Here is a 55,564-nt window from a genome sequence, read left to right as displayed (position 1 = left end):
ATTCGGTTGGTGAAGACGTCGAAGCCGCCCGATACCAACGCGGTCCACGCGCCGTGTTTCTTCATGGTGGCTACGAGTTCGCGGCCTCCGGACGCGAGCGTAATGCGTTTGGCGATAATGATGTCGACCACGGTCGCATCGAGGCCTTTCAGCAGAGCGACGCGCTCGCGCAGCGCCGGCTCGAAGGCGATCTCGCCGTTCATCGAGCGCGCGGTGATTGCCGCCACATGCTCCTTGATGCCCACTTCGTCGGCCAGTTCGTCGATGCACTCCTGGTCGATCATGGTGGAATCCATGTCGGCGATGAGGATTTTCTTGCGGCGTCCCGCAGCTTTCTGGATCACGACGTCGACCGGTACGAGCGCGAGGCAATCGCGCAGCGCGGCAGCTGCCGATAAGGCATCGGCCTCGGCCGGCAGCCCCAGGTCGCAGGCGACATTGTGCGCCAGCCAGTCGATAGTTCTTGCGCCGACCGCTTGCGACGCACTATGCGCGATCTCGGGTGCGAGGATTTTCGCAGCCGGATGGGATATGAGCGTGGCGATGAAGGACATGTCGGAATCCGCTGGCGACGAGGCCGAAGGGCTGGTGAAGAACGCGATCCTGATAGCGGGACCAACCGCCAGCGGCAAGTCGGCACTGGCGCTGGAAATCGCCCGCCAGACGGGCGGCTGCATCGTCAACACCGATTCCATGCAGGTTTATTCGGTGTTGAACGTGCTGACGGCACGGCCGGGTGCCGATGAACTGGCAGCGGTTCCGCACCACCTCTATGGCCACGTAGACCCTGCGATCAACTATTCCGCCGGCCGCTGGCTCGCCGACGTGAAGCGGCTGCGCGATGAAGGGGTTTTTGAAGAGCGGCGGCCGATCTTCACCGGCGGCACCGGGCTTTATTTTCGCGGGCTCGCGGAGGGGCTTTCGGAAATGCCCGATATTCCGCAATCGGTACGCGACCGCTGGCGGTATCGCCTGCTGGAAGAGGGATCGAGCAGACTGCACGCGATCTTGATGCGTGAGGACCCGAAAGCCGCGGCCGTGCTGCGCGCCTCCGACGGCCAGAGGATCGCGCGGGCATTGGAAGTGCTGCAGGCTTCGGAACGTTCGATCCTCGACTGGCAGGCGGAGCGCGGTCACCCATTGATTGACAGGGGGACGGCGAAACAGCTTGTCGTCGAGGCGGATCGCGCCGCGCTGAACAGAAGGATAGACCGGCGCTTCGATCGCATGCTTGATCTCGGTGCGTTGCAGGAGGTGGAGGCGCTGCTGGCTCGCGAACTCGATCCGGAGCTGCCGGCGATGAAGGCGATCGGCGTTCGGGAGCTGCAATCCGCAATTGCGGGCGTCCTGCCCTTCGACGAGGCGATCGAGCGCGCCAAGATCGCCACGCGGCAATATGGCAAACGCCAGGCGACGTGGTTTCGGCATCAGCTCGGTCAGGATTGGCGTAGAATTCCACTTTCAGACGATGCAGAAGCAATAAAAATCGCCGCGAGCCAGGTGTCGTAAGATTGCATTGACCCTTATGCGAGTTTCGTCCGCAAGTTGCTGACAGTTAACTTACCGTAAGCCTCCTCATGCGATAAAAAATCGAAGGCGTTTCGACGGGCGGTGCATGCGTTTCCACAAATCGGAATCCGCGTTTTTTGTCTTTATCTGCGTGATCTTCGCCGCGGGTTTGCTGGTCTTGCACGCCTATAATCTGCTGCACACCAACCCGGCGGCGCTGTTTCGTGCCGATGAACTGGAGCAGGCAGCCTACCTGGCGCGGCTGCTCTTCGGCAGCGGCGTCCTTGTCGCGACAGCACTGTTTTTCGGGCTGTTCTTCATCTATCCGCTGATCCGCACCCAGGTGCGGGAAGAAGGCAAGCTCAGGGCGATGACGGAGACGCTCAGCGCACGCTCCGAAACGCTGGAGCAGGCGGCCCTAACCGACGCGCTGACCGGCATGCAGAACCGGCGCTATTTCGACGATGCACTGAAAGAATACATCGAAGAATTCCGGCGCATCGACAAGCCGGTCGGGCTGATGATCCTCGATCTCGACCACTTCAAGGAAGTGAACGATTCATACGGCCACGATGTCGGCGACGAGGTGCTGCGGGCAGTGGCGAGGTGCCTGCGCGACATGACGCGTTATCACGACGTGGTTGCTCGGTTGGGCGGCGAGGAGTTTGCCGTTGTCGCCCCGAACATGAGCGAGGACATGCTGGTGAAGTTCGCCGAGCGCATCCGCAGGGCCGTCGCCGGCATGGCGGTGCTTTCGGGCAATATGCGGCTGAAGGTCACTACAAGCGTGGGGTTGGCTGTATGGGACAAGCGGGAATCGGCGGAGGAATTCTACCGTCGCGCCGACCGCCTGCTCTACCAGGCCAAGCGTATGGGTCGGAACCGCGTCTGCGCCTGATTTTTTTTAAGGAAGCCGGCGGCGTGCGATCGCATGCGTCGCGTCTGCTTCTGCAAAATCGAGTCTCTTGGATTTACAACTGATCGTTGGCTAGCGCGTCAGTACAGACCGTCGCCGAGGCGGCGTCCACGCTGCTCGCCACCGAACTCTCCCTTGCGGTACTGAGGTTCGCCGGCCTGGGCGACCGGGCTCACCAACTCGCCAATCCCGGCTGCCTGCGCCTGAGGTTTCGGCACATTGCGCAGGCGGTCGACGATGGCGACCAGGTCGATGTCGTCGCCATTGCCGCCCTCGGCATTCTCGGTCTCCCGCTTCTGGATACCAGGGATTAGCTCGGGCGGCAGGCGCTCGAACTTCAGTCGCATCGTGGTGGCGACGCCCTCGCCGAAGGCGATCGCCTCGCGTTGGCCCATCGACGACAGGAATGACAGCGTCGAGGCCGATGAATCGGCAATCGCCGAGCGGATGATCGCCTGGTCCTGGTGGTTGGCTAGCCGCATCGAGAAGATGGTCGAGCATTGCGACAGGATGGTTGAATCGAGTTCGCCCGGCCGCTGTGTCACGACGCCGAGATAGCAGCCATATTTGCGGCCTTCCTTGGCGATGCGCGACAGCGCGTGCCTGGTTGGCGCGAAGCCGAGCCGGGAATCGGAAGGCATATAGCGGTGGGCCTCCTCGCAAAGCACCAGGAGCCGCAGCTTGCCATTGCTCCACAGAGCCAGATCGAAGGCCAGGCGCGCCAGCACCGAGCAGACCGCGTTGACAACTTCCGCCGGCAGTCCCGCCATTTCAAAGCAGGTAACCGGACGCCCGTGATGCGGCACGCGGAAAATCTTGCCGATCGTCTCGTGGATGGTGTCCTCGATGAGGCGCGAATTGAACATGAAGCGGTAGCGAGGATCGGAAAGGGCAGCTTCGAGGCGCAGTCTCAGCGCACGGTAGACGGGCCGGTCGTTCTTCGATTCCAGGAGGCCCATGCGCTCGTCGATCTGCTTGATCAGATCCGCCATGCGATAAGGCACCGGCGTGTCGGCAGTGATCGCGTCGCCGCCGCGCCTGAGATACGCGCCGGTATTGGGATTGCGATAGAGGTTCTTGGCCTGCGGGATCAGGTCGCGGAGAAGGTCGATCTCCTCCGGCACCTGTTCGCGGCCGCGGAACAGCACTTCGGCGAATTCCTCGAGCTTGAACATCCAGAACGGCAGGTCGAGCGAATTGGTGTCGATGCGGATGCACTGGTCGGGAAACGCGCCCGCGAATTCGTTGTGCGGGTCGAGGATCAGCACGCGCAGATCCGGCTGCGCCTCGATCGCCTTGCGCAACAGAAGCGATACGGCACTCGACTTGCCGACACCGGTGGTGCCGACGACAGCGAAATGTCGGGTCAGCGTGTCGTCGATGGCGATGTTGGCGTTGATGGTCTCGTCCTGGGACAGTTGCCCGATGGTGACGGCATGACGGCCGGCAAGATCGTAGATCGCGGTCAGGTCGCGCGAACGGATGCGGTGGGCGACGGCGCCGACATAGGGATAGATGGTGATGCCACGGTCGAAGACAGGCTTGCCGCTGGCGCGGCCATCGCGAACCTCGCCGACCAGTTCGACGCTGACCTCGATGGCGTTGCGGCCGTCTTCGCTCCACAGGTGGTCGGATTTGCTGATCTCGTAGACGAGGCCGACGGTGCGGGCTTCCTGCAGGTTGATGGAGATCATCTTGCCGACCGTCCAGATGCCGGTCACGGTGCCGTCGAGCGTGTCGGCATATGCGGCGATCCTGGCGCGCGCGCCATCGCACTGGATGACGTGCCCGAGGATGCGCTTGTCGTTCTGCGCCGCGTCGCGGCGCTCCTGCACGGTCTGTTCTCCCTTGCTGGCTTCCCGCTCAACGAACATGCTGGTTCCCCGTTACCCCAACTGAAGACGCTAGCCGAAGCGGGTTAAGGCCGCGTGTGGCGGGATGGTTGAAACGGCGTTAAACGGGATGAGAAAATTGGAATGAACAAGGCGTGGCCGCTCCGCCCTGCGTCCTATTCAAACGTCGATCCCGGCGTCGCGGAGGCCGCCCACCAGCCGGTCGACGAGATTGGGGTCCCGGTAAGGCAAGATTTGTTTCATGCGTTCCACTGAGAAGCTGGGATTGACCTCCAGGGTCTCCCGCCAATAGCGGCGGGCTTCGTCGTGGCGTCCGGTGAGGCCATAGAGGCAGGCAAGATAGAAGCGGCTCATGTCCGAACGCGGCGTCAACGTTAGCCGCCGCTTGAAGGCGATCTCGGCTTCGTCGAACCGGCCGAGCGCCAGCAGGGCCCGCCCCAGAAAATGCAACGACATATCGAATTGCGGATCGAGCCGATAAGCCCGCGTGTGAAGTGCCACGGCGTCTTCGTGCCGGCCCTGGAAGTCGCGTATGTTGCCGAGCGCGGTATAAGCGTCGGCCAGATTTGGGGCGAGGGCGACTGCCCGCTCCGCCGCCGGCTCAGCCTCGTCGAGCCGTCGCATCCAGGAAAGGACGAGCGCGAGCGAGGAATGGCCCTGTGGCTCACTCTCGTCCAGTTCGATCGCCTTGCGCGCCAGTTCCAGCGCCCGCGTCAGGTTTTCGGGCGTCGCATCGTTCCACTGGTTGGCGTATTCGGCGAAGCTGATGATGGAGAGCCGCGCATAGGGAAGCGCCAATTCCGGGTCAATCTCGATTGCGCGCTCCAGCATCCGGCGCGCTTCCAGTGCTGCCTCCGGACGCAACTCCAGAGCAGTCTGGCGGGCGCGGACGATCAGATCGTAAGCCTCCGGATTGATCTTGCCGCGGTTTTCGCGCTGCGCCTCTTCGCCAGCGGTGAGGGTCACCTGCAGGGCGCTGACGATCGTGCGGGTGACTTCGTCCTGAACGGCGAAGACATCCTCAATGTCGCGGTCATACCGCTCCGCCCAGAGATGGCCGCCGGTCGTACCATCGATCATCTGGGCGTTGATGCGGACGCGGCTGGCGACTCTGCGCACACTCCCCTCCAGGACGTAGCGGACGCCGAGTTCCTTGCTCACCTTGCGGATATCCGGCGCCTGGCCCTTGTAAGCGAAGGAGGAATTCCGCGCGATGACGAAGAGCCCGGAAACCTTGGAAAGGTCGGTAATGATGTCTTCGGTGATGCCGTCGGCAAAATAACCCTGCTCAGGATCGCCTGACATATTGCTGAACGGCAGGACGGCGATCGACGGCTTGCTTCGGAGCGGTAGCGGCGCACCGCCAATCGCGGCAAGCGTCTCGGTGGAGACTGCGTCCGGCGACCAGGTCCAAATGTGCAGCGGTCGTTCGATGTTCTTGACCTCGTGATGGCCGCTGTCGACGAAATCGATGCTCACCCGGCCGTGCAGATGTTCGTGGACGGCATCCGAAATCGCCACCCCACCTGGATCGGCAAGGCCCTCGATGCGGGACGCGACATTGACGCCGTCTCCATAGAGATCGCTGCCGTCGACCATGACATCGCCGAGATTGACGCCGATGCGCAGCACAATCCGCCGATCGACAGGGTTATCTTCGTTCGCGGCCTCCATGGCTTTCTGCAATTCGACCGCGCATTCGACCGCATCGACGGCGCTGCTGAATTCGACAAGCATACCATCGCCGATTCGCTTGAAGACGCGGCCGGCGTGGCGGGCGACGAGCGGCTCCACGACCTCGCTCCACCGCACCTTCAGTTCCGTCAGCGTGGCTGTTTCGTCCCGCTCCATGAGCCGGCTGTAACCCACCACGTCCGCGGCCAGAATGGCGACGAGCCGGCGTTGAATGCGTTCGTTCTTCATATTTCCGAATGTTTCTCAAAAGTGCACTGCGTCTTGAGAGTGCACCATGCAAATGTAGTGACGCCTCGCCTGCAAGTCCATTCAGCTCGAACTCCGCGGTTGCTGAGATCTTCGGATCGCGACCGGATTGTCATGTTTCCCACGCACTTTGCCCATTGACAGCGCGGCTTTTCCGCAATTAGTCTCCGCGCCCATGAAGACGGCAATCATTCTCGTAGTAGGCAGGCGCGTGGGCAAGGCGGTGTAACCGCCGGGCGAAATCCTCCCATGCGCAAGACAGGCTCCCTCGGGGGCCTTTTTTATTGCCCGAAACAGGACTAAACGACCAGCAATCGCCAATGGCGGCAGAAAACGGAACAGACCGATGACCAACCGACAGGAAGAGACCGGACGGCGCGAAATGACGGGCGCCGAAATGGTGGTGCAGGCGCTGAAGGACAATGGCGTCAAGCATCTCTTCGGCTACCCCGGCGGCGCGGTCCTGCCGATCTACGACGAACTGTTCCAGCAGGACGACGTCGAGCACATCCTCGTGCGCCACGAGCAGGGCGCTGGCCACGCGGCGGAAGGCTATGCCCGCTCGACCGGCAAGGCAGGCGTCATGCTGGTGACTTCCGGTCCGGGCGCCACCAACGCGGTGACACCGCTGCAGGACGCGCTGATGGATTCGATCCCGCTGGTCTGCATCACCGGCCAGGTGCCGACACCGCTGATCGGCTCCGATGCCTTCCAGGAATGCGATACGGTTGGCATCACCAGGCCCTGTACCAAGCACAACTGGCTGGTGAAAGACGTCAACGAACTGGCGGCGATCATACACGAAGCCTTCCATGTTGCGACGACGGGCCGGCCGGGCCCGGTCGTGGTCGACATCCCGAAGGACGTGCAGTTCGCCAAGGGCATCTACACGCCGCCGCAGACAGCGCCGCGCACCAGCTACCAGCCAAAAGTCCAGGGCGATCTCGACAAGATCAAGGCGGCGGTTGCGCTGATGGCGGAAGCGAAGCGGCCGATCATCTATTCCGGCGGCGGCGTCATCAATTCCGGCGCCGAGGCCAGCCATCTGCTGCGCGAACTGGTCGACCTGACCGGCTTTCCGATCACCTCGACCCTGATGGGGCTCGGGGCCTATCCGGCGGGCGGCAAGAACTGGGTCGGCATGCTCGGCATGCACGGCACCTACGAAGCCAACATGGCCATGCACGACTGCGACGTGATGGTCTGCATCGGCGCGCGTTTCGACGACCGCATCACCGGGCGGCTGAATGCGTTTTCGCCGAACTCGAAGAAGATCCACATCGACATCGACCCCTCGTCGATCAACAAGAACGTGCGCGTGGATGTGCCGATCCTTGGCGATGTCGGGCATGTGCTCGAAGACATGGTGCGGCTGTGGCGGGCGACCGCGAAGGCCGACAAGAAGGCGCTCTATCCCTGGTGGGAGCAGATCGCCAAATGGCGTGCACGCGACTCGCTCGCCTACAAGAACAATGCCGACGTGATCATGCCGCAGTTCGCCATTCAGCGGCTCTACGAGGCATCGAAGGGCCACGATACCTACATCACGACGGAAGTCGGCCAGCACCAGATGTGGGCGGCGCAGCATTTCGGCTTCGAAAAGCCGAACCGCTGGATGACCTCCGGCGGGCTCGGCACCATGGGCTACGGCCTGCCGGCCGCACTTGGCGTGCAGATCGCGCATCCCGATGCGCTGGTCATCGACATTGCCGGCGACGCATCGGTGCAGATGACGATGCAGGAGATGTCGACGGCTGTTCAATACGGTGCGCCGATAAAGATCTTCATCCTCAACAACCAGTACATGGGCATGGTGCGGCAGTGGCAGCAACTGCTGCACGGCAATCGGCTGTCGCATTCCTATACCGAGGCGATGCCGGATTTCGTCAAGCTCGCCGAAGCCTATGGCGGCCACGGCATACGCTGCGAGAAGCCCGGCGACCTTGACGACGCCATCGCCGAAATGATTTCGGTGAAGAAGCCGGTGCTGTTCGACTGCCGTGTCGCCAATCTGGCCAATTGCTTCCCGATGATCCCGTCTGGCAAGGCGCACAACGAAATGCTGTTGCCGGACGAAGCGACCGACGAGGCTGTCGCCAACGCCATCGACGCCAAGGGCCGGGAACTGGTCTAACTGAGATTCCGGATCGAGGTGGAAGCCTCATTGTATCAGATAGTTATAACTGTGTTTTAAGATCGAGAATCAGACAATGAGCGCCCACCTTCAACCGACCGGCTCCGCCTACTTCATCGCCAAGGAAACGGCGCTGCCGGAAATCCATACTCTGTCGGTGCTGGTCGACAACGAGCCGGGCGTGCTTGCCCGCGTCATCGGCCTGTTCTCCGGCCGCGGCTACAACATCGAGAGCCTGACGGTTTCGGAGACCGAGCATGAAAAGCACCTGTCGCGCATAACCATCGTGACGCGCGGCACGCCGCATGTGCTGGAGCAGATCAAGCACCAGCTCGAACGCATCGTGCCGGTGCACCGGGTCGTCGATCTTTCGGTGCGCGCCGGCGAACTCGGGCAGGACAGGCCGTTGGAGCGCGAACTGGCGCTGGTCAAGGTGACCGGCACCGGCGACGCCCGCGTCGAGGCGCTTCGGCTCGCCGAGGCGTTCCGCGCCAATGTCATAGACGCCAACACCGAACATTTCATCTTCGAGATTACCGGCAAGGTGTCGAAGATCGAGCAGTTCATCTCGATCATGAAGCCGCTCGGATTGGCGGAAGTGTGCCGCACCGGCGTGGCGGCGATGAACCGCGGCCCGCAGGGGATGTAGGCCGGCCGACTGGCTGCCTGCCGGATTGTCACGGCAACAATGATCCGGATGACACCTGTCACGATTTAGGTCAATATTGCTGACATAAAATACCGAGTGGAAACGTCCTGCGATGTCGGCTGAACTTTTTTTCGCTTTGCTTGTGTATGCTTTCGTGACGTCGATCACGCCGGGGCCGAACAACTTCATGCTTCTGGCCTCGGGCGTCAATTTCGGCTTTGTGCGCACCATCCCGCATATGCTTGGCATTGGCAGCGGTTTTCTGACGCTGCTCCTCGGCGTGGGCTTCGGGCTGGGTGCATTGTTGAAGGCATTTCCGGCGTTGGAGCTGGGGCTGAAGATCGCGGGTGGGACCTATCTGCTCTACCTCGCCTGGAAAATCGCGATGTCGCGGACGCTCGGCAAGAACGGCGAGACGAAGGCGCGGCCAATGACCTTTTTCGAGGCGGCGTCGTTCCAATGGGTCAATCCGAAGGCCTGGGCGATGGCGGTAGGCGCGATGTCACTCTACACCAATCCCGAGCGGCCGTTCTTTTCTGTGTTGCTGATCTCCTTCGCCTTTGCCGTGGTCAACGTGCCTAGTGTGTCCACCTGGGCCGGCTTCGGCATGGCGCTTCGCGGCTTCCTGGCCGATCCGGTGCGGCTGAAATGGTTCAACATCGCGATGGGCGTGCTGCTCGCGGCGACACTCTGGCCGATGCTCAAATAGCCGCCGCGCTGCGGATTAAATCTTCTTAATGTATTGTTTGCGGCCCTATTTCGCCGCCGGTTGACATTATCTATCAACCGGCGCATCGGCGGGATGCGACGGAATACGACCACCGATCCCAAGCGGAGAGGTCAATCGGCGATGCGCAGAGCGCTTTTGTTTTCTGTCCTTGCGGTAGCCTGCCTTGCCGGCGCCGGCCTCTATCTTTCGCCCGTCGCTTCCGGAAAGATGCGGCAGATGCTGTTTTCCGCGCAAGCTGAGCGCCAGGCCAAGACGGCGCCTGCGGGCGGTGAGAGGCCTGCCGTTTCGGTGGTTGCGGCGAGCGCCTCGACCGCCGATTTTCCGATCCGGCGCTACGCCATCGGCTTCGTTTCTTCGCCCGCAGTGGTCGATGTCAGCGCGCGTATTTCCAGCGAAGTGGTGTCGATTGCCGTCAAGGACGGGCAGATGGTCAAGGCAGGCGACCTTTTGCTTTCCCTCGACGACCGCGCGCTCAAGGCGGCCGTGGAGCGGGACAAGGCAACGATCGCCAAGGACCAGGCCCAACTGGTGAGCCTGGATGCCGATCTGCAGCGCGCTAAGGACCTAGTTACGTCCAAAGCCGGCACGCAGCAGGCCTATGACCAGGCGCTCGCCGCGCAGAAGGCAGCGCAAGCGAACCTTCTGGCCGACCAGGCCACGCTCGATGCGGATACGGTGCAACTCGGCTATGCGACCATTACGGCGCCGATCTCAGGTCGACTGGGCGCAGTCAGCGTGACAGTCGGCGATCTGGTGGGGAACAACACCGGCAACGACGCTGCGGCAGCGCTCGTCACCATTACCCAGATTGATCCCCTTCGGGTTAGCTTCAACCTGCCGGAAAGCGATCTCGCGCTGTTGCAGAAGGCGCTGGCATCGCCACAGGCCGCCAACGTCACGCTGCGCAAGGACGGTAACCCGCAGCCGATCGGCAAGGGTACGCTCGATTTCGTCGATTCCAGCGTCGACGTGGCTTCGGGGACCATCGCAGCCAGGGCGAGCGTGCCGAACCCAGAGCTGACCTTGTGGTCGGGCCAGTACGTCGACGTGGTTCTGGATGCCGGGGTGATGCCGCAGATGATTTCGGTTCCGACGGTCGCCGTACAATCCGGCCAGAAAGGCCCCTTCGTCTTTGTCGTCAAGCCGGACCAAACCGTGGAATTGCGAGATGTTCACGTAGCGCTGACAGAGGGCGAGAACAGCGCCATCGTCAGTGGCCTGAAAAGCGGCGAGCGTGTCGTGACAGAGGGACAGACGCGGCTGACCGCAGGCGCGCATGTGCGCGAGGTTTCCGGAAGCGGCACGGGCATCCCCGCCGACACCGGCAAAGCTGCTCCCGCAAAGGTCGCCGAAGACGAAGCTGCGGCTGGGAAACGCCCATGATTTCCGAGTTCTGCATACGCCGGCCGGTCGCCACGTTGCTGATGTCGTTCGCTTTGGTGCTGGGCGGCCTGTTTGCCTACAAGTTCCTGCCCGTCGCCGCACTTCCGAGCGCCGAGTTTCCCGTGGTCAACGTGTCGGCCCAGTTGCCCGGCGCCTCGCCGCAGACGATGGCGACGGCGGTGGCGACGCCCTTGATCAAGCAGTTCGCCACCATCGCCGGCATCGATTCCATCTCGACGGTCAATTCGCTCGGCTCTACCTCGATCGCCATCCAGTTCGTGCTCAACCGGGATATTGATGCTGCGGCGGCCGATGTGCAGGCGGCGATCGCGCGAACGCAGCGCACCCTGCCGCCGGAAATGACCAGCCCGCCCAGCTACCGGAAGGTCAATCCGGCCGACGCGCCGATCCTTCTGATGGCGCTGACCAGCGAGGTGGTGCCGCTTACCGACCTCGATGCCTTTGCCCAGAATGTCATCTCGCCGTCGCTGTCGACCCTAGACGGCGTCGCGCAGGTGGCAATCTACGGCAGCCAGAAATACGCGGTGCGCATCCAGATCGACCCGACGGCACTTGCGGCGCGCGGCATTGCCATTGATCAGTTGCAGACCGCTGTCGCCAATGCCAACAGCAACACCCCGCTCGGCACGCTGTCGAACGACCGCCAGCAACTCACCATCACGGCCGACACCCAGCTCGACAATGCGGCGGCCTTCTCCGATCTCATCATCGCCACCCGCGACGGCCACCCGGTGCGGCTCGGCGACGTCACGCGGGTAATCGACTCCGTCGAAGTAACCCGCACGGCGAGCTGGTACAATGGCGCGCGCGCCATCCTGCTTGCGGTGCAGCGGCAGCCGGACGCCAACACGGTCGAGGTGGTCGACCGTGTAAAGGCGATGCTGCCGTCCTTCGACAGCCAGTTGCCCGCGTCGGCGACCATCAAGCTGCTCAACGACCGCTCGACTTCGATCCGCGCTGCCGTCAGCGACGTCGAATTCACGCTGGCGCTGACCATCGTGCTGGTTGTGCTTGTGATCTTCCTGTTCCTGCGCCGCGTCACCGCAACGGTCATCCCGGCGGTGGCGGTGCCGATCTCGCTGATCGCCACGCTTGGCGTAATGTATCTCGCCGGCTTTTCGGTCGACAACATCTCGCTGATGGGGCTGACGCTGGCGGTCGGTCTCGTCGTCGACGATGCGATCGTGATGCTGGAGAATATTTTCCGGCATATGGAGGAAGATGGCCTGTCGGCTTACGACGCGGCCCTGAAGGGCTCCCGCGAGATCGGCTTCACCATCATTTCCATCTCGATTTCGCTGGTGGCGGTTTTCATCCCGGTGCTTTTGATGGGCGGCGTGGTCGGCCGCATCTTCAACGACGTCGCGGTGGTGGTGACGGTCGCGATCCTGGCCTCGATGTTCGTCTCGCTGACGCTGACGCCAATGCTGTGTTCGCGGCTCTTATCGGCGCCCCATCGCGGGCAGTGGCCGCCGGTCGACGCGTCGGACACGGCCACCGAAGGCGGCGTTTTCCTGCGCGGCTACAACCATGCGCTGGTGTTCTGCCTCAAACACCGGCTGCTGGTTGTGCTGGTCTTCCTTGCCAGCTCGGCGCTCTCGGTGTGGCTGCTGCTGAATTCGCCGAAAGGGTTCTTCCCGCAGGAGGATATCGGCCAGCTCTCCGTTTCGACCGAAGCGCGTGAGGACATTTCTTTCGATGCGATGACCAAACTGCAAGCGCAGGTGGCGGACGTTTTCACCAAATCCCCCTATGTGGCGAATGTCGCGTCGTCGGTCGGCGCCGGCGGTAGTGGCGGCTCCAATGCACTCAATGCCGGCCGCCTGTTCGTCGAGCTGAAACCGAAAAGCGAGCGTCCACCGCTTGAAACGGTGCTGTCCGATCTGCGGCGGCAACTCGCAGAGGTGCCGGGCATCAACACCTACATGGTGCCGGTGCAGAACCTGAGAATCGGCGCGCGTTCCTCCAAGAGCCAGTACCAGCTCATCGTACAGGCGCTGGATACGGATACCACGGATGTGTGGGGGCAAAAGCTCGCCGATGCCATGAGCGCGGTGCACGGCACCTTTGTCGACGTCACCACCGATCTCAGCAACAACGCGTTACAGGCAACGCTGGTGGTCGACCGAGACAAGGCTGCGATGCTCGGAATCGATGCCGAGACATTGCGCTCGACGCTCTATTCCGGCTTCGGCACCGAGCAGATCTCGACCATCTTCGGTTCGGCCGACAGTTACCAGGTTATCCTGGAACTCGATCCGAAGATCGAATGGTCGCCCGAACGCGTGCTGTCGCTCAGGGTGCGAACCGCGAGCGGCAGCCTGGTGCCGCTCGGCGCCTTCGCGCGCGTTGATCGCACCGCCGGGCCGCTGACGGTCAACCAACTCGGCCAGCTTCCCGCGGTCACCATCTCCTACAATCTGCCGAAAGGCGTGGCGCTGGGCGACAGCGTGCGCGAGATCGATGCGCTGAAAGAAAGTATAGGCATGCCGAAGACGGTCGCCACGACGTTTGCCGGCACGGCCAAGACCTTTCAGGATTCACTTGCCAACCAGGGACTGCTGATCGGCGGCGCCATCCTGACGATCTATATCGTGCTTGGCATACTCTACGAGAGTTTCGTGCATCCGCTGACCATCCTCACCGGCCTGCCATCGGCGGTGGTTGGCGCGCTGGTAGCGTTGTGGCTGGCAGGCATGGACCTGTCCGTCATCGCCATCATCGGCATCCTGATGCTAATCGGCATCGTCAAGAAGAACGGCATCATGATGATCGACGTCGCGCTGGAACTCAGGCGCGAAGGCAAGACGGCGCTGGAATCGATCCACCGGGCCTGCCTGATGCGTTTCCGGCCGATCATGATGACGACGCTCGCGGCGCTTATGGGCACCATTCCAATCGCGCTGGGCACCGGCGCAAGTGCTGAACTGCGCCAACCGCTGGGCGTTGCGGTGGTTGGCGGCCTCGTTGCTTCGCAGGCGCTGACGCTGTTCATCACGCCGGTCATCTATCTCTATATGGAAAGCTTTTCCGGCTGGCTGCTCAGCCTGGCGCCGAAACGCGAGGCCGGGGCGCCACAAGACGAGGCGGCTGAGCAGCCGTTGGTGTCCGAGCCGAAGAAGCAGCCGCGCGCCGCCGCCGAATAGGCGAGGGCGTCTGGCCCAAGCCAAGGCGCTTGCCGGTGGCGAGCAGCGGGCTTAGTTTTCTGCCATGTCCCACGATCATCACGACCACGACAACGAGCTCGACCCGATGGCGGCGCGGGTACGGGCACTGGAGACGATCCTCACCCAGAAGGGTTTGATCGACCCGGCCGCGATCGACGCCATCGTCGAGACCTACGAAACCAAAGTCGGACCGCGCAACGGCGCCAGGGTCGTCGCCAAGGCCTGGAGCGATCCCGATTTCGCCGACTGGCTGAAGCGCGACGCGACCGCGGCGATCGCCTCGCTCGGGTTTACTGGACGGCAGGGCGAGCACATGCAGGCTGTGTTCAACGGCGACGGCGCGCACAACCTTGTCGTGTGCACCCTTTGCTCATGCTATCCGTGGTCGGTGCTCGGCCTGCCGCCGGTCTGGTACAAGTCGCCGCCCTATCGCTCACGGGCTGTGATCGATCCGCGCGCCGTGCTGGAAGAATTCGGCGTAAGCCTGCCGTCCGACACAAAAATCCGGGCCTGGGATTCCACCGCCGAACTGCGCTACCTCGTCGTGCCGGAGAGGCCGGAAGGCACGCAGGGCTGGAGCGAAGAAAAACTCGCCGACCTGGTGACGCGCGATTCCATGATCGGCACCGGCCTTGCCTTGCAGCCGGAGGCGGCATGAACGGACCGCAGGATCTCGGCGGACAGATGGGTTTCGGGCCGGTCGCGCCGGAAAAGAATGAGCTGCTGTTCCATGCCGAATGGGAAAAGCGCGCGCTCGGTACGACAATCGCCGCCGGCGCCATGGGCGCTTGGAACATCGACGAAAGCCGCCATGCCCGGGAAAGCCTGCGCCCGGCCGACTATTACAGCTCGACCTATTACGAGATCTGGATCAAGGCGCTGGAAGTGCTGTTGCAGCGGCACGGCTTCGTCAGCGCGGCCGACCTGGCCAATGGCAGGGCAGTCGACCCGGCCGCAACGCCGAAGCGGGTGTTGAGGGCGGAGAACGTGCCGACCGTGCTGGCCAAAGGCAGCCCGTGCGCCCGCCCGGTCGAGACACCGGCCCGCTACAAGGCAGGCGACCGGGTGCGGACCAGGAACATCAATCCCACCAACCATACGCGGCTGCCGCGCTATGCGCGCGGCAAGCAAGGCGTCGTCGAGGCGGTGCGGGAAGGCTTTGTCTTCCCTGACAGCAATGCGCATGGCAAGGGCGAGGCGCCGCAGTGGGTCTATACGGTCGTCTTCGATGGGTCGGAGATCTGGGGCAGGGACAGCGACCCGACACTCTCCGTTTCGATCGACGCCTGGGAGAGCTATCTTGAACCGGCGTGATCCGATGCGGGTTGGCGGACAGCTGCCCGGAATGGACGAGCCGGTGTTTTCCGAACCCTGGCAGGCCGAAGCCTTCGCCATGACGGTGGCGCTGCATGAGCGCGGGCTGTTTTCGTGGAGCGAATGGGCGGAAATGCTCTCCGCCGAGGTCAAGCGCGGGGATGTCGCGGCAGACGGCAGCGACTATTACGACTGCTGGCTGCGGGCGCTGGAGGCGTTGCTGGCGGCCAAGGGTGTTGCGCCGGCGGGAGATGTCGACGCGCTGGCCGAGGCCTGGCAGCGCGCCGCGCATGCGACGCCGCACGGTAAGCCGATCCTCCTGGAGAACGATCCCCAGCCAGCGAAACCTGTCTAGGCTGCTGTTCCTGCAGGTTTCAATCGGCAGCCCGACGGTTTGCCGACCGCGCATTTTCCGGGAACCTTTTCGTCAATGGCCCATCCAATGGTTCGACGCTGCCGCGACGCGCGGGGCGCCGAATCAAAGGAGGTCCATATGAAACGCGTTTCCGCCGTTCTGGCCGCCCTGCTTGCGCTTTCGCTGCCGGCCATGGCCCACGAGATTCCGGCCGAAGTGGCAAAGTCGCCGCCCGCCGGCGCGTTCAAGGCAGTCAGTGGTCTGGTCAAGCTGCCCGATTTCCTGCCGGGAATGGGACAGCTTTTCGTCGATCCGGCGAGCCTCCCCGCTGGACCCTTCCTGGCTTACGATCATGATGGCGCACTGGTCAGCACCATCTACATGCTGCCGATCAAGGACCTCAATCCGGACAAGCGCTTCGACGACCTGGCAGCGCCCGGCGGCAATGTCGACCATGTCGACGTCTACTACAACGCCGGCCACCCGGGCGTCGAGGAACCGCACGCTCATGTGGTTCTGTGGCATGTGTCGAAGGCTGACGAGAAGCGTGTCGCCGAATGATGGTGACGCGCAGGCGTATGATGGAAGCCGGCGGGGGTTTGCTCGCCGCCTTTGTTTTCACTCCGACGCATGGGCTTGCGGCCGGTCCTGTCGAGGTCACGATGAGGGGCAGGGCGAACGGTTCGCATGTCTGGTTCGATCCGTACGGCGTGCATGTCGAGCCCGGCCAGACAATCCGCTGGACCAATCGTGACCCCGGCAATTCGCATACCGTGACGGCGTATCATCCGAAGCTGTTCGAGCGGCCACTGCGCATCCCGGAAGCGGCCGAACCCTGGAATTCGGATTATCTTCTGCCGGGCGAGATGTTCTCGGTGACGCTCACCAAGGTTGGGGTGTACGATTACTACTGCGTGCCGCATGAACATGCCGGCATGGTTGGCCGGATCGTGGTGGGTTTGCCACCGGCAACGGAAACCGTTTCCGGGAAGACCGGGCCGGGCTTGATACCCTTGCCTCAGGTCGCGCTGGATGGATTTCCGCCGGTCGAAGAGATCATCGCCAAGGGCATCGTGCGCCGTCCGCCAACTGGGTCGTGAGGAACCTCGTCATGCAGCTTGCAGTGATGAAGCATCGGACCGGACTTGTCGGACACGCCGATGAAGAGCTGGTCGAACTGGCGCGCAAGGGTGGCGAAAATGCCGTTCGCGAGTTGATCCGGCGCAACAATCAGCGGCTGTTCCGGATCGCGCGTTCCGTCGTGCGCAATGACGCGGAAGCTGAAGACATCGTGCAGGAGGCCTATGTCCGCGCCTTTACCAGGCTCGATTCTTTCCAGGGCCATTCCAGTTTCTCGACCTGGCTGACCCGGATTGCCCTCAACGAGGCGCTGGGGCGTTTGCGCCGCCGCCGGCCGACCGCCGAGCTCGAGCAACTCGATGCCGGCAACTTCAACCGGGACAGCGTGATCATGTTTCCGACCTCATTGACGCCGCCGGGCGCGGATTCCGACCTGACCCGCAAGCAGATCCGGGATTTTCTCGAGAAGGCGGTGGACGATCTGCCGGGCGATTTCCGGATTGTCTTCGTGTTGCGCGACATAGAAGGCCTGAGCACCGACGAGACCGCCGATCAGCTTTCGCTGAAACCGGAAACGGTCAAGACGCGCCTTCACAGGGCGCGCCGGCTGATGCGCGCCGCAATAGAGGAACGGCTGTCGCCGACATTTTCCGGACTGTTTCCATTCGACGGCGCGCGCTGCGAAGCAATGGCGGACCGGGTCGTGGCGAGGCTCCGCGCTCCCGAAACGCGTTGACGCCTATTTTGCAGACAGGCTGGCTTCGATCAGCAGGTCCGCATTTTTTGCCACCGCGGCGGCCGGGCCACCCGAACCGAAAAGCTGGCCGCTGATATAGGCGCCTTCGATGAGCAGCAGCAGGCCATCGCCCAGCGTAGCGGGATCGGCGGCGCCCATTTCGGCAGCCATTCGGCGCAATCGGCCGCGCAGCTCGATCTTGTTGTTCTCGCCGACCAGGCGCGCCGGATGGTCCCTTTCCGGATATTCGACAGCAGCATTGGTCATGCCGCAGCCGCGGTAGCCGTCGACAGACGCGCGTTTGCCGACACCGCTGAGGAAAGCCACGATCTGGCGGCGCGGATCGCCGGGATGCGCCTCGACAGCTTCGTCGAAACGCGCCCAGAATTCAGCCTCGTAGGCCTTCAGATAGGAGGCCGCGAGTTCGTCCTTGGAAGAAAAACTGCGGTAGAGGCTGGGCTTGGTGACGCCGGCCTGGCGCACGATCTCGTCAACGCCAACGGCGCGGATGCCTTCGCGATAGAAGAGATCGCGCGCGACTTCAAGAATACGGTCGGCGGCGCGCGGCGGCGCGGGCGTTTCCACGCCGGCAGTCGCCGTTTCTGATTTTCGATCGTTCACAGAATGCCTCTTGACAATGTTACTGACCGGTACGTACAAGCGAGAACCAATAGATACGTACCGGTTTGTAACATGACAATAGCGAAAAATCGACCCTTTGGACAACGTTATGCATTCGTCGTTGTCGGCGTGATCTTCTTCTGCCTGCTGATCGCTGCCGGACTGCGCTCGTCGATGTCGGTGATGATGGTGCCGCTGGAGGACGCATTCGGCTGGCGCCGCGACGTGATCTCGCTCGCCGCCGCAGTCGGCATTTTCATCTACGGGCTCGCCGGGCCGTTTGCGGCCGCCCTGATGGAGCGCATCGGACTGCGGCGCACGCTGCTCGCGGCACTCCTTATCATGTCCGTGTCGACGGCACTCAGCTTGCTGATGACGGAGCCGTGGCAACTGATCGCCACCTGGGGCGTGATGTCCGGCGTCGGCTCGGGCGCTGTGGCGACCGTGCTCGGGGCCACGATCGTCAATCGCTGGTTCAAGACCAATCGCGGGCTGATGATGGGCCTGATGTCGGCGAGTGCGGCGACCGGGCTGCTGGTCTTCCTGCCGCTGCTTGCCATGCTGGCCGAGAGCGGCGGCTGGAAGCCGGTGGTGATCGCCGTCTCGGTTGCGACAGCCGCGCTTTTGCCGCTGGTCTGGCTGCTGGTGCCGGAACGGCCGTCCTCGATAGGCTTGACGCGCTACGGCGCCGAAGGACCGGAACCCGAGGCAACTGCCGTGCCCGGCAATTTCCTGACGGTCACGCTCACCACGTTGCGCGACGCGGCGAAAACACGGGTGTTCTGGTATCTTTTCGCCACCTTCTTCATCTGCGGCTTTACCACCAACGGCCTTGTCGGCACGCATCTCATCGCATTCTGCGGCGACATGGGCATCGCGGAAGTGCAAGCCGCCGGTCTGCTCGCCGTCATGGGCGTGTTCGACCTGATCGGCACCACGCTTTCCGGCTGGTTGACCGACCGTTTCGATCCTCGCAAGCTGCTCGGCGTCTATTATGCGGTGCGTGGCCTGTCGCTGATCTACCTGCCTTATTCCGGCTTCTCGATTACCGCCCTGACCATCTTTGCGGTGTTTTACGGCCTCGACTGGATTGCCACGGTGCCGCCGACCTTGCGTCTTTCCAACGAGGCCTTCGGCGACCGCAGCGGGCCGCTTGTGTTCGGCTGGATTGTCGCTGGCCACCAGGTGGGCGCTGCGACGGCGGCTTTCTTCGGGGGCTTCATGCGCGAATATCAGGGCAACTACGAACTCGCCTTCCAGATCGCCGGTATGACGGCGGTCGCGGCTGCCGCGCTGTCGATGCTGATTGCGCCGACAGCACCGGACAGAAGACAGGGATTGCAGCCGGCATAACCGGGCGAGCGTCAACCGGCTTTCACGCGGACCTTTCCGGCGTTGCCCTTCGGCGTGTCCACCGACCGCTTCGCGTTCAGCCGGTTCTTTAGTTCCAGGATCAGTGTTTCCTTCTCCGGTCGCGGTGCCTTGCCCTTCGGGGCGGGAGGTTCCTTGAGCGCGCAATTCATGGCGTGGAAACCGAGCGCGCGATAAGCCTCCATCTGCTCTTCGGAAAAGAATTGGTCGCCGGTCGATTCATGCGGGAAGAGCGGATAACGTCGTTCGTAGTCAAGAATGTAATCCGCCTCGTCGCCGGTGACGGAGGCTTTGACATAAACCAGGATGCCTTCGCTGCCTGACTGGTCGTAAAGGATCTTGCCGACAGCGAAATGCTGCCTGTGGATGTCATCGTCTTTCGGGGCCCGCTTCATCCGGTCGGCCGAGCGCTGCAGCATCGCCGCCCGCATCGGTTCCCAGTCGAGTGTGATGCGCACACCAAGATCGATGCGTGCAAAACGCTGCACGTCGACCAGAGCGCCAAAATTCATCGCCGGATCGGCTTCCCCATCGATGACAATGACAAATTGGCACTTTCGCTTCAGCAGCTGGTAAAGCCCGATATTGTCGATGTGGCCGCCGTCGGTGACGTAGATACGCGAACTGTCCGAGCCGAGAAGGCCGAAAGCTTCGGCTGCGAGGTAGAAGCGGAACAAGTCATACCAGTTGACCTTGGCGGAAGATGTTCCCGATATTGATGATGGCTCAAGGCTTTCTTCCGCATAGCGCGGATTGCGCAGCCAGTAGCCCAGGCGAAGGTTGAGCAGCGCGAGCGTCGGACCGAGAAAGCCGATGCCGACGCGGCCCATGCTGGAGGAGACCGCCGCGCCTGAAATCGCCACAGCGGTCGCCAGGTCGATCTGGCGGTCCTCTTCTGCCATCAGCGCCGCCGAGGCGTAACCGGTGGCGTCACTGCCGATGAAGCCTTTCGAGAACAGGAAAAACTCGGCATTGCGGCCACGCTTGGCGGGATCGGGATTGGGCAGGGTGTCGGCTTCGGCGCTGGCACTCGGCGAACTGCCCCCGGCAGCCGTGTCACCCGGCTGCTTGCCGGCGGCGCCCATACCGTTCATGGCGGTTTCATTGGACCGCGGCTTCCTGCTCGAGCGGCGAACGTTGAGCGTGCCGTTGACCAGCAGGTATGGCGCCTTGTCACCAAGTTCGTGCAGGGGGAGCGATCTCCTGCCGGACCGCCCTTTGCCGAGCCGAAATGCCGCGTTCAGACGGTCCCGATAGAGCCGGTGCAGCGCATTGGCGTTTTCCGTAAAGTTGAACGACAGGAAAGCCACGAGGCATGCGGCGGCGAGATAGGTGTTGAGCACGTACCATTGTGGCGAAACGGGCGGCCTCGTCACATTCGCAAACAAAGCGAAGGCGCAGATCAGCAAAAGCAAGGCAAGCGTCACTAGCGAGACCCGCAATGGCCGTCTGCTGCGTGTTTCCCTGATGCTGACGAGAAGCTGCTTTCGCGCATGCGCAACCGCGACAGCCAGCCACACCAGCAGGCACACACCAAGCGCACGGTAAAGCCAGGCTGCGGTTCGATAGGTTTCGTCGCTAAGAAAGGTCGGCGCCAGCGGATACTCGCCGTCAGCGGCGGCGATGCCCGGCACGACGATGACGAGATAGAGCAGGTAGATCAGCGCGGGCACGGCCATGGCAGCGGCATAAAGCGCCAGCTTGGCAATCGCGGACCGGATTAGCCCGCCGATGGTCGGATTGTTGAGCGCCTTCTGGATCCAACTGACCAGCCGTTTCTGAAACACCGCCGTGGCGGTGGCGATGGTCGCCAGGATGCCGCCGATGGTGAGCGCGCCACCGCCTGCGTCGGATGCCGTCACGCTTTTATCGTGCGGGGTCAGCGTGGCTATGATCGTGGCAAAGATCATGGACTGCACCTCGATCACCACGAAGATCGCGAGCAGAACGATCACAATCGCGCCGACCAGCGCCCAGCGGCTACGTGGTTCGGAAATGCGTTGAGCCGTTGCGGCGTCATAACGCTCGACATAGGAGCGCCGCAGGCCCCAGGCGAGCAGATACAGAAGGAGCGCAATACCCAGCGTTTTGGTAAGCAGGAACGGGTCGAGCAGAAATCCGCCGGGTGAAATGAAATTAGCTTCCTTCCAGCCGATCGGGGGTACGTAGTAGCGGACGACGTCATAGAGGACGTCATGCCCCAGATGATCGACCGTCGGATTGATCAGGATCGTGAGGGCTGCTAGCGGCAACACGACAGACAGCACCAGCAGCAGGTTGACCATCAGCCCGCGCAGCACGATCGCCGCCGACAGCAGCAAATCCCGGATACCCCGCGGCGCGAGATAGCGGCTGTTGTCGCGAATGTGGCTGACCGGCTCGTTGTCGCGCACGTCGCTGTCCTCCCCCTGCGCGACCGCAAAGGGAAACGTCCCGTCGCCGCGGCTCATGGCAGCAACCATGCTGGCGCCGGCGTAGCCGCCGCCCGAAACTGTCGACAAATAATCGATCCGCGGGATCAGATTGTAGCGGTCGAGCGCCTGCAGCGCACCGAGGCAGAAGGATGCCGAACGAAAGCCGCCGCCCGAGCACGCAACGCCGAAAATGTCGGTCGGGTCTTCGCTCTTGCCCTTGGGCTCGGACGCCGCTACCCCAACCTGTTCCCTGCGATCCCTGATTGCCGCAAGTTCGGCGCGTCGAATTTCTTCGAATGATTTTCCCTTGGGTTCGATCGACTCTGTCACGACGCCCCTCATTTGCGTATCATTTGCCGATGTCTTGCAAGTAACACTTTTATGCTTTGATCTCTATTCGAGATGAGCATTGATGTGTCATATAAAGCTATATTTTACACCTTTTCCTCTCTGTGTGCTTTAATGCGGGAAGTATCTATGCCTTGAGGGCAGGACGCAATACCTCCGGCAGGATCCACCGAAGCGGACGAGAACCGACAGGTCAGTTCGACACGATCCGAAGAATATCACCCAGCCTTGCGCTCGTTCTGCGAATCCTGTCTCACAAGCGCATGGAATTCTCTCCGCAACAGGATGACGTGCTGAAAGCCGTGGCGCGCTGGCTGAAAGCCGGCAGGCCGCAGATTTTCCGCCTGTTTGGTTATGCCGGCACCGGCAAGACGACGCTGGCGCGCTACTTCGCCGAACATGTCGACGGCCAGGTGCAGTTCGCCGCCTTCACCGGCAAGGCAGCACAGGTGCTTCGCTCGAAGGGCGCCATCAATGCCCGCACCATCCATTCGCTGATCTACCGGCCGAGGGGCGAAGAGTCCGTTGCCGACGAAGTGACCGGCAAGACGTCGATGTCGCCGACCTTCTCGCTCAACCGGCAAAGCCCCATCTCGCGGGCCAAACTGGTCATCATCGACGAGTGCTCGATGGTCGACGAGCAGCTTGGCCGCGATCTCCTGAGCTTCGGCACGCCGATCCTGGTGCTTGGCGATCCCGCCCAGTTGCCGCCGATTTCGGGTGGCGGTTTCTTCACCGAGCATGAGCCGGACTTCCTGCTCACCGAAATCCATCGCCAGGCGCGCGACAATCCGATCATCCGGCTGGCGCTCGACGTGCGTGAGGGCCGCGAGTTCATGCGTGGCGACTACGGCACCGCGCAGGTGATCGGCAAGGAAGAGGTAAACCAGGAACTGGTGCTGAAAGCGGACCAGGTGCTGGTCGGCACAAACCGCACACGGCGGCGTTACAATAAGCGCCTGCGCGAGTTGAAAGGGTTCACCGCCGACTATCCGCAGGCCGGCGACAAGCTGGTTTGCCTGAGAAACGATCCATCGAAGGGTTTGCTCAACGGCTCCTTGTGGAAGGTGATGACATCGTCGCGGGAGACGGTGAAGCCTGGCATCAACCTTCTCGTCTCGCCGGAGGAGGACGATCCCGACCGCGGTGTGGCCAAGATAAAGCTGCTGAAGGCCGCTTTCGAGGACCCGGACGCCGACATTCCGTGGAACCAGAAGAAACGCTTCGACGATTTCGACTATGGCTACGCGCTGACCGTGCACAAGGCGCAAGGTTCGCAGTGGAATGACATCGTGCTGTTCGACGAAAGCTGGGCCTTCAAGGAAACCCGCCAGCGCTGGCTTTATACGGCGATCACGCGCGCGGCCGAACGCCTGACCATCGTGCGCTGACGGGATTATGCCACGATTTCGAACAGCACCGCCGTCGCATCGTCGCTCACCTTGAAACGCGGATAGGCCTCGCCGTTAGGATCCTCGGTGCGTTCGATATGCCGCAATTCGCCGATCAGCGATTTCAATCCATCGGATTTCGCCTTGCCGATCAGGCCGGCCGGATCGTAGCGCCCGTACTGATCACACAAGGCAGCGAAGCCGTCGCTGCACAGAAGCCCGGTCGCCGGCAGGCGCGGTGAAATTGGCTCGCTGGAGAGATGTTTCGCGGCGGCGGGTTCGGTGCCGAGCGTCCAGACGTTTCCTTCCGGCCTGTTGTAGACGGAGCGGCGGCGGCGCAATTCCTCGCGCACCGCAGGGTCGTCGCTCAAGGCCTTGATGGCGGCAAGGCCGCCCGCATGGGCGATGGCGCGCCGGGCGCCCTCGCGCTCGGCCGCATGATTGCCTTTCATGGCGCTGGTTTCGAGGATCGTGCCGTCAGCGTCGGCCAGAAACAGGCGGCAGTCGCCCAGCCCGTGCGTGACGATTGCCGCGTCGTCGACTCGCACCATCTGGAAGCTGGCAACCGGCAGGCTCCATGCTGCGATCGGCAGCCCGGCCGAGGATTCCTGCACCACGGTGGCGGCCTGCTTGTTCAGCGTGCGGACCACGTCGCTCATCGGGCGGCCCGAAACCACTTCCTGTTCGAAGAATGTCTTGGCAAGGCGCGCGAGCCAGGCAGCATCCGAACCGTCCTGGCCGACGATGCTTTTGCCGCCGAGCCCGGTCGCGCCGTCGATGACGAAGGCGCAACTGCGGTTGCCGCCCGCCGCATCCTCATTGACGCGGGAGAGGTCGCCGGGATCGGACGCGATATCGATGATGCGCAGCGTGGGATGGTGGATCATGAAGTCGTTCGAAATGGCATGCGCGGCCTTTTTGACCAAATCCTGTGTCGGCGGTGTGACCGAAACGATGTTCTGAACGGCAGATCAGTTCTTGGGCTGCTTTTCGCTGCCGCCGATCCATACCCATGCCTTGGATTCGTCAGCCATGTCAAAGTGCCTGGTCCTGATCGAGGTCAGCGGACCGAAAACCGCAAGGACGGCGCGCATCCAGGTGGGACCGCCGACAACCGCGTAGTTGCGGATATGGCGCAATGCCTGGGCCTTTCCCCGGACCGTCGATTCGTCGAACACGGCGCCCCAGTCGAAGCCCTCGTAATGTCTGATGCGGACCAGGAGGTCGACCTTTTCGTGCTGGGCATAGGCGGCCTCGAGCAGCCCGTAGGCATTTTCGAGGTCGTTGGAGGTGAAATGCCCGACGATTTCAAGGCCGCACAGGTCGCCGCGATCGGTGTCGATACGGCGGATGGCCGGCAAGGGATCGGTTGCAGTCATCTTCATCTTGCATCTTGTGGTACGGTTCCTGGGGACTGGAACAATCAAATCCCGCTATCCGTTCCCGACAAAGCGATTATATCTTCGTTTCCCGCCCTTTGTCCTCAGGTCCGTTGCATGCCCGCGAAGCTTTCCGTCAATCTCAACGCCGTCGCAATGTTGCGTAACCGGCGCGACCTGCCTTGGCCGAGCGTTACCGGGATCGGGCGGCTGGCGCTTGCCGCCGGCGCGCACGGCCTGACGGTGCATCCCAGGCCCGATGAACGGCATACGCGAAACGCCGATCTGCCGGAAATCCGGGCGCTGATCGACGACGAATTTCCCCACGCGGAGTTCAATATCGAGGGTTACCCAACGGAAGAATTCCTACGCCTTGTGGAAAAGAACCAGCCGGAGCAGGTGACCCTGGTGCCGGACGATCCAGCCCAGGCGACGTCCGACCATGGCTGGAATTTCGCCGGCCAATCAAATTTTCTGACGCCCATCGTGAAGAGATTGAAGAAGGGCGGCTTCCGGGTGTCGCTATTTTCCGATGCCGATCCGGCGGGGATCGAAGCAGCGGCGAATACGGGCGCAGACCGGATTGAACTCTACACCGGTCCTTACGGGTCGTTCCACGACGATTTAGCGGGCGGCCGCAAAGAGCTGGAAAGGCTGGGGAAAACGGCGGAAGCCGCGGTTTCGGCAGGGCTTGCTGTCAACGCCGGTCACGATTTGACGGTTGCCAATCTGCCGGCGCTGGCCAGGCGAATTCCTCTGCTTGCCGAAGTATCGATCGGCCATGGCTTGACAGCGGACGCGCTCGAATATGGGATGCCGGAAACCGTCCGCCGGTTCCTGAAAGCCTGTGGCTGGTAGGCGAACTGCCAGTTCGATGCGCCGCGGCCGCGGTAACGAAACCATTGCTTTTGCGTTGCAACAGGACTATCGCAGCCCGCCAGTTCTGGATGGAGTAGTTTTATATGGCAAATGCCGATGCGGGCGGCCGTGCTGAACCCAGCGCGCAACCGGCAGTCCAGGATTCGCCCCGCCAGCATGGTTTGTCGGTTCTGATGCTTGGTGCACTCGGTGTCGTTTTCGGCGACATCGGCACCAGCCCGATCTATGCATTCCGCGAAGCGCTCCACACGACGGCGGAGGCCGGCGTTGCCTCGCGCGACGACGTGCTCGGTGTGCTATCGCTCATAGTCTGGGCGCTGACGGTTATCGTCACCATCAAATACGTTGTTTTCGTGCTGCGCGCCGACAATCGCGGCGAGGGTGGCACCTTGTCCCTGATGGCGCTGGCGCGCAGCGCCTATCCACGTGCTTCGACTGCGATCCTGATCACCGGTATCTGCGGTGCGGCGCTGTTCTTCGGCGACGCCATCATCACGCCGGCGATTTCGGTTCTGTCGGCGGTCGAGGGTTTGAAAGTGGTGACGCCCGCATTCGATCCGTATGTCGTTCCGATCACCCTGGTCATTCTGGCGGTTCTGTTTTCGGTACAGCGTTTCGGCACCGGCAAGGTGGCCAATGTCTTCGGACCGGTCACCGCGCTGTGGTTCCTGGCAATCGGCATTGCCGGCCTTTCCCATATCGCCGACGACCCGACGGTGCTGTTTGCCGTCAATCCCTATTATGCGATCGTTTATCTGGTGACGCAGACCGACGTTGCTTTCGTCACGATCGGCGCGGTCTTCCTCGCGGTGACGGGCGCGGAAGCGCTTTACGTCGACCTCGGCCACTTCGGCCGCCGGCCGATCGTGCTGGCCTGGCTGGCGATCGTTTTCCCGAGCCTTCTGCTCAATTATTTCGGGCAAGGAGCTTTCGTCCTGTCGCATGGCGGCACGCCGCAGAACCCGTTCTTCCAGATGCTGCCGGAATGGTCGCTGTTGCCGATGGTGATACTGGCGACGGCTGCCACCGTGATCGCCAGCCAGGCGGTGATTTCCGGCGCCTATTCGCTGACCCGGCAGGCCGTGCAACTGTCGATCCTGCCGCGCTTCGAGATACAGCACACGTCCGAGATGCAGTCCGGCCAGATCTACATGCCGCGAGTCAATCTTCTCTTGGCGCTCGGTGTCATGCTTCTCGTCGTCGGCTTCGGCGAATCCAGCGCCCTTGCGTCGGCATACGGCATCTCCGTCACCGGCGAGATGCTGGTCACCACCATCCTGCTCTTTGTCGTCATGCGCTGGCGGTGGAAGTGGACGCTGCTTGCGGCGATCTGCCTGGTGCTCCTGTTCGGCGTGATCGATACGGGCTTCTTCCTTGCCAACGCGGTGAAGGTCGCCGACGGCGGCTGGGTGTCGATCACTGTCGCGGCGATCACGGGCCTGATTATGATGACGTGGGTGCGCGGCAGCCGCATGCTGTTTGAGAAGACGCGGAAAAACGAGATTCCGCTCGATTTCCTGACCGCGCAGCTGATGAAAAAGCCGCCGCAGCTGGTGCCGGGCACGGCCGTGTTTTTGACCAGCGACCCCGCCAGCGCACCGACCGCGCTCATGCACAGCCTCAAACATTACAAGGTGCTGCATGAACAGAACGTCATCCTGTCGGTGGTGACTGCCCAGGAACCGACGGTTTCGGAGGCCGACCGCGTCAAGATGGAGCCGATCAACGACCTGTTCCTGCGGGTCACGATGACCTTCGGCTATATGGAGCAGCCCAACATTCCGAAGGCGATGGCGATCTGCCGCAAGCAGGGCTGGAAGTTCGATATCATGACGACATCGTTCTTCCTGTCGCGGCGTTCGCTCAAGGCGTCGCCCAATTCCGGCATGCCGCTGTGGCAGGACCGGCTGTTCATCGGGCTGGCACGAACCGCCGCCGACGCCACCGAGTATTTCCAGATTCCCACCGGACGGGTGGTCGAGGTCGGCACCCAGGTTACCGTCTGATCCCTACCGGGAGCCTCCGACGGTAATGCCGGCAATCGCTGCTTGCCCGGATCCGCCTGTCGGCTGATGGTCCGGAAGGCGTCGCTTTCGGCTGGTGGATAGACAAGAGAATTCCCGCCACAGGTATCGCCGGGGCGGCGATGGTGCCGGGACGCCGGCCGCTCCGCTCAGGCCGATCGGGCGAGAGGAAGCGGCATGGAGAGATCGTCCTGCTGACGGATGAGGGCAGCAAGATGTGACGGCTTTTGCGCCAGATGGGCACGCAGCTTTTCCGGATAGTCGGCGGAGACAGCGCTTTTCACTGACTGGCGCTGGTCAAGCGCCTGCCGCCAGGCGGCAACCCGCCGCTTGCCGGCGAGGATTTCGAAGTCGCCGATCCGGTCAAAAGTATCGAAATAGCGGAAGACCGGCCCGAAGACGGCGTCGACCAGCGAGAAACGCTCGCCGTCGAACCATGGTCCTTCGCCGTTGCGGGCCAATTCGGCATCGACGCGGTCGAACATCGTGGACAGCGTCTTCGCCTCGGCCTTGAAGGCGGTTTCGTCGGGCGCGGAGTAGAGCCGGCAGATGGCATTGAGGATTGCCGAGCCGAATTCGACCCAGGCGCGATGGCGGGCACGGGCGCGGGGATCGGCCGGATGCAGCGGGTTCGCTTCGGTCTCCTCGAGGAATTCGAGGATGACAGCGGATTCGAAGATGACTGTTTCTTCGCCGTCGTGGCGGACACGCAGCAGCGGCACCTTGCCAAGCGGCGAAATGGCTTTGAACCAGCCTGGCTTGTCGGCGAGGTCGATGTCGATCCGTTCGAACGGCACGTCCTTTTCACGCAGGGAGATGGCGGCGCGCTGCACATAGGGGCAGAGGTCGTGGCTGATCAGCGTAAGCATGTCGGGTTCTCCATATAGATGCAATTGCATGTATATGGAGGTGGATGAGATCTGTGTCAAGCTTGATGCAAATGCATCTATCTCTTATGGTTCACACATGAGAGAGAACGCACCATCCCCGAACCCCCAGGCGATCAAGGCCTGGGCGCGCCTGATGCGCGTGTCGCGCCAGTTGACGGAGAAAGCCGAGGAGGCGCTGAAAGAGGCCGGGCTGCCGCCGCTCAGTTGGTATGACGTTCTGCACGAACTTGCCGAAGCGGGCGAGGGAGGTCTGCGGCCCTTCCAACTCACGGAACGCACGCTGTTTGCGCAGTACAATGTTTCACGGCTGCTGGCGCGCCTGGAAATCGACGGACTGGTCGAAAAGCTCAAGGTGGCCGACGACGGCCGCGGCCAGACCATCCGCATCACGGGACAAGGACGCGACATGCGCCGGCGCATGTGGGCGGTTTACGGGCGTTCGATTGCCGGACTGGTTGGCGCGAAACTTCCGGCAGAGGATCTTGACGTGCTGGCACGGCTGCTCGGCCGGCTGCGCGACCCGCCCGCCGACTGAAGTCGCCGCATCTCCTCAACTAAAAAACTTCCGACATCAGCCTTGCGGAGCGCAACAAGTTGCGGCATAAGCCGAACCGTAACGTACGGTACGGCTCTCAAATGCTTGGAAAACAATCGAACCGTTGGGTACGGAAGCGGTTTTTTCGAACTGGATCGCCCTCGGGGCGGTCGATCGTAACGAAGCGTACACCTTCGGACAGGAACGCCATTGCTGACTGACCTCAACATCAACGACGAGCAGGAGCTTACGGCCCGCCAGCAGGCCGTGCTCGACGCCGTGCTTGGTCTGCTGGTGGAGGAGGGCGATGCGCTGACCATGACCGCGGTGGCGCGGCGCGCCAGTTGTTCCAAGGAAACGCTCTACAAATGGTTCGGCGACCGCGACGGCCTTTTGACCGCCACCGTGCAATGGCAGGCCTCGAAAGTGCGGGCAGGCAATTACGATCTGCAGCATCTCGATGCGGCGGCGCTGCGTGACAGCCTCGAAGGGTTTGGGGCCAACTGGCTGCAGGTGATCTCCAGTTCCACCTCGGTCGCGCTGAACCGCGTCGCCGTCTCGCATGCCGGCTCCGGCAAGAGCAGCCTCGGCCAGATCGTGCTGGCCAATGGCCGCTTCGCCATCGGCGAGCGGCTGAAGCCGCTGCTGGAGGCGGGGAGAGCCGCGGGTTTACTCGCATTCGAGGATACGGAAGCCGCGTTCCGCACTTTTTTCGGCCTGGTCGGGCGCGATGTGCAAATCCGCCTGCTGCTTGGCGATGCGCTGACCCTTGGCGCCGCCGAGATCGCCCGCGACGCCGCCCGCGCCACGCAACAATTTCTCAGCCTTTTCGGGACGGAGACATCCCGCCCCAAAGCCCGCTTCGTGTGAAGATCAAAACCAGGAAGGAAACCACTGAAAATGCGTGTCTATTACGATCGTGATGCCGATCTCAATCTGATCAAGGGCAAGAAGGTCGCCATCATCGGCTATGGCAGCCAGGGCCGGGCGCATGCGCTCAACCTGAAGGATTCCGGCGCCAAGGAACTGGCGGTTGGCCTCAAGGCCGGCTCGGCGACCGCCAAGAAGGTCGAGGCCGACGGCCTCAAGGTGATATCGGTGGCCGAGGCCGCCAAGTGGGCAGACCTGATGATGATGGCCACGCCCGACGAATTGCAGGCCGACATCTACCGCGACGAGATCGCGCCGAATATCCGCGACGGCGCCGCGATCGCGTTTGCCCACGGCCTCAACGTGCATTTCGGCCTGATCGAGCCGAAGAAGACCGTCGACGTGCTGATGGTCGCGCCGAAGGGTCCCGGTCACACCGTGCGCGGCGAATACCAGAAGGGCGGCGGCGTGCCGTGCCTGGTCGCGGTGCACCAGGACGCCTCTGGCAATGCGCTCGACCTTGGCCTCAGCTACGCCTGCGGCGTTGGCGGCGGACGTTCGGGCATCATCGAGACCAACTTCAAGGAAGAGTGCGAGACCGACCTGTTCGGCGAGCAGGTGGTTCTGTGCGGCGGCCTCGTGGAGCTCATCCGCGCCGGCTTCGAGACGCTGGTGGAAGCCGGCTACGCGCCGGAAATGGCCTATTTCGAGTGCCTGCACGAAGTGAAGCTGATCGTTGACTTGATCTACGAAGGCGGCATCGCCAACATGAACTACTCGATCTCGAACACCGCCGAATGGGGGGAATACGTTTCGGGTCCGCGCATCATCACCGCCGAGACCAAGGCCGAGATGAAGCGCGTGCTGAAGGACATCCAGACCGGCAAGTTCACTTCGGAATGGATGCAGGAATACCGTTCGGGCGCCGCCCGCTTCAAGGGCATCCGCCGCAACAACGACAGCCACCAGATCGAGGAAGTCGGCGCCAAGCTGCGCGGCATGATGCCGTGGATCTCCAAGAACAAGCTGGTGGACAAGGCCAAAAATTAAGGAAAATCCACGGTTTATCTCTCACCCCATCCCTCTCCCCGTGAAGAACGGGGAGAGGGGGACGGAGGCGCTGTCGAATCCCGGGGATGATCCCGCATTTTTGCCGGGGTGGATCAAAAAGTCTCCCGAGCGCGAGACGCGCTGAAATCATCCTCTGAAAACAAGGTGTTGCCTGGCAATACACCAATCGGCGGGCCGAAAACTGTTCACTGGGAGGCGCTGCGGCGAAAAAACGGTCGGCCTAAGACACGTTTTTTGCCGTTTCAGCAGGCATTTTGCGCCACCGCATACAGGCGGAATTCAATTCCCCATTTTCAGAATGCTGTCGTACCGACGGGTACGCTGTAAGCCGGGTCACCGACAGGCGTACCGGCGGGTACGGTTCGTTGATTTCAACCTGCGTTTGGGTGAGGAGATTGGCTGTCGCATTGATGCGCCGAGCCCGACCCACATCGTCCGCTCGCATGCCCCTCCAACGCCGTTCGATCCACCCCCTCCGAAACTTTGATAGACTAGCGATTCTCTGGCGGGGCACGTTGGAGGAACGACATGAGACTTGAATCCGCGCTCGAGCTACAGGCCCGCATTTTCCGGACGATCTTCGAATTCATCGAATTTCCCGGCCTTGCTGGAGCGGATACGGCGTTGCCTGGGCTGTTCGTCGACCCGGTGCTCCTGGAAACGAAATCGGCACGACCCAAGACGCAGAAGAAGCGCACCGTCGAGGATATCGCGCTCGGCGTGAGCGAGGACACCGACGGGGTAGACGCCAAGCTGGCGATCCTGGTGCAGGACCGCAAGAAGATGCACAGCGCCGTGGTCGAGGAGATCGTCGACGCGGCGAAGGGCGAGGCGGAGGTGGTTTATATCGGCCGCCAGAAGCCGCTGTGGACCGCCACCCGCAACGACCCCCTGCGGCTCGGCTGCTCGATCTCGCCGACCACCGTCAAATATGCCGGCACGTTCGGCTGCTTCTGCAAGGACAACCTGACCGGCCAGGAGGGCGTGCTTTCGAACAACCACGTGCTGGCAGACGTGAACAGCGTGCCTGTCGGCACCCGGATCATGCAGCCCGGCGCGCGCGACGGCGGCAAACCGGTCAATGACGACATCGCCGAACTGCTGCGCTTCGTGCCGATCCAATTTGGCGGCTTCCCGAACCGCGTGGACGCTGCCTTCGCGACGCTGGTCGAGGATGGCCGCAAGGAGGACCGCGTAACGATCTACAACAGCGACAATGAGCCGAAACCGGCGATGACGCTGCAGGCGGGATCTCCCGTGGATGCGCTTCCCGGCATGACGGTGTTCAAGACCGGCCGCACGACGCGCCACACGCGTGGCCGGGTGAGGGCCGTCAACGTCAACAACTTCCTGGTGGATGTCGGCGTCGGCATGGCGCGTTTCGACGGCCAGGTCGTCATCGAGACGGATGCCGCGCCGCAGCCTTTCGGCCGGCCGGGCGACAGCGGCTCGCTGATCGTCGACGAGGAGGGCAGGCCGGTCGCGCTGCTGTTTGCCGGCTCGGCCTCGGGCGGCGCCGGAAATGTTGGAATTACCGGCGCAAACCCTATATCATCGGTAACGGCGCAATTGGGAGTGACGCTGATCTGAGGAATGAATGGCTGATACGAAACACTCTATGAAGGAAGCCGTTGCAATACAGCGCGCTTTTGAGGAACGGTTTGGCGATGCCGGACTGGTGGGTGTGGGTATCGGCCTCAATCCCCGGCAGGACGACCTTGCGCTCAACGTTTTTGTCGCCCGCGAGAAGGAAGCGCAAAGGCTGCCCAAGACTTTCGACGGGCTGGATGTTGTCGTCGATGTGGTCGGCGTGATCCGGGCGTTTTAGGGCGCCGATATTCAGGTGATGCCTGCCTGAGAATGGCGGCTTTCTCCGCTTGCCGCGGCTCACCTACCCAAATCCGAGCGTATTAGATTCAAGTCCGGCCGGGAGCCGTTGCCCCTCACCCCGGCCCGTAACGGGGAGTGGGGGACTGAGGCGTTGCGGCCTGCCTCCTTCGCCTCACTTTGCGGGTGTACTATCCCGGGACACCGGCGTTGGCATGATCTTCGCTTCCTTTGCCACAAAGGCGAAGGGAGTGAACGATGCACGCAACCGAACAGGCGATCGGCCTCGAGGGCCGGATTCTCGCTGACCGCAGGAGCGAAATGCGCAGGCGGGTGCTGAAGGGAGCGACGCTCTCCTTCAACCGCGGCTTCAGCACGTTCGAAGGAACGCTGCGCAACCAGTCTGAACGCGGCGGCAGGCTGAGCTTCGGAGAGGCTCTGGCCGTGCCGCCGACACTCGAACTGGCGATTGCCGGCGAGGACAGACCGCGCACGGCGCGCGTGCGCTGGCGCTCGATGACGGCGCTGGGCGTGGAGTTTATCTGAACACAGATCGGTTCATGCGCCGAGTGCAAGAGTGACCTCCACCCCTAACCCTCCCCACAAGGGGGAGGGGGATGGTTGGCGCTGCGGTCAGCCGTAGTGCCAGGCGGGCTTGGGCTCGGTGCCGGTGAACATCACGCCGATACGGCCTTCCCGCCGCCAGCGCACCACCGCCTTGTAGGCGATGCCGTCGACGGGAACGTAAAGCAGGAACTCGTTGGGCACGCGCGCGTCGATGTCGATCTTCAACTCGGCGCCATTGGCATGCATGTTGCGCAGAACGCATCTGACTTCCGAGTTGGAAACGCCATTCAGAATGGAAGCGCCCTTGAGGACGCGCTGCCTGTGTTCGCGCTTGCGTTCGGGTTCCTGAAGGGCGGGCATGACGTATCTTTTCGCGAAAATCCTGCTGTCGGCACTCTGGGGGCCTGCCATGGCGGCGCGGCCTGACCCGGATCCCAGCACACCCTACCGGCAAGTTGCGTAGATTCGGTAAATCAACGCGCGGTAAAGGCGCGGAGCGGGCGGGGTCGACAAGAAAACGGCGCCGCGAGGGCGCCGTCAGTCATTTCTCAGCCGGTATCAGCTGTAGGGCGACCAGCACTGCCGGCGCGGCCCGCCATAAGGCTGATAGGTGTTGTCCCAGGCCCGGTAGGAGCGGTAGCGGTTGTAGCACCACTGGACATGGGCGCTGCCGCCGCCGCGATAGATGCGGCGCGGTGCGTAATAGCGCGGCTCGTAGTAGCGGGGATAGTAGTCCGGATAGAAGCCCGGCGAATAGAAGTCGAAATAGATGCCGGAACGCGGGCGGTAGTAGTTGCGCCGGTAGTAGCGGCGGTCATCCCAGCCCCTACGGTAGTAGCGGCGGTCGTCCCAGCCCCCGCGGTAATGGCGATTGCCGTTCCAGTTGCGATTGCCATCCCAGTTTCGGTTGCTACCGCTCCACCGGGGGCCGCCATCGAAGCCGCCACGGCGGCCGCGCCAGCAATCACCGCCGCGCATGCAATCGGAATACCTGCCGTCGCCCTGAACACGGATCAGACTGTTTTCGGCGCCGGCGGCGGGGTTGGCCGCCAGGCCGGCAGGCGCTGCGAAGGCGGGCATCGCCAAGCCGCCGATCATGCCCAAGGCAAGCAGGCTACTGCGCGCCAAGGAGCTCAGTTTCGCAAACATAGTCGTTCTCCAGAATAGAAGACATGACTGCCCAAGCCCGGCATCCGCGAAGATGGATACAGCATGGGCCTACGTCCATGAACGGGGGATGAACGGAAAAGGTTCCGATCCAGCGCAATGCCGGCCCGCAAATGGCGGCGTTCTGCGCTGCGGTGCCCGCGTACCCAAACTGCGCCGCGCTCAGGTTCTCGAAATCCGCCACCTCAGGCCCGGCCCGCCGCTTTTTGATTGAGACGCTCGGTTGTGCATGTCGCCGGAAAGCGCTGACACTTTCGGGCGACATGCATCTTGGTGATGCATGTCGTTTCTCCCGAAAGCGCCGACACTTTCGGGCGACATGCATTGGCAAAGGCCAGGCCGTGGCCCTTGTTTTTGCCGACGCTAGCGGGCAAAGCTCGCGGCCATGTCGCTTCGCATCGCCACCTTCAACGTCGAAAACCTGATGAACCGGTTCGATTTCTCCGGTTATCGGAACCAGCTCAACCAGGACCGCAGCCTGGCGCTTTTCGCCATCAAGGACGAGGCGGAGTACAAGTTTCTGGAGCAGGCGCGCGAAATCTCCCACACCGACGATACCCGCCAGTTGACCGCGCTGGCCATCGCCGCGACCCGGGCCGACATATTGTGCCTGCAGGAAGTCGACAATCTCGATGCCCTGAAGGCCTTCGAATACGGCTATTTGTTCAAGATGGTGGGCGAGGGCTACCGCAACAAATACACCTCGACGGGCAATGACAGCCGCGGCATCGATGTCGCGGTGATGATGCGCGAACAGACGCATCACGGCCAGCCGATCGAATTCGTGCGCATGACCAGCCACGCCCATGTGACCTACGAGGAGTTCGGCCTGCACACGCCGGAACTCGCAGCCCTCGGCAACGAAGCGTATGAGCGGATTTTCCGGCGCGACTGCCTGGAAATTGACGTGAAGATCGCCGGCAAGCCGCTGACCATCTATTCCGTGCATTTCAAGTCGATGGGCTCGCCGCGCAACGGGCTGCCCGGCCGCGATGCCTCGATGCCGGTCCGTGTCGCCGAAGCGCAGGCGGTGCGGCGCATCATCGAGGACCGCTTCGGCAAGGACCACGCGGCGAACAAGAACTGGATGATCTGCGGCGATTTCAACGATTACCGGCAGCGCATCATCATCAGCGGCGACGCCTATGCCGGCTATGGTTTCGAGGTTGCCGACGAAGCGCAATCCAGCCTCAACGTGCTTCTGGCCGGGGATTTCTGCGAAAACCTCGTCGAGCGGCGCGCCGAACTCGACCGCTGGACGCTCTATCACACGCGCGGCCCACAGGAGCGGCACCTGTGCCAGCTCGATTATATTCTGGTTTCGCAAGCGCTGGCGGGGAGGAATGCCGGCGCTGTGCCCGACATCATCCGCAACGGTCAGCCGTGGCGCACCATTTTCCCGCCGGGGCAGGAAGTGGAGCGCTACCCCCGCGCCGGCTGGGACCGGCCCAAGGCGTCGGACCATTGCCCGGTGGCGGTGACGCTGGACATCGGCTGAGGGGCCTCTGAGGACGGAAAAATGGCCTTCGACATACCGCGCAACGTCATCCTGCCGGTCGACGCCGTCGATGTGCGGCTCGACCCGGCGCCGCATCCGCTGGCGTTGGAACATGCCGACGAGATAGAGGCGAACTGGCAACGCGAAAAAGCCGCCAACCCGGCATTCTTCGACGGCACGATGGTGTTGCCCTCGGCTCTGGCCTATCGCGACCGGCAACTGGCCGGGGTCTGCCACGAAATCCGCTTCGCCACTTTCCTTTACTGGCGCAAGCACCGGAATTTCGGCCACGCCGAACATTATTACGCGCATGCAGCGCTCGTGACGGCCGACAACGCGCTGCTGGCGATCCGCATGGGCGCGCATACGGCAAGCCCGCGCGGCGTCTATTTCGCCGCCGGCTCGTTCGAGGCGATGGACTTTCGCGACGGGAGCGTCGATCTCGACTTCAACATGGCGCGCGAACTCGGCGAGGAAACGGGGCTGAGCCTCGACGGGCTGCGGCGCGACGCCGGCTACCAGGCCTATTCGGAGAATTCGGGCACCGCGATCTTCCGGCGCTATTATCTCGACGACGACGCCGAAACGGCGGCGGAAAAGGTGAGGGCGTTCGTGGCGGTCGAACCCGACCCGGAAATCGAGGGGCCGGTGATCATCCGCGGCGCCGGCGACATGCCGGATGGCATCAAGCCGCATATGGTGGCGTTCATGAACTGGCACTTCGGCGGGTGAGATTTGAGGTGATGCCGGCCTGCAAATGGCGGCTTTCTCCGCTTGCCGCGGCTCACGTACCCACATGTACGCTGCGCTCCGGTTCTCGAAATCCACCTGTCGCTAACGCGCCCGTCTTCGACCCTGGCTCGGTCTGACCAGAATCTGAACACCGCCCAGCTGGGCGCTGCTCCTCACCCCAGTGCTCACCCGTAACCCGTTCGACAAGCTCAGGACTGGGAGAGGAGGGCGCAGTCTACCTCGGTATTCAAGGGCCGAAACACATCAGAATGATTACCCCCTATTGCTGAGTTGATGGCCCGAGACCATCTCGATTACGACTGAGATGATACCCAATACCACGGCTCAGTTGCTTAGTGCCCGTTTGGAAACTCCACTGCGGCGGCCAATTGACGGCGTTTTCTGCGCTTCCGGTGCTCACGTACTATACGTACCGGTTCTCGAAACCACCGCCATTTGACTCACCGCAGCGAGTTATCAAACAGGCTCTTAGAAACTTCCGACTGGCGGCCGAGCGAACCAGGGAAGTCTCGATGCTACCGAAGATTGCCGGCTGGGCCGGGTGGGCTGCAATTGCTTTTGTGGTGTTCGCCACGCTGTCCCCGTTAAAACTCCGTCCCAGAATACCTGCGATTGATGACGCGGAATTCTTAGGTATCGCAATAGGGGACGGGCAAATTTTAGGTTTCGCCCTGTTGGGCATGTTGTTCTTGATTGCCTATCCCCGTCACATCGTCCTGATCGCGCTGATCGCTGTCGCGACGCCCGTGCTCCTTGAACTGAGCCAGTTGTTCGTTCAATCCCGCCACGCCAGAATTTCGGACGCTGTCGTAAAAGTTGGGGGTGGGATCGGCGGAATAGCAATTGGTTGGCTGGTCACCAATCGAGGAAGGGTGAACTCACTCCCATTCTCCCGAAACCACGAACCGAAACTCCTGCTGCAGAGTATGCGGCAGCTCTTTGGAGCTGTTCAGCGGAAGAAACGAAACGACGGGATCCTCAGCTTTCTGCAGCGCCTGATTGCCTTGATCAAAAAAAGTGCCGGTTGGCGACCCGATGAGCGTTCAGCGTTTGATCACGAGGCCGGAGTGGAGACTGACGGCGTGGAGCCGCTTTGGGCTCTGGACGTCGAGAGTGAAAATATTGAACACGGGGTGCGCTACCAGCCATCTGACGCGAGCGAAGTCTCCAGAGATTTGGACGCACTGCCGATCCAATTCGAGCAATTTGATTTCATCGACCTCGGGGCCGGCAAAGGGCGGGCTCTCATCGTCGCCGCTGGATATCCATTCCGCCGCGTGATCGGCATAGAGTTTTCATGGCGACTCCAGGAGATCGCGGCCGCAAACATTGCCAGGCTCTCTCCTGAAGGTCGCCGGTGCGGAGAAATCGCATGCGTCTTCGGTGATGCGGCTGACTACGAGTTTGCAGCGCGCGATACCGTGCTGTTTCTCTACAATCCCTTCGACGACTTCGTGATGAAAAAAGTCATCCGGAATCTGCAGGCGACATTCGCGCAGTCAGAGTACCGCCTATACATCATCTATCACAATCCCAAGTTCCCCGAACTGTTCGACGATGCAGTGTTTCTCCAGAGCTTCAGCAGGCGCTCAGGCGGGGCTATCTATGCGATGAAACAATGAGCTGAAAATTCCGTCGCGTTGGCGCTTTTTCGCGCCCTCTCGCCCAGACTATTCGTGCCGGAGCGCGTCGATGGGATCGAGGCGGGCGCCGCGCAGCGCCGGGAAGAAGCCGAACACCATGCCGATCAGCGCCGAGAAGCCGACCGCCAGAAGGACGACGGCAAGGCTCGGCGCAAAAGGGATCGACAGGCTGTAGGACGCCGCGGCGGCGAGGCCGAGGCCAAACGCGATGCCGATCAGTCCGCCGAATAGCGACAGCACGGTCGCCTCGACCAGGAACTGGATGAGGATGTGCTTTTCATGCGCGCCGATAGCGAGCCGGATGCCGATCTCGCGGGTGCGCTCGGTGACCGAGACCAGCATGATGTTCATGATGCCGATGCCGCCGACCAGCAGGCTGACGCCGGCGACCGCACCCAGCATGCCGGTCATCGTAGTCGTGGCGCTGGCCATTGCGTCGGCGATCTGGGTCATGTCGCGAACCGAAAAATTGTCCTCGCCGTCGGGCGCGATGCGGCGCGTCTCGCGCATGATGGTCTCGATGTTTTCCTGGACCCTAGCGGTCGCGACACCGTCTCGCGCGGCGACATAGATGGTGTCGATGTCGCGGTCGCCGGCGATGCGCCGCTGATAGGCGGCCAGCGGCATGATGACGGTGTTGTCCTGGTCCTGGCCGAAGCCGGAAAATCCCTTGGTCTGCAGCACGCCGATGACCTTGCAGCTCATGCGGTTGACGCGGATCGACTGGCCGTCGGGATCGCCGGCGCCGAAGAACTGCTGGCGCACCGTCTCGCCGATGACGCAGACATTGGTGCCGCTGCGCACCTCGGATTCGGTGAACAGCCGGCCTTCGGCGACGCCCCAGTCACGCGCGGTGAAGTATTCGGTGTCGGTGCCGGTGACGTCGGCAGCGACATTTTCGGCGCCATAGACCACGCGCACCGTCTTTTGCGCAGCAGCCGAAACCGCTTTGGCGTCGTCGAGACCTTTGGCCAGCCCCGCCACATCCTTGTCGTCGAGCTGGCGCGCGGTGAAGGAGGTGGAGCCGGAACGGTCCGGCCGCGCGGCGCGCACTACCAGAAGGTTGCTGCCGAGCTTGGAAATGTCGGTCTTCACCTTCTCGGTGGTGCCCGAGCCGATTGTGATCATCGCAATGACGGCGGCAACGCCGATGACGATGCCGAGCAAGGTGAGGAACGAGCGCAAGACGTTGCGGCGCACCGAGCGGAGAGCGAGGCGGACGGTTTCCCAAATCATCGGAGAACCTCCGGATCGAAGCAATCGACCCCCACTCCGCCTCGCTTCGCTCGGCACCTTTCCCCCGATCGGCGGGCAGGGCTATCGCATGTAGGTTCTGCCTTCCCCCACTCCGGCCCTTCGGGCCACCTCTCCCCCCTCCGGAGGGAGAGGAATGGAGCCCGGCATAGCGGCCGGCGTTTCCTCTCCCCCAGGCAGGGGGAGAGGTGCCGAGCGAAGCGAGGCGGAGTGGGGGTGATTTTTCGCAACACCGACAATTGCGCCGGATGTTTGTTTTGCCGGTTCATCACGCCATCTCCAGATTGGACGTGTCGGAGGCGACGTGGCCGTCGAGGAAGCGGATGGTGCGCTGGGCGTAGGTAGCGATGTCGGCCTCGTGGGTGACCATGACGACGGTGAGGCCGAGCTCGCTGTTGAGGCCGGTCAGAAGCTCCATGATCTCGTGGCTGCGGGCGGTATCGAGATTGCCGGTCGGCTCGTCGGCGACCAGCAAAGAGGGCCTGGTGACGATGGCGCGGGCGATCGCTACGCGCTGCTGCTGGCCGCCGGAAAGCTCGCTCGGCGTGTGATGCTCGCGCCCGGCAAGCCCGACATCGGCAAGGGCGGCCATGGCGCGTTCGCGGCGCTCGCGCGCCGGCACGCCGCGATAGATCAGCGGCAGCTCGACATTTTCCGCCGCCGTGGTGCGGGCAAGCAGATTGTAGCCCTGGAAGACGAAGCCGACATAGAGGTTGCGCAGCACCGCTCGACGGTTGCGGTCGAGGCGGCCGGCATCGACGCCCTGGAAGCGATAGGAGCCGGCGGTCGGCGTATCGAGGCAGCCGATGATGTTCATCGCCGTCGACTTGCCGGAACCCGACGGGCCCATGATCGCCACGAATTCGCCCTTGCCGATGGCGAGGTCGACGCCGGCCAGCGCATGCACCTTGGCCTCGCCACGGCCATAGGTCTTCCAGACATCCTGGAAGGCGAGGAGGGGGCTGGCAAGCATGATGGCTACTCGGCCCGCGTGGCGGCGGTGATGACGAGATCGCCCTGCTTTAACCCGGAGAGCACCTCCACCTTTTCGCCGTCGGTCGAGCCGGGCTTGACCTGCACGGCCTTGGGCGCGCCGTTTTCCAGCACATAGAGCGTGCGGGTGCCATCCTGCGCGGCGGCGCGCTGCTGCCGCTGGCCGCCGCCACGCCCCATGCGCGGCATGAACAGGTTCTGCAGGCTCCAGCCGCTTCGTTCGCGCGCCACCGGCGGCTGGAAGCGGAAGGCAGCACTCGGGACGGTGAGAATGCCATCGGCCTCGCGGGTGATGACGGCAACCGTCGCGGTCATGCCCGGCCGCAGCAGGAGTTCCGCGTTGTCGACATCGAGCCGGGCGTCATAGGTGACGACGCCTTCGGTGGTGACCGAGGCGAAGGCGATGTCGCGGATCTTTGCGTCGAAGCGGCGGTCGGGGAAGGCATCGACGGTGAAGCGCGCGGTCTGGCCGGGCTTGACGCCGCCGATATCGGCCTCGTCGATGGCCGCCTTCAGCTCCATCTTCCTGAGGTCGGCGGCGATGACGAACAGCACCGGCGCCTGCAGCGAGGAGGCGACCGTCTGGCCGGGATCGACGGAGCGGGTCAGGACGATGCCGTCGATGGGGGCGTAGATGGTGCTCTTCTCGAGATCGGCCTGCTGCAATTTGAGTTCGGCGGCGGCGATGGCAAGGTTGGCCTCGGCCATGGCGACCGCACTTGCGGCGCGGTCGCGCGCGGCGGTCGCCGTTTCCAGCGCCTGATCGGCGACGAGGCGCTGGTTCGACAACTGCCGGGCGCGCGTCAGCGCCTGTTCGGTTTCCTTCAGCGTGGTCGCGGTGTCGGTGACCTTGGCCTCGGCGGCCTTGGCCGATGCCTCGGCGCGCTCGATCTGGGCGGAAAGCCGCGTCGTGTCGAGCACCGCCAGCACGTCGCCCTTGCCGACGTTCTGGTTTTCGTTGACCGCGACCGAGCGCACGACGCCGGACAGTTCGCTGGAAATGTCGACCTGGGTGAGCGGTTGCAAAGTGCCGGTCGCCGAAACCTCGACGGTGAGGTCGCCGCTCTCCACCGGAGCGGTGGTGTAGGTGACCTTCGGCGCCGACTGGCCGAACCAGAAATAGCCTGCTGCCACTATTGCCACAACCAGCAATGCCGCCAAGACATAGCGCCAGCGCAGCGATTGCCCACGCGCTGGGCCAAGCTTGTCCAACGCCAGTGCTGTTTCGACTGCTGCGGTTTCCTCGGCTTGTGGCTGTTTGACGATCTGGTCGATTGTAGACCCCTTAGGGAGTATTGATATTCAGGTGATGCCGGCCTGCAAATGTCGGCTTTCTCCGCTTCCGGTGCTCACTTACCCAAATGTACGCTGCGCTCCGGTTCTCGAAATCCGCCATTTTCGCCTCGGCCTGACCTGAATCTCAACATCCCGATGCAATAGAAATCCCGTCACCACAGAAATCATGCGTAACGGCGCGGAATTCAAATTAAATTTCGCTCATGTTCGCAATGCGGCAGCAAAGCAGTAGAGGAAGAAATCCATGAAAGGCCGGAACTATGTCGTCTACGACGTCTTCACAGACAGGGTTTTGACCGGCAACCCGCTGGCCGTGGTGTTCGACGCCGACGGGCTCGATACGCCCGCCATGCAGCGGATCGCGCGCGAATTCAACCTTTCCGAGACGGTGTTCGTGCTGCCGCCGGAAAACCAGAAGCATCGGGCCCGTATACGCATCTTCACGCCCGGCAACGAACTGCCGTTTGCCGGCCACCCGACCGTTGGAGCAGCAATCGCGCTCACCGAACGGGCCAGCGGATCCCGCGCTGCCGAGCCGGGCATCTTCGTGCTGGAGGAAAATGTCGGCCCGGTGCGTTGCGCGATCACCGGCGGCAGCAACCGGATCTTTGCCGAGTTCGACCTGCCGCGGCTGGCCAAACCCGTGGCATTTCCGGCGCTGCCGGAAGCGGTGGCGGCTGCCCTCAACCTGTCGCCCCACGAAATCGGCTTCGAGAACCACCGGGTCGGCGCGTGGTCGGCGGGCGTGCCCTACGCCATGGTTCCGGTGCATGGGCTGGAGGCGGCCGGCAGAGCGCGCATGAACGCCGACCTCTGGCTTGAACTTGCGCCGGTGATCGGCGGCATCGTCGCATCGCCCTATGTCTATTGCCGCGACACGGTGAACCACGGTTCGTCTTTCCACGCCCGCATGTTCGCACCCTATGACGGCATCGTCGAAGACCCGGCGACCGGCTCGGCGGTGGCAGCCTTCACCGGCGCCATCATGCAATTCGACCAACCGGTCGACGGCCCGTCGCAATTCTGGATCGAGCAGGGCGTCGAAATGGGTAGGCCGTCGTCGATCCGGCTGGAAATAGACGTGGCCGGCGGTGCGATCACCGCGGCACGTATCGGCGGCAACGCGGTCAAGGTCGCGGAAGGCACGCTGTTTGCTTAGTGTCCGATCCAAAAGTCGCCATGCTGGGCTGCAAATGGCGATTTCTGCGCTTCCGGTGCTCACGTACTCAAATGTACGCTGCGCGCCGGTTCTCGAAAATCACCATTTTCGCCTCAGCCTGCCGATTTTTGATTCAGACACTTAGAGACCATTTGCAAACGGCGGCCAACTGACGGCGGTTTCTGCGCTTCCGGTGCTCACGTACCCAATGTACGCTGCGCTCCGGTTCTCGAAACCTCCGCCATTTGACTCAACGCAGCAAGTTATCAAACAGGCTCTTAGCGGTAGCGGTGCTGTCGCACCAGATCATCTGGTGCAACGCAGAAACGCTTATGGTCAGCGCCACAATTTGCGGCGGATGCTCCAGAGGAGTATAGTTCTTCTCCCGGACGGTGGTGGCCATGAGAAGAGATATTGTTGGTACTCTGACATTCTTTCTGGTTCTTTTGTTGCCATTGGCTGCCGTTGTTTATTTCGATTTCCCCGACATTATCCCGAAACCTGCAATGAATGCGGGGGCGGATGCCGTCGATGTGGCCGAGCAGCCCCTGCAGCTGGGGCGACCGCCGGCCGTCCCGCTGGACGAGTTCGGCACTGAGGTTGCCGGACTGCCTCCGCTGGGGGCGCCATCGCCTTCACCCCCGGAGGAGGCGGCCGAGGCGCCGCGGCCAAAGCCGCAAAAGCTTTTCCCCAAGTCCCAACCGCTCTCGCCGGACACGAGCGGCGATGAGGTGGCCGAACTGCCTCGACCCTCGCCAGATCACAAATCCGCTCCCACGGTCGGGGAGGTCGATAAATTCCTGGCGGTTTTCGGCGACCAGCTGCGAAACCTGCCCGAAGGGCGCGTTGTGCTGTTGGCGCCGAAAACCATGCAGGTAAATGACAAGCGCGAGGTCGAAGCGCGGGTCGGCTACGAGGTGCCGATCGACGTGCTGAAGAAGGGCGCCTCCAGCGGAGAGGAGGCAGGCGAGGGACGGTTACGGGTTTCCGTGGAGATGGCGGCGGTGCTGACCGGGCCGGGGTTTGCGATCGAACCGGTGACGCCCGCGCAACAATCGGTAGCCAAGGGGTTTCCGACGGTGTGGAAATGGAACGTCGCGGCCAAGGAGAGCGGCAGCCAGGAACTGGAAGCGACCCTCTTCGCGATATTGCCGGACAGTGCGGGCGTTCGCCTGCGTATCGACAGCTATGTTCAAACCATCACCGTCAACGTGCGCGAGGAGACCTGGAACGAAACGTTCGGGGCATTTGGCGGGGCTGTCGAATCGGTCGGCAACGGCCTCGACCAGCTGAAGGGCATCCTGGTGACGCTGTTCGGAGCCGGGATCACCGTGTTTGGCTGGCTCAAGCTGCGCCGGCGCAAACAGCGCGCGCCATCGCCACGGGCGCGATACCGGTCGAAACCCGCCGCGCAACAGCTTCGCCAGGGATGAAGCGCAGGCTGAGGTGCAGGCGACAAGCCATCGCGAACGCTCTCATGAGCGGATCTCTAGCCAACCCCTTGACGCCACTGTGCGCGCCGATGGATCCCGTTCCAAAAGGCTAATGCGACTTTCGGGCCGCGGTCTGAAGCCCCAGACTTCATAAAGGCCCCCCACCCAAGCCTACCTGCTTCTCGGCCTGGATCCGCGAGCGCGCGAAGTCGCGTTCAACAGCTATCTGGCGCTCCCTTCTCGTATTTGGGGCTTCATCGGCCTGCTCGCTGAGGTGTTCACGCTCCTGGCGCATCCGATCAGCGCTCGCCTCTTTGCGCTCGCATAGCCGATCGTAGACCTGACGGATCTTGGCAAATATCCTCATTAGCCCAACTCCTTGTCCTCAGCCGGTATCCTGGAGATCTGGGAATGGACGCTCCTCACGTCGGTCAGCAGGTTGCTGTGGCTGTTGTCGAGGCGCTGCAGGATCGCCGCCAGTCGTCGCGCAGGCTGGCGACCTCGGTGGTCAGCCGCTCCAGGTGCATTCCGATGAATGCGCGGGTCACATTCTCTTCGGCCATGGCTCAGATATAGCACCGATTTTGACATTCCGCACGAATCGGCGTGCGCTTCTATCGGCCTGGTCTCGGCGTGGAAGGGAAACCCTTAGCTAAGCTGAACCTCAATGTGTCGGCCAATCGATTTCCGATGGATCGCGAAGACAGGCTGGATGTCGGCATGGCGCGTGTCCGCATCAAGCGTCGCGTCGGTGGCGCGGCCACGATGCCACAAACCGCAGCGCTGGTCTGTTTGGCCGAGTGGACCCCAAAATTGGACCCTTGCCGGCATTCTCAGAGCTTACTGCCTCTACCGACACCAAGCTAAGTATCCGTTTTATTGAGAGATTTTGGTGGGTGATGTAGGGATCGAACCTACGACCCGCTGATTAAGAGTCAGCTGCTCTACCAACTGAGCTAATCACCCACGGACCGCGCGAAGGCGGATGGCGCGCATATAGCCATACCTTTCCAGCCTGTCCACCCCCCTCGACGCGCATTCCGTCGCAGGGGCTGCTTTTCTTCAGCCGACGCACTTATCTCTGGACGGCGGCAGCCTCGATGGGTCGGGCCTAAGCGGTGTTGCACAAGGCTTCCGCCGGGTGAGGGCAACAGCGGTTCACTATTACCAGCGCGGGCGGAATGCTGTTTCGCCAAACACCGGAAAATTGGAAGCCGAGCACATGTGGCCGGCCTGCCGCCTGCGATAGGTTGCACCGACGTTATGCGGTTTCTCGAGAATCCGATTTGTGGCAACGCCGCGCGGATCAGGGTATTCAAGGACGGAAGCAATTTTGATGGACACAGTTTTGGCGGACAGCCCGCCGGTCCGACCGGTTTCGAGCAGGAATGCGACCATTCCCACGGGAACGAAGACGGCTGCCGCGGCAGCGCAGGGCGTTGCGGCCGGACAGGCCGCGGTGACGGCGGCCACTGAGGCGATCGTCTCGTTCGAGGCGGTATCGAAACGCTTTCCCGCAGGGCGCGGCAGTGCGGAAGTGGTGGCGCTCGATGCGATCGACCTTGCCGTGCCGCGCGGTTCGGTGACCGGCATCATCGGGCGCTCGGGAGCGGGCAAGTCGACGCTGATCCGGCTGGTCAACGGCCTGGAAAAGCCGAGTTCCGGCCGCGTCGTGGTGGACGGGCGCGATGTCGCAGCACTTGGCGAGGACAAATTGCGCGAGGTGCGCCGCTCGATCGGCATGGTGTTCCAGCACTTCAACCTTTTGTCGTCGCGCACCGCCTACCAGAATGTCGCCTTGCCGCTGGAGATCGCCGGCGCCGACCGCCGCACCATCGAGGCGCGGGTGACGCCGCTGCTGGAGCTGGTCGGCCTTTCCGACAAGCGCGACCGCTACCCCTCGGAACTATCGGGCGGCCAGAAGCAGCGCGTCGGCATCGCGCGTGCGCTGGCGACGCAACCGAAGCTGCTTTTGTCGGACGAGGCGACGTCGGCGCTCGATCCGGAAACGACGCGCTCGATCCTTGCGCTCTTGAAAAAGATCAACAGCGAGCTCGGCCTGAGTGTGCTTCTGATCACCCATGAGATGGAGGTGGTGAAGACGGTTGCCGACCACGTCGCGGTGATCGACCGGGGCGCCATCGTCGAGCGCGGCACAACCTTCGACCTGTTGAGCGCGCCCCGGCATGAAACGACGCGCGCGCTGCTCGCCGGCCTGCCGAGCCTCAGCCTGCCGGCCTTCCTGGCCGAACAGTTGCGGCCGGAACCAAGTGCCGGCAGCCGCGCGGTGCTGCGCATAAGCTTTGCCGGCGACAGCGCCACACAGCCGATCCTGTCGCGGCTGGGGCAGGCGACGGGTGTCGAAGTCAACATCCTGGCGGGCGCGATCGACGAAATCGGCGGCAGGCCGTTCGGCTCGCTCGTGGTTTCCATCGCCGGCGACGCCGCGACGCTGGCCAAGGCGCAAAACCATCTGGCGGCCCACGGCCTGCAAGCGGAGGTGCTCGGCCATGTCGCCTGAGATTTTCAAGCTCCTCCTGCAATCCACAGGCCAGACGCTCTACATGGTGGCGATCGCCGGACTGGTCGGCTCGCTGCTCGGCGTGCCGCTTGGCGTCTTCCTCGCCACCAGCGGGCGCGGCGAACTCTATGCCGCACCCGTCGCCAACAAGGTGCTCGGCGCCATCGTCAACGCCACCCGCTCGACGCCGTTCATCATTCTTGTCGTGGCGATCATTCCCTTCACGCGGCTGGTCGCCGGAACCTCGATCGGCACAAGTGCTGCCATCGTGCCGTTGACGGTGGCGACGGTGCCGTTCGTGGCGCGGCTGGTGGAGGCGGCGATCCGCGAGGTCGATCCCGGCCTGACCGAGGCGGCGCGCGCCATGGGCGCAACTCCGCTGCAGATCGTGACAAAGGTGCTTCTGGCCGAAGCGCGGCCCGGCATCACGCTGGCGCTGACGCTGACGGTGGTAAGCCTGATCGGCTATTCCGCGATGGTGGGCGCCGTCGGCGGCGGTGGGCTCGGCGATCTCGGCATCCGCTATGGCTACCAGCGCTTCATGCCCGACGTGATGGCGGCGGTGGTGATCGTGCTGATCGTCCTGGTGCAGGCCGTGCAGAGCGCCGGCGATGCGCTGGCAAGGCGCTTCGACAAGCGTTCGCGGCCAACCTGATTTTTATTCTTCCCAAGAGAAAACGGAGACTACCCCATGCTGAAAAAAACACTGATCGCCGCCGGGCTGGCGGTGTTGCTCGGCGCGCATGCCGCGTCGGCCGAGACCATCAAGATCGGCGCGACGCCTGGACCGCACGCGCAGATACTCGAGAAGGTGAAGGAGATCGCCAAAACCAAGGGCCTCGACATCGAGATCCTGGAGTTTTCCGATTATGTGGTGCCGAACCAGGCGCTGAACGACGGCGAGTTGCAGGCCAACTCTTTCCAGCACAAGCCCTATCTCGACAACCAGATCGCCGACCGCAATACGACATCGTCGATGTCGGCTACACCGTGAACTTCCCGATGGGCGTCTATTCGAAGAAGGTGAAGAGTTTTGAAGAACTGGCCGACGGGGCGACCATTGCGATCCCGAACGACCCGACCAATGGCGGCCGCGCGCTGCTGATCCTGGCCGACAAGGGTTTTATCAAGCTCGACGCGGCCAAGGGGCTGAAGGTCGGCCCGGCCGACGTGACCGAGAACAAGAAGAACTTCAAGTTCGTGGAACTGGATGCAGCCCAGCTGCCGCGCTCGCTGGACGATGTCGACGCCTCGGCGGTGAACGGCAACTACGCGGTGGAAGCCGGCCTGCAGCCTTCCGACGCGATCCTGACCGAAGGCGCCAAGGCGCCTTATGTCAACCTGATCGCGGTGCGCACCGCCGACAAGGATGCGCCGTGGGTCGCCACGCTGGTCAATTCCTACCACACGCCGGAAGTGAAGAAGTTCGTCGAGGAGACGTTCAAGGGCGCGGTCGTCACCAGCTGGTGATACTTTCGGCCCCTGGGCGATGACATTGAGGAGCGCGGGAGCCTGGCTTCCGCGCTTTTTGTTTGGGGAGGAGGGGCGGAGAGGGAATGGGTCGACCCCCACTCCGGTTCGCTGCGCGAACCACCTCTCCCCCGATCGACGGGGGAGAGTAAAGGCGGCGAGGTCCCCGCTCTTCCTCTCCCCCGGGCAGGGGGAGAGGTGCCGAGCGAAGCGAGGCGGAGTGGGGGTGCTGAGAGAGGACCTCAGCGTTTGTGTTTTTGACAAACTTTGCCAAAATGTGCCATGCTTCGATACTTGGAGGCCGATATGGCGACGATGAACGTATCTCTGCCCGATCCGATGAAAGAGTGGGTCGAAGCACAAGCCGAAACAGGACGCTACGCCAATGCAAGCGACTATGTGCGCGACCTGATCCGCAGGGACCAGGAGCGCAACGACAGGATTGCGGCCATGCGGCGTTTTGTCGATGACGGCCTGAGGAGCGGCATTGGCAACCGCTCCCGAGACGAACTGTTTGCGGCGGCGCTGGCGCGCACCGAAAAGGCGCACGGCAATTAGGAATGGGCTTCCGCCTTTCTGTTGCTGCGGAAGAAGACATTGTTCGGATTGCCGGCGAGGGCGTGATCCTGTTCGGGCCTGCGCAGGCCAGGCGCTATCACGATGAACTCTTTGCCATCTTTGATCTGATCGCCGCCAATCCTCGCATGGCGCGGGAACGCCATGAGCTTTCACCGCCTATGCGCATCCATCCTTTCAAGGCTCATCTCGTCGTCTATCGTATTGATGGGGATGGCGAGGTTTTCATTGTCCGTGTGCGGCACGGACACGACGATTGGGAAGCTTCCTGATTGCTGCGGACTGTCCGTCGGTGAGCAGGTCGACCCCCACTCCGGTTCGCTGCGCGAACCACCTCTCCCCCGATCGACGGGGGAGAGGAAAGGCGGCGAGGTTTCCGCTCTTCTTCCCCGTAAACGGGGAGAAGGAGGCTGATCCTCTAAGCTTTGAGCGCCTGGGTCAGGTCGGCGATGAGGTCGTCGGCGTCCTCGATGCCGGCCGAGAGCCGCACCAAAGAATCGGAAATGCCGATCTCGGAGCGCTTTTGCGCGGGGATGGAGCCGTGCGTCATCAGGGCGGGGTGCTCGATCAGGCTTTCGACGCCGCCCAGGCTTTCGGCCAGCGTGAACAGCTCAGTGTGCTCGAGGAAGCGCTTGGTGCCGGCGAGGTCGCGGTCGAGCTCCACCGTCACCATGCCGCCGAAGGCATGCATCTGCGCCTTGGCGATGGCATGCTGCGGGTGGCTCGCCAGGCCGGGATAGACGACGCGGCGGACATCGGAACAGCTCTCCAGCCATTCGGCGATCCTTGCGCCGTTGGCGGAATGGCGCTCCATGCGCAGCGCCAGGGTCTTGATGCCGCGCAGTGCCAGAAAACTGTCGAACGGACCGGAAATGGAGCCGATGGCGTTCTGCAGGAACTTCAGCCGGTCCTTGAGGTCGGCATTGTCACCGACGACGACGCAGCCGCCGACCATGTCGGAATGGCCGTTCAGATATTTGGTGGTGGAGTGGACGACGATGTCGATGCCAAGTTCCAGCGGCCGCTGCAGATAGGGGCTGCAAAAAGTGTTGTCGGCGACCGAGATGAGGTTGCGGCGCCGGGCAAGCGACGCCACGCCTTCAAGGTCGACGACACGCAGAAGCGGGTTGGTCGGGGTTTCGACCCACAGCATTTTTGTATCCGGCTGGATCGCCGCCTCGACGGCGGCAAGGTCAGTGAAGTCGACGAAGCTGACCGACAGACCGGCCGAGCGCTTGCGCACCCGCTCCAGCAGCCGGAAGGTGCCGCCATAGATGTCGTCGGTGGCGACGATGTGGGCGCCACTGTCGAGCAGTTCGAACACCGTTGCGATGCCGGCCAACCCCGAGGCGAAGGCAAAACCGGCGCTGCCGCTTTCGAGGTCGGCGATCGCCCGCTCGAAGGCCATGCGGGTGGGGTTCTGGCTGCGCGCATATTCGAAACCCTTGTGAACGCCTGGGCTCTGCTGCGCGTAGGTGGAGGTGGCGTAGATCGGCACCATGACCGCACCGGTGGTCGGGTCGTGGCTCTGCCCGCCATGGATGGTGCGGGTGGAAAAGGCGAGGCGGTTCTTTCGGATCGTATCCGTCATTTTCTGCGTCTCAGGTGGTTGATGAGGTCTACGCGGGTGATAAGGCCGACAAATTCGTCCTTGTCGAAGACGATGGCAACCTCGTTGCGTTCGAAGACAGGCAGCAGCGCGTCGAGCGTCTGCGTCGCCTGGAGCGTGTGCAGGTCGGAGGCCATGGCGGTGCTGACCGCTGCGCCGAAACGGTCCCAGCGGCTGTCATACGGGCCCTCGACGACCGACAGGATGTCGCTCTCGTCGATGATGCCGACCAGCTTTCCGTCGTCGAGCACTGGCAGCTGCGAGACGTCGCCGCGGCGCATGCGGCCATAGGCGGTGAGAAGCGTGTCGTCTGGGCCGACGAAGACGGTGCCGCCTTCGCGGTGCGAACGGGCGACGAGGTCGCGCAGGTCGCCGTGGTGCTCGACTTCCGACAGCCCCTGTTCGGCCAGCCAGAAATCGTCGAACACCTTGGACAGATATTTGTTGCCTGAGTCGCATACGAAGGTGACGACGCGCTTGGCTGTCTTCTGCTCGCGGCAGTAGCGCAAGGCGGCGGCAAGCAGCGTGCCCGACGACGAGCCGGCGAGGATGCCTTCGCGCGACAGGAGATCGCGCACCGCCAGCATGCTCTGCTTGTCGGGGATGGAGTAGGCTTTGCCGACCAGCGACAGGTCGGCGTTGGGCGGCACGAAATCCTCGCCGATGCCCTCGACCGTCCAGCTGCCGGCTTCTTCCATCTTGCCGGTCTTGATGAGCGGCGCCAGCACCGAGCCCACCGGGTCGGCAAGCACCATCTCGGTCTTCGGCGAGACTTTTTTGAAGTAGCGGCCAAGCCCGGTCAGCGTGCCGCCCGAACCGACGCCGACCACCACCGCATCGACATCGCCGCCGAGCTGTTCGTAGATTTCGGGACCGGTCGTGGTTTCATGGGCCAGCGGATTGGCAGGGTTTGCGAACTGGTTGACGTAGAAGGCGCCGGGGATTTCGGCGGCGAGCTTTTCGGCCATGTCCTGGTAGTACTCGGCGTGGCCCTTGCCGACATCCGAGCGGGTGAGGCGAACCTCGGCGCCGAGCGCGCGCAAATGCTGGATCTTCTCGCGGCTCATCTTGTCCGGCACCACGAGGATGATGCGGTAGCCCTTCGGGATGCCGACCTGCGCCAGGCCGAGGCCGGTGTTGCCAGCGGTCGCCTCGACAATGGCGCCGCCCGGCGCCAGCCGCCCGTAACGTTCCGCGTCGGCGATCATCGACAGCGCGATGCGGTCCTTGATCGAGCCGCCGGGGTTTTGGCTTTCGAGCTTGATGAACAGCCGGCATTTGCCGGTGTCGAATTTGGTGAGCTCCACGATCGGGGTTTCGCCGATCAGGTCCAGGACCGAGGAGTAGGGTGGGCGCAAGCGGTTCATTCTTCCTCCAGCGTATGTTGATATTCAGGTGATGCTGGCCTGAATCTCAACATACTGTAATCTCTTGTTGCGGCTCGCGGCGTTTCCCGTTGAACCGTATCATAGGTGATCCGCAGTCACCGGTGTGCGTCCATCCGGACGGCGAAATTTTCGCTGCCGCCGGTGCGGCGGTAGAATTTTTCCTTTCTAGCTGTGCCACTCGTTCGGCAAAGGAAGTCTGGACCAACAAAATGGGTCTCGTTGGAAAACCATTCCGCGTCTTGCTGAGGCCGTGTCGGCCTGACCGGAATCTCAACACTCCCTAGCGCCTCCACTCCTGTCAGGATGGCGCCAGCACGGCCATTGCCCGGTGGCGACGAGGCGATATATGGACGGGAGCCGATGACCGGAACGGTGGAATATTTTCTTGCACGATGCGGCGAATATGAAACCGGATGCCCCGACTGGCACGCGTTTTTCTGGTCAAACCACGTCGCAGTCTCAAGCAAAGGAAATCCCCCATGTCACTGAAAAACAACCTGATCGGCGCCGTGCTGGCGCTAGGGTTCAGCGCGGGTGCGGCCGATGCGCAGGTCGTCGTTTCGTCGAAGATCGATACGGAGGGCGGTGTGCTCGGCAACATCATCCTTTCCGTGCTGAACGCCAACGGCGTCCCCGCCACCGATCGCGTCCAGTTCGGTACTACGCCGGTGTTACGTACGGCGCTCATCGCCGGTGAGATCGACATCTATCCCGAATACACAGGCAATGCGGGCTTCTTCTTCGAGAAGGCCGACGACCCGGTATGGAAGGATGCGGCCAAGGGTTACGAGACCGCGAAGAAGCTCGACTACGACGCCAACAAGATCGTCTGGCTGCAGCCTTCGCCCGCCAACAACACCTGGGCGATCGCGCTGCGCAAGGACGTGACCGAAGCCAACAAGCTGGCGACGCTGTCGGACTTCGGCAAATATGTTTCCGGCGGCGGGCAAGTGGTGCTTGCGGCCTCGTCCGAGTTCGTAAATTCGGCCGCCGCCCTGCCGGCCTTCCAGACGGCCTACGGCTTTAGGCTGAAGCCAGAGCAACTGATCACGCTGTCTGGCGGCGATACGGCCGCGACGATTGCGGCTGCGGCCAACCAGACCAACGGCGCCAACGCCGCGATGGTCTATGGCACCGATGGCGGCATCGCGCCGTCAGGACTCGTCGTTCTGGAAGACGACAAGAGCGTGCAGCCGGTCTACCAGCCGGCGCCGATCATCCGCGAGGCGGTGCTGAAGGAGCATCCGCAGATCGAGACGCTGTTGAAGCCGGTGTTCGAAAAGCTCGACCTGGTCACGCTGCAGGAACTCAACGGCCGCGTGCAGGTGGGCGGCGAGCCGGCCAAGGCGGTGGCCGAGGACTTTTTGAAGAAGAACGGGTTTTTGAAGTAGGCGTGTCGACTTCTTCGATCATGGCAAGAAATGGGGTGGGCGCTTTACGGCGCCCCCCTCTGTCCTGCCGGACATCTCCCCCTCAAGGGGGGAGATTACGCCTTCATTTTCGCCCCCGCCAACTGCCAGCGTTGAAAGGTGAACGGCGAGGTTGCTGCCGTTTGATCTCCCCCCTTGAGGGGGAGATGTCCGGCAGGACAGAGGGGGGCGCGAAGGAATGGGGCGTATCTCGTAACCGCGAGACAACTCAATGACCCTGCGGCTCGACAAGCTGGGGGTCGTGATCGCCGCGATCGTCGCTTATGGCGCGCTGGCGGCGCCCTTTGCCACGTTCCGGGCCAACCGCATCATGTCCGGCGAAGCGCGTGGCATTCTTGAAGCCTTGCCCGGCTGGGCTGGCGTGCTGCTTCTCTTCATCCTCGCCATTGCCGGCATCGCCGCGTTGATCAAAACACCGGCGCTGGTGCGGCTGGGGGCTGCGGCGGCAGCGCTCGTCGCGCTGGCGGTGCTGATCGGGGTTGCCGCACTGCACCTGACGCCCGAGGGCAACAGTTTTGCGCGGGTGTCTCCGGCATCCGGTTTCTGGCTCATGCTTTTTGCCTTCGCGCTCGCCGCCGCCGATGCGCTGACCCGGCTGCAACTGACGCCGCTTGCCCGCATCGGCGCGCTGGCGATCGTTGTGGCCGCCATATGGCTTCTGCTCGCGTTGGGTGGCTGGGACGGGCTGTCGATCCTGAAGGAATACGCCAACCGCGCCGACAGTTTCTGGGCGGAGGCGGGCAAACATGTCACGCTGGCGCTCGGCTCGCTGGCGGCCGCCATCGTTGTCGGCATTCCGCTCGGTGTTCTCTGCCACCGTGTCGACGGATTGCGCGACGCGGTGCTGAACGTGCTCAACATGGTGCAGACCATCCCGTCGATCGCGCTGTTCGGGCTATTGATCGCGCCGCTCGGATGGATCGCCCTCAACGTGCCGGGGGCGGCGGCAATCGGCATCCGCGGCATCGGCACCGCACCCGCCTTCGTCGCGCTGTTCCTGTATTCGCTGCTGCCGGTGGTGGCCAACACCGTGGTTGGACTGGGTGGCGTTCCCCGCGCGGCCAACGACGCGGCGCGCGGCATGGGCATGACCGATGGCCAGCGGCTGTTCAAGGTCGAATTCCCGCTCGCCTTCCCGGTTATCCTGACCGGCATCCGCATCGTGCTGGTGCAGAATATAGGGCTCGCGACCATCGCCGTGCTGATCGGCGGCGGCGGGTTCGGCGTCTTCGTGTTCCAGGGCATTGGTCAGACGGCTATGGACCTGGTGCTGCTCGGCGCGGTGCCGACCGTGGCGCTGGCGTTCGCGGCTGCCGTCATTCTCGACGCGACAATCGAACTCGCAGAGAGAGCCAAAGGCGGGGTGGCATGATCGAGATCGAAAACCTCACCAAGCGCT

At 62.8% G+C, this 55,564-nt stretch carries 53 protein-coding genes, 1 tRNA gene and 1 pseudogene (2 of these 55 only partly in view); 37 read left to right on the top strand and 18 right to left on the bottom strand.

Annotated elements, in window-relative coordinates:
- Window positions 1-554 carry the 5' portion of a phosphoserine phosphatase SerB gene (serB, locus tag F3H98_RS01595; protein WP_149757582.1) on the bottom strand. The gene continues 334 nt to the left of window position 1, outside the view, so the window shows 554 of its 888 coding nt (coding positions 1-554); its start codon is at window positions 552-554; its stop codon lies off the left edge, out of view.
- Here serB and miaA point away from each other — a divergent pair.
- Entirely contained in the window at window positions 544-1,509 is a 966-nt protein-coding gene (gene miaA, locus F3H98_RS01590) for a tRNA (adenosine(37)-N6)-dimethylallyltransferase MiaA (protein WP_425294806.1), read from the top strand. The two genes, serB and miaA, sit on opposite strands and share 11 nt — an antisense overlap.
- Window positions 1,510-1,615: 106 nt before the next feature.
- The gene (locus F3H98_RS01585) at window positions 1,616-2,407 is read left to right on the top strand and encodes a GGDEF domain-containing protein (protein ID WP_149757577.1); all 792 of its coding nucleotides are present in this window, start codon (window positions 1,616-1,618) and stop codon (window positions 2,405-2,407) included.
- Between the two features lie 98 nt (window positions 2,408-2,505).
- On the opposite strand, the gene F3H98_RS01580 is transcribed toward F3H98_RS01585, so the two are convergent.
- Both F3H98_RS01580 and F3H98_RS01575 read right to left on the bottom strand, forming a co-directional pair.
- A complete protein-coding gene (locus F3H98_RS01580) occupies window positions 2,506-4,299 on the bottom strand; it encodes an ATP-binding protein (protein ID WP_149757575.1) in 1,794 nt (597 codons plus the stop codon).
- Between the two features lie 138 nt (window positions 4,300-4,437).
- The gene (locus F3H98_RS01575) at window positions 4,438-6,201 is read right to left on the bottom strand and encodes an adenylate/guanylate cyclase domain-containing protein (protein ID WP_149757573.1); all 1,764 of its coding nucleotides are present in this window, start codon (window positions 6,199-6,201) and stop codon (window positions 4,438-4,440) included.
- A gap of 364 nt (window positions 6,202-6,565) precedes the next feature.
- Between F3H98_RS01575 and F3H98_RS01570 the strand changes: the two genes are divergently transcribed.
- The 11 genes from F3H98_RS01570 (at window position 6,566) to F3H98_RS01520 (ending at window position 17,788) form a co-directional block, all read left to right on the top strand.
- Window positions 6,566-8,353 (top strand): acetolactate synthase 3 large subunit, encoded by a 1,788-nt coding sequence (locus F3H98_RS01570; RefSeq protein WP_149757571.1) that lies wholly within the window; start codon window positions 6,566-6,568, stop codon window positions 8,351-8,353.
- A gap of 76 nt (window positions 8,354-8,429) precedes the next feature.
- Window positions 8,430-9,002, top strand: coding sequence for an acetolactate synthase small subunit (gene ilvN / locus F3H98_RS01565; RefSeq protein WP_149757569.1), 573 nt, complete (start codon window positions 8,430-8,432; stop codon window positions 9,000-9,002).
- A 112-nt stretch (window positions 9,003-9,114) separates the two neighbouring features.
- Window positions 9,115-9,711 (top strand): LysE family translocator, encoded by a 597-nt coding sequence (locus tag F3H98_RS01560; protein ID WP_149757567.1) that lies wholly within the window; start codon window positions 9,115-9,117, stop codon window positions 9,709-9,711.
- A gap of 141 nt (window positions 9,712-9,852) precedes the next feature.
- Window positions 9,853-11,115, top strand: coding sequence for an efflux RND transporter periplasmic adaptor subunit (locus tag F3H98_RS01555; protein ID WP_149757565.1), 1,263 nt, complete (start codon window positions 9,853-9,855; stop codon window positions 11,113-11,115).
- On the top strand, window positions 11,112-14,282 hold the full coding sequence (locus tag F3H98_RS01550; RefSeq protein ID WP_149757563.1) for an efflux RND transporter permease subunit: 3,171 nt from the start codon (window positions 11,112-11,114) through the stop codon (window positions 14,280-14,282). The genes F3H98_RS01555 and F3H98_RS01550 overlap by 4 nt, the downstream gene beginning before the upstream one ends.
- 64 nt (window positions 14,283-14,346) lie before the next feature.
- A complete protein-coding gene (nthA, locus tag F3H98_RS01545) occupies window positions 14,347-14,961 on the top strand; it encodes a nitrile hydratase subunit alpha (protein WP_149757561.1) in 615 nt (204 codons plus the stop codon).
- Window positions 14,958-15,617 (top strand): nitrile hydratase subunit beta, encoded by a 660-nt coding sequence (nthB, locus tag F3H98_RS01540; protein WP_149757559.1) that lies wholly within the window; start codon window positions 14,958-14,960, stop codon window positions 15,615-15,617. Before nthA ends, nthB begins: the two co-directional genes overlap by 4 nt.
- Before the next feature lie 4 nt (window positions 15,618-15,621).
- Window positions 15,622-15,972, top strand: coding sequence for a nitrile hydratase accessory protein (locus tag F3H98_RS01535; protein ID WP_149758354.1), 351 nt, complete (start codon window positions 15,622-15,624; stop codon window positions 15,970-15,972).
- 138 nt (window positions 15,973-16,110) lie between these two features.
- Window positions 16,111-16,533 carry a DUF5602 domain-containing protein gene (locus tag F3H98_RS01530; RefSeq protein ID WP_149757557.1) on the top strand — a complete coding sequence of 141 codons (423 nt, stop codon included), beginning with the start codon at window positions 16,111-16,113 and terminating at the stop codon, window positions 16,531-16,533.
- Window positions 16,534-16,634: 101 nt separating this feature from the next.
- Window positions 16,635-17,072, top strand: coding sequence for a plastocyanin/azurin family copper-binding protein (locus F3H98_RS01525; RefSeq protein ID WP_244621559.1), 438 nt, complete (start codon window positions 16,635-16,637; stop codon window positions 17,070-17,072).
- An 11-nt stretch (window positions 17,073-17,083) separates the two neighbouring features.
- A complete protein-coding gene (locus F3H98_RS01520; RefSeq protein WP_149757553.1) occupies window positions 17,084-17,788 on the top strand; it encodes an RNA polymerase sigma factor in 705 nt (234 codons plus the stop codon).
- Between the two features lie 3 nt (window positions 17,789-17,791).
- Here F3H98_RS01520 and F3H98_RS01515 read toward each other — a convergent pair whose 3' ends face one another.
- Entirely contained in the window at window positions 17,792-18,409 is a 618-nt protein-coding gene (locus F3H98_RS01515) for a TetR/AcrR family transcriptional regulator (RefSeq protein WP_149757551.1), read from the bottom strand.
- 72 nt (window positions 18,410-18,481) lie between these two features.
- Between F3H98_RS01515 and F3H98_RS01510 the strand changes: the two genes are divergently transcribed.
- Window positions 18,482-19,762, top strand: coding sequence for an MFS transporter (locus F3H98_RS01510; protein WP_149757549.1), 1,281 nt, complete (start codon window positions 18,482-18,484; stop codon window positions 19,760-19,762).
- A gap of 11 nt (window positions 19,763-19,773) precedes the next feature.
- Here the strand turns inward: F3H98_RS01510 and F3H98_RS01505 are convergent, their stop codons facing one another.
- A complete protein-coding gene (locus tag F3H98_RS01505; RefSeq protein WP_188130302.1) occupies window positions 19,774-22,524 on the bottom strand; it encodes a patatin-like phospholipase domain-containing protein in 2,751 nt (916 codons plus the stop codon).
- Window positions 22,525-22,805: 281 nt separating this feature from the next.
- Between F3H98_RS01505 and F3H98_RS01500 the strand changes: the two genes are divergently transcribed.
- On the top strand, window positions 22,806-23,933 hold the full coding sequence (locus F3H98_RS01500) for an ATP-dependent DNA helicase (RefSeq protein ID WP_149757545.1): 1,128 nt from the start codon (window positions 22,806-22,808) through the stop codon (window positions 23,931-23,933).
- A 5-nt stretch (window positions 23,934-23,938) separates the two neighbouring features.
- Here the strand turns inward: F3H98_RS01500 and F3H98_RS01495 are convergent, their stop codons facing one another.
- Together F3H98_RS01495 and F3H98_RS01490 are read right to left on the bottom strand one after the other, a co-directional pair.
- Entirely contained in the window at window positions 23,939-24,820 is an 882-nt protein-coding gene (locus tag F3H98_RS01495) for a hypothetical protein (protein WP_149757543.1), read from the bottom strand.
- An 84-nt stretch (window positions 24,821-24,904) separates the two neighbouring features.
- Window positions 24,905-25,294, bottom strand: a complete 390-nt coding sequence (locus tag F3H98_RS01490) for a SpoIIAA family protein (RefSeq protein WP_244621558.1) — start codon at window positions 25,292-25,294, stop codon at window positions 24,905-24,907.
- Window positions 25,295-25,429: 135 nt separating this feature from the next.
- On the opposite strand from F3H98_RS01490, the gene F3H98_RS01485 reads away from it, so the two are divergent.
- Together F3H98_RS01485 and F3H98_RS01480 are read left to right on the top strand one after the other, a co-directional pair.
- A complete protein-coding gene (locus tag F3H98_RS01485; protein WP_149758353.1) occupies window positions 25,430-26,170 on the top strand; it encodes a pyridoxine 5'-phosphate synthase in 741 nt (246 codons plus the stop codon).
- Window positions 26,171-26,274: 104 nt separating this feature from the next.
- The gene (locus F3H98_RS01480; protein WP_149757539.1) at window positions 26,275-28,197 is read left to right on the top strand and encodes a potassium transporter Kup; all 1,923 of its coding nucleotides are present in this window, start codon (window positions 26,275-26,277) and stop codon (window positions 28,195-28,197) included.
- A gap of 167 nt (window positions 28,198-28,364) precedes the next feature.
- On the opposite strand, the gene F3H98_RS01475 is transcribed toward F3H98_RS01480, so the two are convergent.
- Window positions 28,365-29,084, bottom strand: a complete 720-nt coding sequence (locus F3H98_RS01475) for a glutathione S-transferase family protein (RefSeq protein ID WP_210249648.1) — start codon at window positions 29,082-29,084, stop codon at window positions 28,365-28,367.
- Between the two features lie 97 nt (window positions 29,085-29,181).
- Between F3H98_RS01475 and F3H98_RS01470 the strand changes: the two genes are divergently transcribed.
- From F3H98_RS01470 to F3H98_RS01445, 6 genes are all read left to right on the top strand, one after another.
- Window positions 29,182-29,640, top strand: a complete 459-nt coding sequence (locus F3H98_RS01470) for a MarR family winged helix-turn-helix transcriptional regulator (protein WP_149757535.1) — start codon at window positions 29,182-29,184, stop codon at window positions 29,638-29,640.
- Between the two features lie 210 nt (window positions 29,641-29,850).
- Window positions 29,851-30,510 (top strand): TetR/AcrR family transcriptional regulator C-terminal domain-containing protein, encoded by a 660-nt coding sequence (locus tag F3H98_RS01465; RefSeq protein ID WP_188130301.1) that lies wholly within the window; start codon window positions 29,851-29,853, stop codon window positions 30,508-30,510.
- A gap of 30 nt (window positions 30,511-30,540) precedes the next feature.
- Window positions 30,541-31,560 carry a ketol-acid reductoisomerase gene (ilvC, locus tag F3H98_RS01460; protein ID WP_149757533.1) on the top strand — a complete coding sequence of 340 codons (1,020 nt, stop codon included), beginning with the start codon at window positions 30,541-30,543 and terminating at the stop codon, window positions 31,558-31,560.
- A 549-nt stretch (window positions 31,561-32,109) separates the two neighbouring features.
- The gene (locus F3H98_RS01455) at window positions 32,110-33,171 is read left to right on the top strand and encodes a Nal1-like putative serine protease (protein ID WP_149757531.1); all 1,062 of its coding nucleotides are present in this window, start codon (window positions 32,110-32,112) and stop codon (window positions 33,169-33,171) included.
- A gap of 7 nt (window positions 33,172-33,178) precedes the next feature.
- Window positions 33,179-33,409, top strand: a complete 231-nt coding sequence (locus F3H98_RS01450) for a hypothetical protein (protein ID WP_149757529.1) — start codon at window positions 33,179-33,181, stop codon at window positions 33,407-33,409.
- A gap of 257 nt (window positions 33,410-33,666) precedes the next feature.
- Window positions 33,667-33,954: a PilZ domain-containing protein gene (locus tag F3H98_RS01445; RefSeq protein WP_149757527.1), complete on the top strand. Its 288-nt coding sequence runs from the start codon at window positions 33,667-33,669 to the stop codon at window positions 33,952-33,954.
- 87 nt (window positions 33,955-34,041) lie between these two features.
- On the opposite strand, the gene F3H98_RS01440 is transcribed toward F3H98_RS01445, so the two are convergent.
- Together F3H98_RS01440 and F3H98_RS01435 are read right to left on the bottom strand one after the other, a co-directional pair.
- Window positions 34,042-34,335 (bottom strand): PilZ domain-containing protein, encoded by a 294-nt coding sequence (locus tag F3H98_RS01440; RefSeq protein WP_149757525.1) that lies wholly within the window; start codon window positions 34,333-34,335, stop codon window positions 34,042-34,044.
- 198 nt (window positions 34,336-34,533) lie between these two features.
- Window positions 34,534-35,124: a BA14K family protein gene (locus F3H98_RS01435; protein WP_244621557.1), complete on the bottom strand. Its 591-nt coding sequence runs from the start codon at window positions 35,122-35,124 to the stop codon at window positions 34,534-34,536.
- A gap of 403 nt (window positions 35,125-35,527) precedes the next feature.
- Here F3H98_RS01435 and F3H98_RS01430 point away from each other — a divergent pair, with 403 nt between their 5' ends.
- From F3H98_RS01430 to F3H98_RS01420, 3 genes are all read left to right on the top strand, one after another.
- Window positions 35,528-36,640 (top strand): endonuclease/exonuclease/phosphatase family protein, encoded by a 1,113-nt coding sequence (locus F3H98_RS01430; RefSeq protein ID WP_149757523.1) that lies wholly within the window; start codon window positions 35,528-35,530, stop codon window positions 36,638-36,640.
- Between the two features lie 21 nt (window positions 36,641-36,661).
- Window positions 36,662-37,372, top strand: a complete 711-nt coding sequence (locus F3H98_RS01425) for a hypothetical protein (RefSeq protein ID WP_149757521.1) — start codon at window positions 36,662-36,664, stop codon at window positions 37,370-37,372.
- Between the two features lie 533 nt (window positions 37,373-37,905).
- A complete protein-coding gene (locus F3H98_RS01420; protein WP_149757519.1) occupies window positions 37,906-39,015 on the top strand; it encodes a class I SAM-dependent methyltransferase in 1,110 nt (369 codons plus the stop codon).
- 48 nt (window positions 39,016-39,063) lie between these two features.
- Here the strand turns inward: F3H98_RS01420 and F3H98_RS01415 are convergent, their stop codons facing one another.
- From F3H98_RS01415 to F3H98_RS01405, 3 genes are all read right to left on the bottom strand, one after another.
- The gene (locus F3H98_RS01415; protein ID WP_149757517.1) at window positions 39,064-40,272 is read right to left on the bottom strand and encodes an ABC transporter permease; all 1,209 of its coding nucleotides are present in this window, start codon (window positions 40,270-40,272) and stop codon (window positions 39,064-39,066) included.
- A 286-nt stretch (window positions 40,273-40,558) separates the two neighbouring features.
- Window positions 40,559-41,263, bottom strand: coding sequence for an ABC transporter ATP-binding protein (locus F3H98_RS01410; protein WP_149757515.1), 705 nt, complete (start codon window positions 41,261-41,263; stop codon window positions 40,559-40,561).
- Between the two features lie 5 nt (window positions 41,264-41,268).
- Window positions 41,269-42,558 (bottom strand): efflux RND transporter periplasmic adaptor subunit, encoded by a 1,290-nt coding sequence (locus F3H98_RS01405; protein WP_149757513.1) that lies wholly within the window; start codon window positions 42,556-42,558, stop codon window positions 41,269-41,271.
- A 265-nt stretch (window positions 42,559-42,823) separates the two neighbouring features.
- Here F3H98_RS01405 and F3H98_RS01400 point away from each other — a divergent pair, with 265 nt between their 5' ends.
- The gene (locus F3H98_RS01400; protein WP_149757511.1) at window positions 42,824-43,738 is read left to right on the top strand and encodes a PhzF family phenazine biosynthesis protein; all 915 of its coding nucleotides are present in this window, start codon (window positions 42,824-42,826) and stop codon (window positions 43,736-43,738) included.
- A gap of 250 nt (window positions 43,739-43,988) precedes the next feature.
- Here the strand turns inward: F3H98_RS01400 and F3H98_RS30955 are convergent, their stop codons facing one another.
- Window positions 43,989-44,141, bottom strand: coding sequence for a hypothetical protein (locus tag F3H98_RS30955; RefSeq protein ID WP_188130300.1), 153 nt, complete (start codon window positions 44,139-44,141; stop codon window positions 43,989-43,991).
- A 103-nt stretch (window positions 44,142-44,244) separates the two neighbouring features.
- Between F3H98_RS30955 and F3H98_RS01395 the strand changes: the two genes are divergently transcribed.
- The gene (locus F3H98_RS01395) at window positions 44,245-45,171 is read left to right on the top strand and encodes a hypothetical protein (protein WP_149757509.1); all 927 of its coding nucleotides are present in this window, start codon (window positions 44,245-44,247) and stop codon (window positions 45,169-45,171) included.
- A gap of 148 nt (window positions 45,172-45,319) precedes the next feature.
- Here F3H98_RS01395 and F3H98_RS01390 read toward each other — a convergent pair whose 3' ends face one another.
- A complete protein-coding gene (locus F3H98_RS01390; protein ID WP_149757507.1) occupies window positions 45,320-45,538 on the bottom strand; it encodes a hypothetical protein in 219 nt (72 codons plus the stop codon).
- 44 nt (window positions 45,539-45,582) lie between these two features.
- On the opposite strand from F3H98_RS01390, the gene F3H98_RS30950 reads away from it, so the two are divergent.
- Window positions 45,583-45,747 (top strand): hypothetical protein, encoded by a 165-nt coding sequence (locus F3H98_RS30950; RefSeq protein ID WP_188130299.1) that lies wholly within the window; start codon window positions 45,583-45,585, stop codon window positions 45,745-45,747.
- Window positions 45,748-46,061: 314 nt separating this feature from the next.
- Here F3H98_RS30950 and F3H98_RS01385 read toward each other — a convergent pair.
- A tRNA-Lys gene (locus F3H98_RS01385) sits at window positions 46,062-46,137 on the bottom strand.
- Between the two features lie 514 nt (window positions 46,138-46,651).
- On the opposite strand from F3H98_RS01385, the gene F3H98_RS01380 reads away from it, so the two are divergent.
- The 5 genes and pseudogenes from F3H98_RS01380 to F3H98_RS01360 all read left to right on the top strand — a co-directional run bounded on the left by F3H98_RS01380 (window position 46,652) and on the right by F3H98_RS01360 (window position 50,010).
- Window positions 46,652-47,692 (top strand): methionine ABC transporter ATP-binding protein, encoded by a 1,041-nt coding sequence (locus F3H98_RS01380; RefSeq protein ID WP_425294805.1) that lies wholly within the window; start codon window positions 46,652-46,654, stop codon window positions 47,690-47,692.
- A complete protein-coding gene (locus tag F3H98_RS01375; RefSeq protein WP_149757503.1) occupies window positions 47,682-48,347 on the top strand; it encodes a methionine ABC transporter permease in 666 nt (221 codons plus the stop codon). The genes F3H98_RS01380 and F3H98_RS01375 overlap by 11 nt, the downstream gene beginning before the upstream one ends.
- A 39-nt stretch (window positions 48,348-48,386) precedes the next feature.
- Window positions 48,387-49,162, top strand: a pseudogene (locus tag F3H98_RS01370) (MetQ/NlpA family ABC transporter substrate-binding protein).
- A 306-nt stretch (window positions 49,163-49,468) separates the two neighbouring features.
- The gene (locus tag F3H98_RS01365) at window positions 49,469-49,720 is read left to right on the top strand and encodes a type II toxin-antitoxin system ParD family antitoxin (RefSeq protein WP_149757501.1); all 252 of its coding nucleotides are present in this window, start codon (window positions 49,469-49,471) and stop codon (window positions 49,718-49,720) included.
- A gap of 2 nt (window positions 49,721-49,722) precedes the next feature.
- On the top strand, window positions 49,723-50,010 hold the full coding sequence (locus tag F3H98_RS01360) for a type II toxin-antitoxin system RelE/ParE family toxin (RefSeq protein WP_149757499.1): 288 nt from the start codon (window positions 49,723-49,725) through the stop codon (window positions 50,008-50,010).
- Window positions 50,011-50,156: 146 nt separating this feature from the next.
- On the opposite strand, the gene F3H98_RS01355 is transcribed toward F3H98_RS01360, so the two are convergent.
- Window positions 50,157-51,329: a trans-sulfuration enzyme family protein gene (locus F3H98_RS01355; protein WP_149757497.1), complete on the bottom strand. Its 1,173-nt coding sequence runs from the start codon at window positions 51,327-51,329 to the stop codon at window positions 50,157-50,159.
- Window positions 51,326-52,714, bottom strand: coding sequence for a pyridoxal-phosphate dependent enzyme (locus tag F3H98_RS01350; RefSeq protein ID WP_149757495.1), 1,389 nt, complete (start codon window positions 52,712-52,714; stop codon window positions 51,326-51,328). The genes F3H98_RS01355 and F3H98_RS01350 overlap by 4 nt, the downstream gene beginning before the upstream one ends.
- Window positions 52,715-53,214: 500 nt before the next feature.
- On the opposite strand from F3H98_RS01350, the gene osmF reads away from it, so the two are divergent.
- The 3 genes from osmF to F3H98_RS01330 form a co-directional block, all read left to right on the top strand.
- Window positions 53,215-54,126 carry a glycine betaine ABC transporter substrate-binding protein OsmF gene (gene osmF / locus F3H98_RS01345; RefSeq protein ID WP_149757493.1) on the top strand — a complete coding sequence of 304 codons (912 nt, stop codon included), beginning with the start codon at window positions 53,215-53,217 and terminating at the stop codon, window positions 54,124-54,126.
- A 250-nt stretch (window positions 54,127-54,376) separates the two neighbouring features.
- Complete coding sequence (locus tag F3H98_RS01335) at window positions 54,377-55,537, top strand: ABC transporter permease (RefSeq protein WP_149757491.1); 1,161 nt, start codon at window positions 54,377-54,379, stop codon at window positions 55,535-55,537.
- Window positions 55,534-55,564, top strand: partial view of an ABC transporter ATP-binding protein gene (locus F3H98_RS01330; protein ID WP_149757489.1) — the 5' portion only. Its footprint extends 908 nt past the window's final position; the window shows 31 of its 939 coding nt (coding positions 1-31); it begins with the start codon at window positions 55,534-55,536; its stop codon lies off the right edge, out of view. The genes F3H98_RS01335 and F3H98_RS01330 overlap by 4 nt, the downstream gene beginning before the upstream one ends.

Source organism: Neomesorhizobium albiziae (assembly GCF_900114255.1).
In the GTDB taxonomy this organism is placed as follows: Bacteria; Pseudomonadota; Alphaproteobacteria; order Rhizobiales; family Rhizobiaceae; genus Neomesorhizobium; species Neomesorhizobium albiziae.
The sequence above is the reverse complement of the archived record's forward strand: the minus strand, read 5'-3'. Positions and strand labels throughout refer to the sequence as shown.

Excerpts from the sequence above, each read along its gene's own strand:
- F3H98_RS01375 (WP_149757503.1), top strand. The coding sequence starts at position 47,682 with ATGTCGCCTGAGATTTTCAAGCTCCTCCTGCAATCCACAGGCCAGACG.
- F3H98_RS01585 (WP_149757577.1), top strand. The coding sequence starts at position 1,616 with ATGCGTTTCCACAAATCGGAATCCGCGTTTTTTGTCTTTATCTGCGTG.
- miaA (WP_425294806.1), top strand. The coding sequence starts at position 544 with ATGAAGGACATGTCGGAATCCGCTGGCGACGAGGCCGAAGGGCTGGTG.
- F3H98_RS01390 (WP_149757507.1), bottom strand. The coding sequence starts at position 45,538 with ATGAGGATATTTGCCAAGATCCGTCAGGTCTACGATCGGCTATGCGAG.
- F3H98_RS01350 (WP_149757495.1), bottom strand. The coding sequence starts at position 52,714 with ATGAACCGCTTGCGCCCACCCTACTCCTCGGTCCTGGACCTGATCGGC.
- F3H98_RS01425 (WP_149757521.1), top strand. The coding sequence starts at position 36,662 with ATGGCCTTCGACATACCGCGCAACGTCATCCTGCCGGTCGACGCCGTC.
- F3H98_RS30950 (WP_188130299.1), top strand. The coding sequence starts at position 45,583 with ATGGACGCTCCTCACGTCGGTCAGCAGGTTGCTGTGGCTGTTGTCGAG.
- ilvC (WP_149757533.1), top strand. The coding sequence starts at position 30,541 with ATGCGTGTCTATTACGATCGTGATGCCGATCTCAATCTGATCAAGGGC.
- F3H98_RS30955 (WP_188130300.1), bottom strand. The coding sequence starts at position 44,141 with ATGGCCACCACCGTCCGGGAGAAGAACTATACTCCTCTGGAGCATCCG.
- F3H98_RS01570 (WP_149757571.1), top strand. The coding sequence starts at position 6,566 with ATGACCAACCGACAGGAAGAGACCGGACGGCGCGAAATGACGGGCGCC.
- F3H98_RS01455 (WP_149757531.1), top strand. The coding sequence starts at position 32,110 with ATGAGACTTGAATCCGCGCTCGAGCTACAGGCCCGCATTTTCCGGACG.
- F3H98_RS01395 (WP_149757509.1), top strand. The coding sequence starts at position 44,245 with ATGAATGCGGGGGCGGATGCCGTCGATGTGGCCGAGCAGCCCCTGCAG.
- F3H98_RS01560 (WP_149757567.1), top strand. The coding sequence starts at position 9,115 with ATGTCGGCTGAACTTTTTTTCGCTTTGCTTGTGTATGCTTTCGTGACG.
- F3H98_RS01475 (WP_210249648.1), bottom strand. The coding sequence starts at position 29,084 with ATGCTTACGCTGATCAGCCACGACCTCTGCCCCTATGTGCAGCGCGCC.
- F3H98_RS01500 (WP_149757545.1), top strand. The coding sequence starts at position 22,806 with ATGGAATTCTCTCCGCAACAGGATGACGTGCTGAAAGCCGTGGCGCGC.
- F3H98_RS01480 (WP_149757539.1), top strand. The coding sequence starts at position 26,275 with ATGGCAAATGCCGATGCGGGCGGCCGTGCTGAACCCAGCGCGCAACCG.
- F3H98_RS01430 (WP_149757523.1), top strand. The coding sequence starts at position 35,528 with ATGTCGCTTCGCATCGCCACCTTCAACGTCGAAAACCTGATGAACCGG.
- F3H98_RS01530 (WP_149757557.1), top strand. The coding sequence starts at position 16,111 with ATGAAACGCGTTTCCGCCGTTCTGGCCGCCCTGCTTGCGCTTTCGCTG.
- F3H98_RS01355 (WP_149757497.1), bottom strand. The coding sequence starts at position 51,329 with ATGACGGATACGATCCGAAAGAACCGCCTCGCCTTTTCCACCCGCACC.
- F3H98_RS01485 (WP_149758353.1), top strand. The coding sequence starts at position 25,430 with ATGCCCGCGAAGCTTTCCGTCAATCTCAACGCCGTCGCAATGTTGCGT.
- F3H98_RS01535 (WP_149758354.1), top strand. The coding sequence starts at position 15,622 with ATGCGGGTTGGCGGACAGCTGCCCGGAATGGACGAGCCGGTGTTTTCC.
- F3H98_RS01550 (WP_149757563.1), top strand. The coding sequence starts at position 11,112 with ATGATTTCCGAGTTCTGCATACGCCGGCCGGTCGCCACGTTGCTGATG.
- F3H98_RS01525 (WP_244621559.1), top strand. The coding sequence starts at position 16,635 with ATGAGGGGCAGGGCGAACGGTTCGCATGTCTGGTTCGATCCGTACGGC.
- F3H98_RS01335 (WP_149757491.1), top strand. The coding sequence starts at position 54,377 with ATGACCCTGCGGCTCGACAAGCTGGGGGTCGTGATCGCCGCGATCGTC.
- F3H98_RS01365 (WP_149757501.1), top strand. The coding sequence starts at position 49,469 with ATGGCGACGATGAACGTATCTCTGCCCGATCCGATGAAAGAGTGGGTC.
- ilvN (WP_149757569.1), top strand. The coding sequence starts at position 8,430 with ATGAGCGCCCACCTTCAACCGACCGGCTCCGCCTACTTCATCGCCAAG.
- nthB (WP_149757559.1), top strand. The coding sequence starts at position 14,958 with ATGAACGGACCGCAGGATCTCGGCGGACAGATGGGTTTCGGGCCGGTC.
- F3H98_RS01510 (WP_149757549.1), top strand. The coding sequence starts at position 18,482 with ATGACAATAGCGAAAAATCGACCCTTTGGACAACGTTATGCATTCGTC.
- F3H98_RS01440 (WP_149757525.1), bottom strand. The coding sequence starts at position 34,335 with ATGCCCGCCCTTCAGGAACCCGAACGCAAGCGCGAACACAGGCAGCGC.
- F3H98_RS01400 (WP_149757511.1), top strand. The coding sequence starts at position 42,824 with ATGAAAGGCCGGAACTATGTCGTCTACGACGTCTTCACAGACAGGGTT.
- F3H98_RS01415 (WP_149757517.1), bottom strand. The coding sequence starts at position 40,272 with ATGATTTGGGAAACCGTCCGCCTCGCTCTCCGCTCGGTGCGCCGCAAC.
- nthA (WP_149757561.1), top strand. The coding sequence starts at position 14,347 with ATGTCCCACGATCATCACGACCACGACAACGAGCTCGACCCGATGGCG.
- F3H98_RS01580 (WP_149757575.1), bottom strand. The coding sequence starts at position 4,299 with ATGTTCGTTGAGCGGGAAGCCAGCAAGGGAGAACAGACCGTGCAGGAG.
- F3H98_RS01495 (WP_149757543.1), bottom strand. The coding sequence starts at position 24,820 with ATGATCCACCATCCCACGCTGCGCATCATCGATATCGCGTCCGATCCC.
- F3H98_RS01420 (WP_149757519.1), top strand. The coding sequence starts at position 37,906 with ATGCTACCGAAGATTGCCGGCTGGGCCGGGTGGGCTGCAATTGCTTTT.
- F3H98_RS01575 (WP_149757573.1), bottom strand. The coding sequence starts at position 6,201 with ATGAAGAACGAACGCATTCAACGCCGGCTCGTCGCCATTCTGGCCGCG.
- F3H98_RS01445 (WP_149757527.1), top strand. The coding sequence starts at position 33,667 with ATGCACGCAACCGAACAGGCGATCGGCCTCGAGGGCCGGATTCTCGCT.
- F3H98_RS01555 (WP_149757565.1), top strand. The coding sequence starts at position 9,853 with ATGCGCAGAGCGCTTTTGTTTTCTGTCCTTGCGGTAGCCTGCCTTGCC.
- F3H98_RS01470 (WP_149757535.1), top strand. The coding sequence starts at position 29,182 with ATGAGAGAGAACGCACCATCCCCGAACCCCCAGGCGATCAAGGCCTGG.
- F3H98_RS01410 (WP_149757515.1), bottom strand. The coding sequence starts at position 41,263 with ATGCTTGCCAGCCCCCTCCTCGCCTTCCAGGATGTCTGGAAGACCTAT.
- F3H98_RS01520 (WP_149757553.1), top strand. The coding sequence starts at position 17,084 with ATGCAGCTTGCAGTGATGAAGCATCGGACCGGACTTGTCGGACACGCC.
- F3H98_RS01360 (WP_149757499.1), top strand. The coding sequence starts at position 49,723 with ATGGGCTTCCGCCTTTCTGTTGCTGCGGAAGAAGACATTGTTCGGATT.
- osmF (WP_149757493.1), top strand. The coding sequence starts at position 53,215 with ATGTCACTGAAAAACAACCTGATCGGCGCCGTGCTGGCGCTAGGGTTC.
- F3H98_RS01435 (WP_244621557.1), bottom strand. The coding sequence starts at position 35,124 with ATGTTTGCGAAACTGAGCTCCTTGGCGCGCAGTAGCCTGCTTGCCTTG.
- F3H98_RS01450 (WP_149757529.1), top strand. The coding sequence starts at position 33,179 with ATGGCTGATACGAAACACTCTATGAAGGAAGCCGTTGCAATACAGCGC.